This is a genomic window from Streptomyces sp. NPDC104581, assembly GCF_055583685.1.
Genome location: NZ_JBVJNN010000019.1, coordinates 1 through 57671, shown reverse-complemented (window position 1 = coordinate 57671; position 57671 = coordinate 1). Strand labels below are relative to the sequence as shown.

At 71.7% G+C, this 57671-nt stretch carries 53 protein-coding genes (1 of these 53 running past the window's edge); 8 read left to right on the top strand and 45 right to left on the bottom strand.

Features of this window, described 5'->3' with window-relative positions; all coding sequences use genetic code 11:
* The 8 genes from ACZ61E_RS17700 to ACZ61E_RS17665 all read right to left on the bottom strand — a co-directional run.
* Positions 1 to 655, bottom strand: the 5' portion of a protein-coding gene (locus ACZ61E_RS17700; RefSeq protein ID WP_469700532.1) for an amidohydrolase family protein. 2501 nt of this gene lie to the left of the window's left edge; 655 of the gene's 3156 nt are visible here — the first part of the coding sequence; the start codon lies at positions 653 to 655; its stop codon lies beyond the left edge, outside the window.
* Between the two features lie 34 nt (positions 656 to 689).
* Complete coding sequence (locus ACZ61E_RS17695) at positions 690 to 2006, bottom strand: aminotransferase-like domain-containing protein (protein ID WP_469700531.1); 1317 nt, start codon at positions 2004 to 2006, stop codon at positions 690 to 692.
* A complete protein-coding gene (gene dpgC / locus ACZ61E_RS17690) occupies positions 2003 to 3394 on the bottom strand; it encodes a (3,5-dihydroxyphenyl)acetyl-CoA 1,2-dioxygenase DpgC (RefSeq protein ID WP_469700530.1) in 1392 nt (463 codons plus the stop codon). Before dpgC ends, ACZ61E_RS17695 begins: the two co-directional genes overlap by 4 nt.
* 81 nt (positions 3395 to 3475) lie before the next feature.
* Positions 3476 to 4255 carry an enoyl-CoA-hydratase DpgB gene (dpgB, locus tag ACZ61E_RS17685; protein WP_469700529.1) on the bottom strand — a complete coding sequence of 260 codons (780 nt, stop codon included), beginning with the start codon at positions 4253 to 4255 and terminating at the stop codon, positions 3476 to 3478.
* Between the two features lie 109 nt (positions 4256 to 4364).
* Positions 4365 to 5585: a 3,5-dihydroxyphenylacetyl-CoA synthase DpgA gene (gene dpgA, locus ACZ61E_RS17680; protein ID WP_469700528.1), complete on the bottom strand. Its 1221-nt coding sequence runs from the start codon at positions 5583 to 5585 to the stop codon at positions 4365 to 4367.
* Positions 5582 to 6826, bottom strand: coding sequence for an aminotransferase class I/II-fold pyridoxal phosphate-dependent enzyme (locus ACZ61E_RS17675; RefSeq protein ID WP_469700527.1), 1245 nt, complete (start codon positions 6824 to 6826; stop codon positions 5582 to 5584). Before ACZ61E_RS17675 ends, dpgA begins: the two co-directional genes overlap by 4 nt.
* Positions 6827 to 6964: 138 nt before the next feature.
* The gene (locus ACZ61E_RS17670; protein ID WP_469700526.1) at positions 6965 to 8332 is read right to left on the bottom strand and encodes a phenylacetate--CoA ligase family protein; all 1368 of its coding nucleotides are present in this window, start codon (positions 8330 to 8332) and stop codon (positions 6965 to 6967) included.
* Between the two features lie 145 nt (positions 8333 to 8477).
* A complete protein-coding gene (locus tag ACZ61E_RS17665; RefSeq protein WP_469700594.1) occupies positions 8478 to 9329 on the bottom strand; it encodes an enoyl-CoA hydratase/isomerase family protein in 852 nt (283 codons plus the stop codon).
* Between the two features lie 306 nt (positions 9330 to 9635).
* Between ACZ61E_RS17665 and ACZ61E_RS17660 the strand changes: the two genes are divergently transcribed.
* The gene (locus ACZ61E_RS17660) at positions 9636 to 10637 is read left to right on the top strand and encodes a LuxR C-terminal-related transcriptional regulator (RefSeq protein ID WP_469700525.1); all 1002 of its coding nucleotides are present in this window, start codon (positions 9636 to 9638) and stop codon (positions 10635 to 10637) included.
* A 21-nt stretch (positions 10638 to 10658) separates the two neighbouring features.
* On the opposite strand, the gene ACZ61E_RS17655 is transcribed toward ACZ61E_RS17660, so the two are convergent.
* From ACZ61E_RS17655 to fmt, 4 genes are all read right to left on the bottom strand, one after another.
* Positions 10659 to 11996 (bottom strand): MFS transporter, encoded by a 1338-nt coding sequence (locus ACZ61E_RS17655; protein WP_469700524.1) that lies wholly within the window; start codon positions 11994 to 11996, stop codon positions 10659 to 10661.
* Positions 11993 to 12958, bottom strand: coding sequence for an ATP-grasp domain-containing protein (locus ACZ61E_RS17650; RefSeq protein WP_469700523.1), 966 nt, complete (start codon positions 12956 to 12958; stop codon positions 11993 to 11995). The genes ACZ61E_RS17655 and ACZ61E_RS17650 overlap by 4 nt, the downstream gene beginning before the upstream one ends.
* A 180-nt stretch (positions 12959 to 13138) precedes the next feature.
* A complete protein-coding gene (locus ACZ61E_RS17645; protein ID WP_469700522.1) occupies positions 13139 to 14572 on the bottom strand; it encodes an RsmB/NOP family class I SAM-dependent RNA methyltransferase in 1434 nt (477 codons plus the stop codon).
* 83 nt (positions 14573 to 14655) lie between these two features.
* Entirely contained in the window at positions 14656 to 15612 is a 957-nt protein-coding gene (gene fmt / locus ACZ61E_RS17640) for a methionyl-tRNA formyltransferase (RefSeq protein WP_469700521.1), read from the bottom strand.
* 279 nt (positions 15613 to 15891) lie between these two features.
* Here fmt and ACZ61E_RS17635 point away from each other — a divergent pair, with 279 nt between their 5' ends.
* Positions 15892 to 16431, top strand: coding sequence for a hypothetical protein (locus tag ACZ61E_RS17635; protein WP_469700520.1), 540 nt, complete (start codon positions 15892 to 15894; stop codon positions 16429 to 16431).
* A 121-nt stretch (positions 16432 to 16552) separates the two neighbouring features.
* Here the strand turns inward: ACZ61E_RS17635 and ACZ61E_RS17630 are convergent, their stop codons facing one another.
* From ACZ61E_RS17630 to pyrR, 14 genes are all read right to left on the bottom strand, one after another.
* The gene (locus tag ACZ61E_RS17630; protein ID WP_469700519.1) at positions 16553 to 18700 is read right to left on the bottom strand and encodes a primosomal protein N'; all 2148 of its coding nucleotides are present in this window, start codon (positions 18698 to 18700) and stop codon (positions 16553 to 16555) included.
* 149 nt (positions 18701 to 18849) lie between these two features.
* A complete protein-coding gene (gene metK / locus ACZ61E_RS17625; RefSeq protein ID WP_469700518.1) occupies positions 18850 to 20058 on the bottom strand; it encodes a methionine adenosyltransferase in 1209 nt (402 codons plus the stop codon).
* A gap of 259 nt (positions 20059 to 20317) precedes the next feature.
* Positions 20318 to 21589: a bifunctional phosphopantothenoylcysteine decarboxylase/phosphopantothenate--cysteine ligase CoaBC gene (coaBC, locus tag ACZ61E_RS17620; RefSeq protein ID WP_469700517.1), complete on the bottom strand. Its 1272-nt coding sequence runs from the start codon at positions 21587 to 21589 to the stop codon at positions 20318 to 20320.
* Positions 21590 to 21671: 82 nt separating this feature from the next.
* Positions 21672 to 21944: a DNA-directed RNA polymerase subunit omega gene (gene rpoZ, locus ACZ61E_RS17615; protein ID WP_023542989.1), complete on the bottom strand. Its 273-nt coding sequence runs from the start codon at positions 21942 to 21944 to the stop codon at positions 21672 to 21674.
* A gap of 80 nt (positions 21945 to 22024) precedes the next feature.
* Positions 22025 to 22588, bottom strand: coding sequence for a guanylate kinase (gmk, locus tag ACZ61E_RS17610; protein WP_469700516.1), 564 nt, complete (start codon positions 22586 to 22588; stop codon positions 22025 to 22027).
* 38 nt (positions 22589 to 22626) lie between these two features.
* A complete protein-coding gene (locus tag ACZ61E_RS17605; protein WP_469700515.1) occupies positions 22627 to 22950 on the bottom strand; it encodes an integration host factor in 324 nt (107 codons plus the stop codon).
* A 233-nt stretch (positions 22951 to 23183) separates the two neighbouring features.
* Complete coding sequence (gene pyrF / locus ACZ61E_RS17600; protein WP_469700514.1) at positions 23184 to 24077, bottom strand: orotidine-5'-phosphate decarboxylase; 894 nt, start codon at positions 24075 to 24077, stop codon at positions 23184 to 23186.
* A complete protein-coding gene (locus tag ACZ61E_RS17595) occupies positions 24074 to 25183 on the bottom strand; it encodes a quinone-dependent dihydroorotate dehydrogenase (RefSeq protein WP_469700513.1) in 1110 nt (369 codons plus the stop codon). The genes pyrF and ACZ61E_RS17595 overlap by 4 nt, the downstream gene beginning before the upstream one ends.
* A gap of 14 nt (positions 25184 to 25197) precedes the next feature.
* Positions 25198 to 28518: a carbamoyl-phosphate synthase large subunit gene (gene carB, locus ACZ61E_RS17590; RefSeq protein ID WP_469700512.1), complete on the bottom strand. Its 3321-nt coding sequence runs from the start codon at positions 28516 to 28518 to the stop codon at positions 25198 to 25200.
* A complete protein-coding gene (gene carA / locus ACZ61E_RS17585) occupies positions 28511 to 29662 on the bottom strand; it encodes a glutamine-hydrolyzing carbamoyl-phosphate synthase small subunit (protein WP_469700511.1) in 1152 nt (383 codons plus the stop codon). Before carA ends, carB begins: the two co-directional genes overlap by 8 nt.
* The gene (locus tag ACZ61E_RS17580; protein WP_469700593.1) at positions 29659 to 30315 is read right to left on the bottom strand and encodes a PH-like domain-containing protein; all 657 of its coding nucleotides are present in this window, start codon (positions 30313 to 30315) and stop codon (positions 29659 to 29661) included. The genes carA and ACZ61E_RS17580 overlap by 4 nt, the downstream gene beginning before the upstream one ends.
* An 11-nt stretch (positions 30316 to 30326) precedes the next feature.
* On the bottom strand, positions 30327 to 31613 hold the full coding sequence (locus ACZ61E_RS17575) for a dihydroorotase (protein WP_469700510.1): 1287 nt from the start codon (positions 31611 to 31613) through the stop codon (positions 30327 to 30329).
* A 2-nt stretch (positions 31614 to 31615) separates the two neighbouring features.
* Positions 31616 to 32638: an aspartate carbamoyltransferase catalytic subunit gene (locus ACZ61E_RS17570; RefSeq protein WP_469700509.1), complete on the bottom strand. Its 1023-nt coding sequence runs from the start codon at positions 32636 to 32638 to the stop codon at positions 31616 to 31618.
* Positions 32639 to 32758: 120 nt separating this feature from the next.
* Positions 32759 to 33334 (bottom strand): bifunctional pyr operon transcriptional regulator/uracil phosphoribosyltransferase PyrR, encoded by a 576-nt coding sequence (gene pyrR / locus ACZ61E_RS17565; protein WP_469700508.1) that lies wholly within the window; start codon positions 33332 to 33334, stop codon positions 32759 to 32761.
* A gap of 216 nt (positions 33335 to 33550) precedes the next feature.
* Here pyrR and bldD point away from each other — a divergent pair, with 216 nt between their 5' ends.
* Positions 33551 to 34051 (top strand): transcriptional regulator BldD, encoded by a 501-nt coding sequence (bldD, locus tag ACZ61E_RS17560; RefSeq protein ID WP_023542978.1) that lies wholly within the window; start codon positions 33551 to 33553, stop codon positions 34049 to 34051.
* Positions 34052 to 34465: 414 nt separating this feature from the next.
* Here bldD and nusB read toward each other — a convergent pair whose 3' ends face one another.
* The 14 genes from nusB to ACZ61E_RS17490 form a co-directional block, all read right to left on the bottom strand.
* On the bottom strand, positions 34466 to 34903 hold the full coding sequence (gene nusB / locus ACZ61E_RS17555; RefSeq protein WP_469700507.1) for a transcription antitermination factor NusB: 438 nt from the start codon (positions 34901 to 34903) through the stop codon (positions 34466 to 34468).
* Between the two features lie 2 nt (positions 34904 to 34905).
* Positions 34906 to 35472, bottom strand: coding sequence for an elongation factor P (gene efp, locus ACZ61E_RS17550; RefSeq protein ID WP_147877598.1), 567 nt, complete (start codon positions 35470 to 35472; stop codon positions 34906 to 34908).
* Positions 35473 to 35555: 83 nt separating this feature from the next.
* Positions 35556 to 36668, bottom strand: a complete 1113-nt coding sequence (locus ACZ61E_RS17545) for an aminopeptidase P family protein (RefSeq protein ID WP_469700506.1) — start codon at positions 36666 to 36668, stop codon at positions 35556 to 35558.
* A gap of 104 nt (positions 36669 to 36772) precedes the next feature.
* The gene (locus ACZ61E_RS17540; RefSeq protein ID WP_469700505.1) at positions 36773 to 37753 is read right to left on the bottom strand and encodes an AAA family ATPase; all 981 of its coding nucleotides are present in this window, start codon (positions 37751 to 37753) and stop codon (positions 36773 to 36775) included.
* Between the two features lie 152 nt (positions 37754 to 37905).
* Positions 37906 to 38346: a type II 3-dehydroquinate dehydratase gene (gene aroQ / locus ACZ61E_RS17535; protein ID WP_469700504.1), complete on the bottom strand. Its 441-nt coding sequence runs from the start codon at positions 38344 to 38346 to the stop codon at positions 37906 to 37908.
* Positions 38343 to 39446, bottom strand: coding sequence for a 3-dehydroquinate synthase (gene aroB / locus ACZ61E_RS17530; protein WP_469700503.1), 1104 nt, complete (start codon positions 39444 to 39446; stop codon positions 38343 to 38345). Before aroB ends, aroQ begins: the two co-directional genes overlap by 4 nt.
* On the bottom strand, positions 39443 to 40009 hold the full coding sequence (locus ACZ61E_RS17525) for a shikimate kinase (protein ID WP_469700502.1): 567 nt from the start codon (positions 40007 to 40009) through the stop codon (positions 39443 to 39445). The genes aroB and ACZ61E_RS17525 overlap by 4 nt, the downstream gene beginning before the upstream one ends.
* Positions 40006 to 41190, bottom strand: coding sequence for a chorismate synthase (gene aroC / locus ACZ61E_RS17520; RefSeq protein WP_469700501.1), 1185 nt, complete (start codon positions 41188 to 41190; stop codon positions 40006 to 40008). The genes ACZ61E_RS17525 and aroC overlap by 4 nt, the downstream gene beginning before the upstream one ends.
* Before the next feature lie 129 nt (positions 41191 to 41319).
* Positions 41320 to 42165, bottom strand: coding sequence for a shikimate dehydrogenase (locus ACZ61E_RS17515; RefSeq protein ID WP_469700500.1), 846 nt, complete (start codon positions 42163 to 42165; stop codon positions 41320 to 41322).
* Entirely contained in the window at positions 42152 to 44089 is a 1938-nt protein-coding gene (gene mltG, locus ACZ61E_RS17510) for an endolytic transglycosylase MltG (protein WP_469700499.1), read from the bottom strand. The genes ACZ61E_RS17515 and mltG overlap by 14 nt, the downstream gene beginning before the upstream one ends.
* A gap of 191 nt (positions 44090 to 44280) precedes the next feature.
* Positions 44281 to 44757 (bottom strand): Holliday junction resolvase RuvX, encoded by a 477-nt coding sequence (gene ruvX / locus ACZ61E_RS17505; RefSeq protein WP_469700498.1) that lies wholly within the window; start codon positions 44755 to 44757, stop codon positions 44281 to 44283.
* Between the two features lie 27 nt (positions 44758 to 44784).
* Positions 44785 to 47454 carry an alanine--tRNA ligase gene (gene alaS, locus ACZ61E_RS17500; protein ID WP_469700497.1) on the bottom strand — a complete coding sequence of 890 codons (2670 nt, stop codon included), beginning with the start codon at positions 47452 to 47454 and terminating at the stop codon, positions 44785 to 44787.
* The gene (locus ACZ61E_RS17495; RefSeq protein ID WP_469700496.1) at positions 47454 to 47828 is read right to left on the bottom strand and encodes a DUF6167 family protein; all 375 of its coding nucleotides are present in this window, start codon (positions 47826 to 47828) and stop codon (positions 47454 to 47456) included. The genes alaS and ACZ61E_RS17495 overlap by 1 nt, the downstream gene beginning before the upstream one ends.
* Before the next feature lie 5 nt (positions 47829 to 47833).
* Positions 47834 to 48304 (bottom strand): DUF948 domain-containing protein, encoded by a 471-nt coding sequence (locus tag ACZ61E_RS17490; protein ID WP_469700495.1) that lies wholly within the window; start codon positions 48302 to 48304, stop codon positions 47834 to 47836.
* Positions 48305 to 48463: 159 nt separating this feature from the next.
* On the opposite strand from ACZ61E_RS17490, the gene ACZ61E_RS17485 reads away from it, so the two are divergent.
* Entirely contained in the window at positions 48464 to 48952 is a 489-nt protein-coding gene (locus ACZ61E_RS17485; protein ID WP_469700494.1) for a hypothetical protein, read from the top strand.
* Complete coding sequence (locus tag ACZ61E_RS17480) at positions 48934 to 49350, top strand: hypothetical protein (RefSeq protein ID WP_469700493.1); 417 nt, start codon at positions 48934 to 48936, stop codon at positions 49348 to 49350. Before ACZ61E_RS17485 ends, ACZ61E_RS17480 begins: the two co-directional genes overlap by 19 nt.
* Before the next feature lie 48 nt (positions 49351 to 49398).
* Here ACZ61E_RS17480 and rpsD read toward each other — a convergent pair whose 3' ends face one another.
* Positions 49399 to 50013, bottom strand: a complete 615-nt coding sequence (gene rpsD / locus ACZ61E_RS17475; RefSeq protein WP_147877610.1) for a 30S ribosomal protein S4 — start codon at positions 50011 to 50013, stop codon at positions 49399 to 49401.
* A 180-nt stretch (positions 50014 to 50193) separates the two neighbouring features.
* Between rpsD and ACZ61E_RS17470 the strand changes: the two genes are divergently transcribed.
* A complete protein-coding gene (locus ACZ61E_RS17470) occupies positions 50194 to 50871 on the top strand; it encodes a DUF2470 domain-containing protein (protein WP_469700492.1) in 678 nt (225 codons plus the stop codon).
* A 37-nt stretch (positions 50872 to 50908) separates the two neighbouring features.
* Here the strand turns inward: ACZ61E_RS17470 and ACZ61E_RS17465 are convergent, their stop codons facing one another.
* The 4 genes from ACZ61E_RS17465 to ACZ61E_RS17450 form a co-directional block, all read right to left on the bottom strand.
* Positions 50909 to 52276, bottom strand: coding sequence for a replication-associated recombination protein A (locus ACZ61E_RS17465; RefSeq protein WP_469700491.1), 1368 nt, complete (start codon positions 52274 to 52276; stop codon positions 50909 to 50911).
* 45 nt (positions 52277 to 52321) lie between these two features.
* A complete protein-coding gene (locus ACZ61E_RS17460; RefSeq protein WP_469700490.1) occupies positions 52322 to 52957 on the bottom strand; it encodes a vitamin K epoxide reductase family protein in 636 nt (211 codons plus the stop codon).
* Between the two features lie 154 nt (positions 52958 to 53111).
* Positions 53112 to 54374: a histidine--tRNA ligase gene (hisS, locus tag ACZ61E_RS17455; protein WP_469700489.1), complete on the bottom strand. Its 1263-nt coding sequence runs from the start codon at positions 54372 to 54374 to the stop codon at positions 53112 to 53114.
* A gap of 13 nt (positions 54375 to 54387) precedes the next feature.
* Positions 54388 to 55101: an MBL fold metallo-hydrolase gene (locus tag ACZ61E_RS17450; RefSeq protein ID WP_469700488.1), complete on the bottom strand. Its 714-nt coding sequence runs from the start codon at positions 55099 to 55101 to the stop codon at positions 54388 to 54390.
* 192 nt (positions 55102 to 55293) lie between these two features.
* On the opposite strand from ACZ61E_RS17450, the gene ACZ61E_RS17445 reads away from it, so the two are divergent.
* Positions 55294 to 56082, top strand: a complete 789-nt coding sequence (locus ACZ61E_RS17445; RefSeq protein ID WP_469700487.1) for a peptidylprolyl isomerase — start codon at positions 55294 to 55296, stop codon at positions 56080 to 56082.
* Positions 56083 to 56330: 248 nt separating this feature from the next.
* The gene (locus ACZ61E_RS17440; protein WP_469700486.1) at positions 56331 to 57560 is read left to right on the top strand and encodes a DUF349 domain-containing protein; all 1230 of its coding nucleotides are present in this window, start codon (positions 56331 to 56333) and stop codon (positions 57558 to 57560) included.
* Positions 57561 to 57671 lie beyond the last annotated feature (111 nt).

Here is a 57671-nt window from a genome sequence, read left to right as displayed (position 1 = left end):
CCGCGTCGTTCACCGTGCAGAGGATCGCCTTGCCGTCCGCCGACCAGGCGGGGGTGCCGTCCTCGTCGGGGCCGGTGGTGAGCTGGGTGCGGGCGCCGGTGGCCGGGTCGAGCAGCCACAGGTCGTTGCTGCCCGACCGGTCGGAGGTGAAGACGATCCGGCTGCCGTCGGGGGCGTACTGCGGCTCGCGGTTGTCGTAGTCGTCGTCGGTCAGCCGGGTGAGGCCGGTGCCGTCGCGCCTCACCGACCAGAGCTGGTAGGCGCCGTCGCGGAAGGACTGGAACACGACACGGCTGCCGTCGGGCGCCCAGTGCGGCTGGGTCGCGTCCTGGAGTTCGCCGGTGAGCCTGACGGCGGCGCCGCCCGCACCGGGGACCAGCCAGATCGCGCTCAGTGCGTCGAGGGCGAGGTCGGCGCCGTCGGGAGAGAGCGCGGCGGCCATGTTGGTGCCCTCGGAGACGGTGACGGTGACCGTGCGGGGCGTGCCGCCGGGCCGCTCGGCGGGCCGCCCCGGCTCCGGACCGGCCGCGGCGGCCGAGCCCGCGCTCGTGGCCCCGACGGTCAGCGCGCCGGCGGTCACCGCACCGCTCACGGCGAGGACGTGCCGTCTGCTCGGGCCGGGAGCGGGGGGCGGGGCGGGGTTCGTGACGTCCATCGGTTTCTCGTGTTTCTTCAGGAGGGACATACCGTCAGGAGGGACATACCGCGCGCAGGAAGCGGGCCAGTCGGGCGACGCCTTCCTTGATCGCGTCGGGGTCCAAGTAACTACAGGCCAGGCGGAGTTGGTAGTCTCCGCCGTTGCCCAGATAGAAGTGGGACATCGGGGTCCACAACACGCCGAACTCGCGGGCGGACCGTTCGAGCAGCCGCTCGTCCGCGGGGACGGGGAGCCTGACACGTACGAAGAAGCCGCCGCGCGGGCGGTTCCAGGAGACTCCGGCGGGCGCTCCGGTGCCCGGTCCGAGCGCGTGGTCCAGCGCGTCCAGCAGCAGCGCCAGATTGCGCTGGTACAGCTCGGCCTTGGCGCTGACGACCGAGGCCAGCGAGCCCTGGTGCTCCAGCAGGATGCCGCCGACGACCGCCTGGGCGATCGGCGAGGTGTTGACCGTCACCATGCTCTTGAGGGTGGCGAGTTCGTCGGCGAGCAGTCCGGTGCGGCCCGACGCGTCCCGTACCCGCTGGTCGGCGACGACGTAGCCGACGCGCGCTCCCGGCATGCACACCTTGGCGAACGTGCCCAGGTGCACGACCCGTTCACCGCCGGGCAGGGCCTTCAGCGGCGGGAGCGCGCCCGGCTGCCGGGCGGTGAACGCGTAGGCGTTGTCCTCCAGCAGGAGGAAGTCCTCGCGGGCGGCGACGTCGAGCAGCCGGTGGCGGTCGGCCAGGCCGAGGAAGCCGCCGGACGGGTTGGAGAAGTCCGGTGCCACGTACAGGGCCCGGATACGGCGGCCCGCCTCGCGCGCGGCCCGGCACACGTCGTCCAGCTGGGCGAAGTCGATCCCGTCGTCGGTGTCGTCGACCGCGACGAGGTCCACGCCGAGCAGCCCGGCCGCCCCGGACAGACCGACGAAGCACGGGTTGACGACCGCCACGAGGTCACCGGGTCCGGCGGCGAGCGCGCGCAGCGCCAGCAGCATCGCCTCCTGGCAGCCGACCGTGATCACCACGGACTCGGGCGGCACGTCGATGCCCTGGTCGGTGCGGAGCGCGCCGGCCACCAGGTCACCGATGAGACCCCTGCTCGGCCCGTACTGGTAGAGGAGCCGTTCGGCCTGATCGGGTTTGAGCCCCCGGTCCTCGGTGAGATGGCGGAGGTAGCGGCCGATGTGCCGGGAGACGTCGATCTGGTCGAAGAAGCTGATGTGCGGGGCGCCCGGCGCGAAGGAGAGCGCGTCGGGGAAGCGGCCCATCACCTCGTTGAGGAAGTTGATCGACCCCATCGCGGGGGAGCCCAGGGAGCTGTGCAGGTGTTCGCGCCGCAGGACGACGTCCGCCCCGGCGGTCACCGGCCCGGCTCCGCGCCGTTCCGCGTGTCCGAGCGCGCGGAGAAGCGGCCGACCTTGTCCAGCACGTCCTCGCCGTAGAGCCGTTCGGCCTGCGCCAGCGAGAATTCCGCCATGTACGCGCGGAACGCGTCGACCGGCTCCTCCGAGACCCGCAGCATGCGCCGGTTGGCGAGCACCGCGGGCGCCGCCAGCTGGGTCACCGCGTCGTCCACCGCCCGGTCCATCGCCTTCGGGTCGACCACCTCGTCGATCAGCAGCCGGGCGTCCGGCTCGCCCGCCCAGATCCTGCGTCCGCCGAGCACCGCCTGCCGGGCCACCCGGCCGCCGGTCAGCCGCGCCAGCCGGAAGTTCGCCGCGCCGGGCACGATGCCCTCCTGCGCGGCGGGGAGGCTGAGGTAGGAGTCGGCGGCGGCGATCACCTTGTCCATCACCAGCAGCAGCTGGGTGCCGCCGCCGATGGCGAACGTGTCCACCGCGGCCACCCACGGCTTCTCCACGCCGTGCGCCGGGAAGGTGTCCGGGCGGCCTCCCGTGGACAGGCCCCGGTACATCTTGCTGATGTAGCCGAGTTCGCGTTGCAGGAGGAAGCCGGTGAACGAGATCCGGCCGTGGTGCAGATCGGCCAGATTGACACCCGCGCTGAAGACCCGCCGGCCCTGGTAGCGCGGGTGGGTCATGGGCCCGCCGCGCAGTACCCCGACCCTGATGCCGTCGTCCAGCAGCACCAGGTCGACGGCCACTTCGAGCTGGGCGATCAGCTCGTTGTCCTCCGCGTTGAGACAGGAGTCGTTGTGGAAGGTCACATGGCCGCCGTCGCCGTGCCGCTCCACCGTCACCTTGCCCAGCTCGGCCCGTCCGGTGGCCCGGAAGTCCGGCAGCAGCGCCTGCGCCCGGGGCGTCGGGTCCCGCATCACGTCGAGCAGATGCGCGCCGGCGCCGGGCAGCCGCAGGATCTCCCGGAAGAAGATGCCCTGGTCGATCTCCCGGCCTTCCTTGTCCGCCTGCGCGTGGCGCAGTTCCTCGGCCAGCTGGGCGCCGTCCGGGACGAGTCCGGGGAAGCTCTCGGCCGCCGCGCCCGCCAGCTCGGACAGCCCGAGCCGTACGGTGCGTCCTTCGGTCAGCCGGTCGTAGACCGCTTCCGCGTGGGCCCGCAGGAAGGCTGCCCGCAGCTCGCGGCAGGCGCGGTGGATCGCGGCGGCCCGCGACTGCTGCTCCTCGGAGCGTTCGGCGCGCGGCGGCAGCGCGGCCAGCGGTGCCTCGCGGTCGCGGATCGCGGCGGCCAGCGCGAGGGCGGCGGCGGACAGTTCACCGCCGCCCAACGGGACGGGGGCGGGCCCGTGTTGGTGTTCGGGGCTGGGGGCGGATCTGGCGGAGGTCGACGTCGACACGCGGTTCCTTCGGACGAGGATGAGGGACAGGGAGGGACGTGCGGGACCCCGCCCGGGCGGGGAGCCGCTCCGTACCGGAGGTCAGCGCGCGGTGGCCAACGAGCCGTCGGCCGCGCCCTGTTCGGCGCCCGACCGGTCGGCCTCCGCCGGTTCGGCCGTGCCGCGGTGGCGCAGACTGCGGTCGCACGCGGCCAGATGGGCGCCCAGGGCCTCCTCGTAACTGAGGGTCGCGTCGAACAGCAGCCTGCGCCGTATCGACCACTCGCGGCCCGGCACGGCCGACAGCTCGCCCGCCACCAGCACCGCGCGGCGCAGGGCGGCCTCGCCGCCGTCCGCCGTCTCGTCCACCAGGTCGAGACCGGCGGCCTGTTCGGCGTCCAGCCAGGGGCGGCGCAGCAGCAGGCGGCGGGCTCGCGCCGTACCGATCTGCTGCGCCAGCCGGTGCACAGCCGTGCTCGGCCAGGCGCCGTCCTCGGCGCCCGGGAGCCGCAGGCGCGTGTCGCCGGCCGCGATCCGGTAGTCGGCGGTGAGCAGTGTCTCCAGCGCGGGGCCGGTGCAGGTGCCCTCCACGAGCGCCAGGGTGGGGCGCCCCGAGGTCTCCAGGCGGCGCAGTGCCCGCTCCCAGGTGTTGACCAGATGGATGCCCGTACCGGCGGGGGACGCGCCCCCCGTCGAGCCGGCGCCGCCCAGCAGGAGCAGGACGACACCGCGGTCGGCGCCCTCCGCCCGCTCGGCGGCGGCGCGCACCCGGTCGACCAGCGCCGGGGTCAGTTCCTCGTCGCCGACCGTCAGGACGGCGGCCGCCTCGTCGTGGAGACGGACGGTCAGGGCGTTGGGGGTATCGGTATCCGAGCCGGACACGGTCACACTTCCTTCGTCGTCCGCCGGTGAGGGCGGTGAGGGTGGTGGGGGCTGTGGGGTTGGTTCGGTGCGTGCGGTCGGTGCGGTGGTGCGCTCGGTGCGGGTGCCGTCACCACTGGACGAGCGCGGTCTCGATGGTGGAGCCGGGGCCCATGGTCATGAGCACGCCGTAGTCACCGCGCCGCACCCGGCCCTCCTCCATCAGGCGCTCGTAGGAGAACAGGAACGAGCCGCTCGACAGGTTTCCGTAGTCGCGCAGCACTCCGGTGGTGTGGCGCAGTGCGTACGTGCTGAGGCCGAGGTTGACCTTGACCGAGTCGATGACCTTCTTGCCGCCCGAGTGGACCAGCCAGTGGTCGATGTCCGCGCGCCCCAGACCGGTGCCGCGGAGCAGCCGGTCGACGACTTCCTCGGCGTTGGCGCCGACGACATACGGCACGTCACGGTCGAGGAAGAAGCTGAACTTGCCCTGGTCGTCGTCCCAGTCGTAGCGCATCGCGTCCACCGCTTCGGGGATGATGCGGCTGGCGGCCTTCAGTACGGTGCCCACGGGCGCCGCCTCGTCGGCCTCCGGCGTCCGCGTCTCGTGGTCGCCCAGCGCCGCCTGTGCCGTTCCCGCCGGGTCGGTGACCATCACCACGGCCGCCGCGCCGTCGCCGAAGAGGCTGTTCACCACCGAGGTGCGCATGGTGCCGTCGAAGACATAGGCGGCGGAGCAGACCTCCGCGCAGACCATGACGGCCGCCTGCCCGGGGTTGGCCGCCGACCAGGACGCCACGGCGGCCATGGCGTTGAGGCCGGCGTTGCAGCCCATCCCCACGACGTCGAGCCGGCCGGTGGAGACCGGCAGCCCCGCCTCCTTGACGAGATGGGCGGAGAAACCGGGCGTGAGCAGTCCCGTGGTGGTCACGCAGCAGAGGTATCCGACGTCGGAGAGCGCGAGTCCGGCCCGCTTCAGGGCCGTCTCCAGTGACTCCCGGCCCGTCCTGACGCCCTGTTCCCTGTGCTTGGCGAGCAGTTCGCCCTGGGTCTCGGTCCTGCGGGTGCCGTCGGCGAGTTCGGGCGGCAGGGTCAGATAGCGGCGCTCGATGGCGCTGTTGAGGAAGACGGACCTGATCCGGGGGTCCTCGATGCCGAACAGCTCCAGCATCTCGCGCTGGGTGTAGGAGTTGGCGGGGGTGGCCGTACCGAAGCCGACGACCGACGGCCGGGGACCCGCGTTCGCCGTGCTGAGCCGCTGTCCGGACGCCGGGGTCCCGGGTGCGCCGGAAACGGCGGTGTCGGAGGCCGGGGCGGTGGGTGCGGTGGCGGTGGGTGCGGTGGCGGTCATACCGGCACCTCCAGCTCGTTGGTGGCCAGCTCGATCTGCTCGGTCGTGTGCGCGGCCGAGACGGCCATCCGGATCAGCCCGCTGCCCTTGGCGACGGTCGGGAAGAACGCGGGGGTGACGATGACCCCCGCCTTGCGCAGCCGCGCCGCGGCCACGAGCGCGTCCTCCTCGCTCTTGAAGAGCGCCCCGCGGATCGGCGAGCGGGTGCCCGCGTTGAACAGCGCGCCTCCCGTGCGGGAGTCGAAGAGTTCGGTGTTGCGCCACAGGTCCCGCTGGAGCCGGGCCACCGTGCCGTCGAGATGCAGCTCCGCCGACGCCCGGCAGGCGCTGATGACGGGCAGGGCGATGGGGCCGCCGAAGATCAGCGGATTGCCGAAGCGTCTCAGCTCCACCGTGTCCTCCTCGGTGTTGAGCAGGACGAAGCCGCCGTTGCTGCCACCGAACGCCTTGGCGAGCGAGCCGACCAGGATCACCGAGGCGGGCAGCCCGCCGGGCAGGTTGCGGAACTCCTCGTACGCGAAACCGGCCCCCTGCTCCCCCGTGATCGACACCCCGTGCGCGTCGTCCACATACAGATAGCCCTCGGCCGCCGCGCACAGGTCGTACAGCGTGGCCACGTCGATGAGCCCGCCCATGGACCCCACACCGTCCACGAGGACGATCGGGGTGCGGCCGGCGTCGCGTACCGCCGCCAGCCGGACGGTGAGGTCGTCGAGGTCCTCGCAGTCGAACCGGTCCACGTCGCCGATCTGTTCGAGCACGCCGCGCAGCACCTGGATGGAGGCGTGCGCGGTGCGCTCGATCAGGAAGGTGACCCCGCTCGCCGACACCGGGTAGCTGGGCAGCACGCCCGTTCCGAGCAGCGGCAGCACACCCAGGTGGACACTGCCGACGGCCGTGAAGCAGGTGGCGTGCCGGCCGCCGTAGACGGTGCCGAGCATCCGCTCCAGCGTTTCGAGGTCCTCGTACCGCATCCGGGTGCGGGACGAGGAGAACTGCACGCCGACCCGGCGCAGGGTGGTGACGGCCGCCTCCACAACGGCCGGGTGGGTGTCGAGGCCGAGATAGGAGCAGGAGATGAACTCGACGGCTCTGCGGCCGTCCGCGAGCGTCACCTCCTTCTCCTCCCGGCCCGCGAAGACATGGCTGGTCAGGTCGGTGGCGATGGCCCGGGTCAGCGCGTCCGACGTCTTGTCTACGCGCGTGGCTACCCAGTTGTGACGTTCGATCGTACGAGGCATCTGAGTGTCTCCAGGGATGCGTACGGATGCGTGAGGGGGAACGGTCGGAACGGCTATCGGAGCGACGGCCGAGCGGCGCGGGAATCCCGCGGAGCGGCGTGACGGCCGCCGCGTGACGGACCTGCCGCGTAAGGGAGTTCAGCCTGCGGTGCGGTTGACGAAGAAGGGCGTCTTGCCCCGTGCCGTGTGGTGGAACTCGGAGCTGTCGACCCGCTCCAGCGTCAGCCCGCGGTACAGCGGCGCGGTGAAGACCCTCCCCATGTGGTAGGCGCCGTGCAGGGCGGCGACGGCGTCCTCGGTGGTGACCGAGGGCGGTGTGCGTTCCGAGACCAGCAGCCGGATCGAGAAACCCGGATCGTGCTGGGTCACCTGGAACTGGCAGTCGGCCGGGTCGCTGATGCCCAGCGTCGCCAGCTGCTCCATCACCAGATCACGGGAGATGGTGGTGCTGTCGACGTTCATGGACATCCCCACCCGGCCCGTGAGGGTCAGCTGTCGCGCGGCGCTGCCGCACAGACAGGGGCGGGTCTCGATGTATCCCTCGTCGCCGATCCGGTAGCGCAGCAGGGGCATTCCGGAGTCGGTGAGCATCGTCACGACGACCTCACCGATCCGGCCGTCCGGCTGTATCCGCTCGGCGTCCGTGTCGACCACCTCGACCACCAGCACGTCCTCGTGCAGATGGTGGGTCGAACCGCTCTGGTAGGTGCACTGGTAGCCGACGGGCCCGGTCTCGCTGGTGGAGTACGAGAACGACCGCACCCGCAGATCGGGCCGGGCGTCGGCGAGTTGGCGCTCCCTGCTCTCACCGAGGATCTCGCCGATGTAGAGCAGACTGCCCACGCCACGCAGGAGTTCACGTGTCGCGTCGCCGGTCAGCAGCCCCGTCCCCGCCGAGGGTGAGCAGATGACCGCGTCCACCCCGTTCTCGCGCAGCAGCTCCGCCGTCTCCGGGGAGGCGAGGGCGCTGCTGCCCATGGGGAAGGACATGGCCGGCAGCAGCTCCGTGACCTCCTGGGCGAAGGTGAACGCGCCGTTCAGCTCGCCCGGGTAGAGGAAGTTGGCGATACGGCGGGGGTGCGGCCGCAGCGCGCTGCGCACCCCGCGCGCGCCGAGAGCCGAGACCCGGCGGCTGAACTCCCACGAGTGGTGGATCATCTTGCGCCGTCCTGATGTACCGCTGGAGCGCAGGACGAGCCCCGAGCGGCCGTCGCCGAGCACCAGATCCTCCGAGGCGGGCGGACAGGACGCCTGGAGATCGGCCGGTGAGAACAGGGGGAGTTTCAGCAGATCGCGCGGCACCCTGATGTCGAGCGCGCCGGGCCAGGAGGCGGCCACCGCCGGATCCCTCCTCAGGGCGTCCACGGTACGGGCGAGATTGCGCTGCTGGATTTCCTCCAGCTGCGCCCGCGTCAGAATGTCGAGATTCTCTGCCAGTTCAATCTTTGACGACTCACCGGCAGGCGCCCCGCCCTGTGGCGAGGCCGGATACATTTCCCCCAGCACGATTTCCTCACTTGGTCCGCTGTTCAACAGATTCACCTGTCCCCACCGGTTGGCAGAGGCATGTTTTTCGGCCATTGCGTCGCCGCCACCGGGCCGGAAATAGTTGAATCCCGGTTGTTTCCGGTGGATGCCCCGGCACCCTCCGTCACGGCGGTACGTTCGCCGCAGCGGGCTGATTCCCGTTCCGGTCCGCGGTCCGGTATCCGGGCCAGTCCGGTGGGCGGCGGCCGTTGAACGCGGCGACGCCCTCCGCCCAGTCGGCCGAGAAGGCGACCGTGTGCCAGGCGGCGTCCTCGACCTCCAGCCCCGCCGCCAGATCCCGGCCCTGCCCCAGTCGCAGCGCGCGCTTGGCGGCCCGCAGCGCCACCGGCGAGTTGGCCGCGTAGGTCCGGGCGAGGTCGAGAGCCGTGGCGCGGGCGGCGCCCGCGGGCGCGAGGACGTCCACCAGCCCGAGGCCGTGTGCTTCGGTGGCCGGTACTCGCCGCCCGCTGAAGATCAGCTGGGCCGCGACGGCGGCGCCGACCCTGCGGGGCAGCAGCTGCGTACCGCCGCCGCCCGGAATGACCCCGACCGTGGTCTCGGGCAGCCCCACCGTCGCCCCGGGGTCCGCCACGATGACGTCGCAGGACAGCGCGATCTCGTAGCCGCCCCCCAGCGCGTAGCCCTGAACAGCGGCGATGACCGGCATGGGCAGCGCGAGGACCCCCGCGTACGCCGCCCGGCTGCCGGGTCGCGCCGCGGCCCGGTCGGCCTCGGTGTAGCCGGCGCGCTCCTTCAGGTCGGCGCCCACACAGAAGGCACGTTCACAGCGGGAGGTGATGACGGTGACGCCGACGGAGGGATCGTGTCCGAGATCAGCCGTCGCCTCGGCCAGCGCGGCGCCGAACTCGGCGCAAACCGCGTTCATGCGTTCTGGCCGATTCAAGACCAGCTCGGCGATCCGGCCGTTGTGTGTGCGGTGAACGAGAATGTACGCTCCGTAGCGCAGTTCGGACATCACGCCCTGCCCGGTACCGGATCGGGGCAAATGTCTGCCATCGACGGTGAGCACGCCGTCGCGCTGTGGATTCCGGGCACGGCCGAATATGGCACGTACGGACATGTGATTGCGCGCAGCACGACTCGTTTCCCCCCGACGTAATCAGTGCCTGATACGACGTAAATCTGCCACCCGCCGAGAGGGGGCCGCCAGTGCGCATGCACGTCGTAATGCCGCCAGGCGAGAATGCGACGGGCCGAAAACCCGCCAAAATGCCTGAACGGATTAATCTGGATTCTTCGGACATGAGGTAGTGCAGTGAATATGCCAGCTCACCATGTTGATCATTCTCCGCTCCCGATCGACGAGGAGATCACCGCGGCCTACGCATTCCTCTGCGGTTCGGGGAACGCGTCGGTCGAGCAGATCGCCGCGGCGCTGGAAATCGGAATCGACAGGGCACGGCAATTGGTCGGCCGCCTCGCGGAGTTACATCTGATCGATTCGGCCGGGGACGGCACGTACACACCGGGATCGCCCCGGGCACTCGGCGCCGGCGTGATCGCCCCCGCCATCAGACAGCTGGAGAGCGGCCAGCGGCAGATCATCAGGATGATGACGGAGCTGGACGCCCTCACCAAGATCTACGAGCGGAGTCCCGCCGAGCGGCTGCGCCGCCCCCGGATCGAGATCCTGCCCGAGGTCACGGCCGTACGGGCGGTCCTGACCGAACTCTCGGCGGGGGCACGGACCGAGATCCTCACCTCCCAGCCGGGCGGTGCCCGGCCCGCCGACGTACTGCGCGAGTCCCTCGACCGGACGGAGGCGGTGCTGAGCCGGGGCATCACCATGCGCACCATCTACCAGTACACCGCCCAGTTCTCCCAGGTCACGGTGGACTACGTCCGCCATGTGACGGAGCGGGGCGTCGAAGTGCGCATGCTCGGGGACGCGTTGATGCGGATGATCATCTTCGACCGGGAGATCGCGGTGCTGCCGCAGTACGACCGGGACGGTGCCGTGGTCGTCAGCGACCGGAGCATCGTGGACTTCGCGGTGCAGGCGTTCGAACGCGCCTGGCCGGTGGCGAGGCCGTTCCCCGTCTCCTACGACCGGGGCCAGGTCAAGAGCACCTCCGTGGAGATCCAGCTCTCCATCTCGCGGCTGCTGGTGGAAGGGCTGGAGGACAAGGTGATCGCCCGCCGCATGGGTATGTCGCTGCGGACCTGCCAGCGCCATATCTCGGAGATCATGTCGCGGATCGGGGCCCGCAACCGGATGCACGCGGGCTATCTCCTGGGGAAGCTGATCGACAGTCAGAACTGACCAGGCACCGGCGCCCCACGCTCAGGAACGGTCGCCGTCCCGGGCGGACGAGGCGCCGGGCGGAGCGGCCGGCGAGTCGTCGGGTGCACCACCGGGAGTACCAGCGGGCGAGACCTCGGGTGTGGGCTCGGGCGAGTCCTTGCCAGCGCCCGAGGGCATGACGTAGCGCGTGACGGCGAGACCGCCCACGAGCAGCACCAGCCCGGCCAGCACACCCACCCCCATACCGAAGTGGGCCGGTTCCGGCAGCCAGGACGCGGAGGTGCTGACCGCGACTCCCGCCGCCATGTTCCCGCAGATCTCACCGATGGCCGTGACCAGGCTGACGAGCGCGATGACATCCGTCAGCCGTGTCTGCGGCACCGTGTCGGCCGCCTCCACCTGGATCTTCGGGAACGCCAGACACTCCGCGACGGCGAACAGCGTCAGCCCCGCGAGGATGAGCGTCAGGCTGCCGGTGAAGGAGAGCACGAGCCCCGTGCCCCCGCCCACCGCGACGATCAGATACAGCGCGCCGCGCTTCAGCCGGGTGAAGAACGGCAGCAGCGCCAGCTGGATGGCGATGATCGCCAGCGGCTGGAAGCTGAGGAACAGCGTCCGGTGCTCCGCCTGGGCGGGGTTGACCACCTCGTACAGCAGGATCATCGCGTAGAGGAACCCCATCGCGAAGTAGATCGCGAAGGTGTACCCGAGCACCACCGCCACCGCGGGCGTCCTCAGGACGGTGAGCCGGCCGCGGAGCCCGTTGGCGCCCCGGGGCGGCAGCGCGAAGTCGAGCCCCCGGGCGAGGAGCCCGACGGTGATTCCGATCGTCGTCTCGACGGCGGCCAGGGCCAGCAGCGCGGGAACCCCGCCCCGCCCGACCGGCCCGGCCGCGAGCGGCGCCAGCACATAGGCGGTGTTCAGCAGGATGAAGAAGACCTGGAAGACCTGGCTGCGGCGGTCGTCGGTCGCCGCGGCCACCAGCAGGGAACGCACCGCCGGGCGTGAGATGCCCACGCCGAGACCGGCAAGCACCGCGAAGAGATACAGCGCCGGGGCCGAGGTGCTCACGGCGACGGTGACGAATCCGGCGGCCTTCAGCGACGAGGCGATCGTCAGGACCCAGGCCGGATGGACCCGGCTGAACGCGATCGGTGTGACCAGCGCGCCGACCAGGGCCGAGCCGACATGGACGGACAGCGCGAAGGAGAAGACGGACGGCGCGATCCGCCCGCCGTGCAGGACCGCCACCGGAAGCAGCGTGAGCACCATCGCCAGACCGAAGTTGGACAGCAGGGTGAAACCCAGCCCCGCCCCCACGGCCCGGGGATGCCAGCCCGTCTTCGGCGCCGCCGTCTCCGTAACCGTTCCCGTCATGCGCGGTGCGCCGGGGCGGACTCGGACAGCAGCCGGGCGACCCACGGGAAGAACGCGTCGGCGAGCTGCGACCGGGCGGGCTCGGGCATCGAGGAGAACTCCGCCATGGCGGTGCCCCACTCGCCGAGCACCGGCCCGTCGTCGGTCAGCAGCCAGTCGACACAGAGATATCCGGCCTGGAGATCCGCGACGATCCGCTCCACGTCCCCGAGGACGGCCGCCACGTCCGGGTTGGCGCTCGAACTGCCGCCCTGGGTGATGTTGGCGAGATACGCGCCCTCCGCCGGACTGCGCAGCATGCTCGCGGCGAACTTCCCGTCGACCATCGCCACCCGCAGATCACCCTTGTTGGGCAGATACTCCTGCACGATGTAGCTCTGCCCGGTCTGGGACGCGATGTCGACGGCGGCCCGCAACTGCTCGTAGCTGTCCAGCTTCAGCACGCCGAAGCCGATGCCCATCTCGCGCGCCTTGAGGATGTACGGCCCCTCGCCGATCTCCTCGCGGACGACGTCGAGGCCCTTGCGCGCGTACCGCCCGAAGGGCAGCGCCACCGTCTTCGGCACCCGCACGCCGAGCGTCGACGCACGGGCCAGGATCGCCAGCTTGTCGCGCTCCAGGCACTCCGGCCCGACGAGCGAGCGGTTCAGCAGGACGGAGTCACTGGCGTCGATGGCCCGGTAGATGCCCCGCAGGAAGTGCGTGGCCTGCGGGTCACCGCTCACGTCGTCCACGATGTACGCCTGCCGCGTGCCGAGCAGATCCACCCCGTCGTGCCACAGCCGGGGACGCTCGTCGCACGCGGGCACGAGCTCGTTCGCGCTGATGAAACGGAAGGCGAATCCGTGCCGCGAGCAGGGCTCCGCCCAGCGCTCGGTCATCTGCTCGGTGATCTTGTCCACGTACTCCGGCAGAAAATCGTCCGGATGGCAGATCCACGTCACCAGGCGCTCATTCGCCACGATCGCAACTCCTACAAGAGACCTCATCGGCATGTGACGGCACCCCCGCGACCACTCCGACCGCTGCACCGACGACGTCTCACTCTTGCAGGATTCCGGCCGGCCTCTCGCCCATCCGAGGGCTCGGATCTTCGCCTTGCGCCGATGCGACAGGGGTTCGAGAGCGGCCCGCCGGTCAGCTCAGGCGGTGCGGCGCAGCAGCGCCAGATACATCGCGTCCGTGCCGTGGACGTGCGGCCACAGCTGGACGTCGGGACCGTCCCCCAGCGCCGCCACACCGGGCATCAGCGGGCGGGCGTCGACCCACTCCGCCCCGGCGGCCGGGCCGCCCCTGCCCTTGAGCACGTCCTCCACCACGGCGCGCGTCTCGGCCGGGTGCGGGGAGCACGTGGCGTAGCCGACCACCCCGCCCACCCGCACGGCCCTCAGCGCCTCGCGCAGCAGGGAGCGCTGGAGCGGGGCGAAGCCCTCCAGGTCCTCGGGACGGCGGCGCCAGCGGGCCTCCGGGCGGCGGCGCAGGGCGCCGAGTCCGGTGCACGGGACGTCGACCAGCACGCGGTCGAAGACGCCGGGCCGCCACGGCGGGCGGGTGCCGTCGGCGGTGATCACCTGGTACGGGCCCGGGTTGCCCGTCAGCGCGCGCTCGACCAGGCGTGCCCGGTGCGGCTGCTTCTCGGAGGCGAGCAGCCGCGCGCCCCGCTCGGCGGCCAGCGCGGCCAGCAGCGCCGCCTTGCCGCCGGGGCCCGCGCAGCCGTCGAGCCACCGGCTGTCGGTGCCCTCCAGCGGCGCGTTGGCGAGCGCCACGGCGACGAGCTGGCTGCCCTCGTCCTGGACTCCGGCCCGGCCCTCGCGTACGGCGTCGACGGCGCCCGGTTCGCCGCCCTCGGTGAGCCGGACCGCGTACGGGGACCAGCGTCCCGGCAGTGCGGACTCCTCGCCCAGTGTGTCGAGGAGCGCGTCGGCCGAGACGCGTCCGGGGCGCGCGACGAGCGTCACCTCCGGGCGTTCGTTGTCAGCTTCGAGGAGGTCCTCGATACCGCCCCGGCCGCCCCCGAGCGCGTCCCAGAGCGCGGAGACGATCCAGCGGGGGTGCGAGTGGACGACGGCGAGATGGTCCTCGGCGTCCTCGTCGTACGGCGGCGCGACCCGCTCCACCCAGGTGTCGAGGTCGTCCCGGGAGATCTTCCGCAGCACGGCGTTGACGAACTTGGCGCGTCCGTCGCCGAGCACGACGCGGGCCAGCTCGACACTCGCCGACACGGCGGCGTGCGTGGGGATGCGGGTACCGAGCAACTGGTGGGCGCCGAGGGCCAGTACGTCGAGCACCGGCGGGTCGACCTGGCGCAGCGGGCGGTCGATGCAGGCCGAGATGATCGCGTCGTACGTGCCCTGGCGGCGGAGCGTGCCGTAGACCAGTTCGGTCGCGAGCGCCGCGTCGCGGTTGTCGAAGTCGCCCGCCTCCCTGGCCTTCTTCAGGAGGGGCGGGAGGACGAGGTTGGCGTAGGCGGCGCGTTCGTCGACGGCCCGCAGCGCCTCGAAGGCGAGGATCCGCACGGGATCCTTCTTGGGACGGCGGTGGGTCTTGGCGGGACGACGACGTGCCTGCTCGTTCAAAGGTGCTCCGCGGTGAGGAAAGGTGGTCCGGAAAGGTGCCGCGCGGGAGGTGAGGTGGTGCCGCGCGTGGCGGTCGGACCTCCTCAGCGTACGTCCGCGGGCCCCCCGGCCGCGCCGAGCCGCTCGACGGGGGCGATCCGCACACCGCGGGCCCAGTCGGCGGCGCGCATGGGCTTCTTGCCCTGCGGCTGGACCCAGAGCAGTTCGACGGCGTACGAGCCGGTGCCGACGTGCACGGAGTTCTTGCCGACGGTCGGCTCCCCGGGCGCGAGGTCGGTGCGCTCGGGCGTCGGCGCGACCTGGATCAGCTTGAGGCGTTCGCCGCGGAAGACGGTCCAGGCGCCGGGAGCGGGGGTGCAGCCGCGTACGACCCGGTCGACGCGCAGCGCGGGCGCCGCCCAGTCGACCCGCGCGTCCTCGACCGTGAGCTTGGGCGCCAGCGAGACGCCTTCGGCGGGCTGCGGCACGGCCTTGAGCGTGCCGTCCTCGATGCCGTCCATGGTCGCGGCGAGCAGTCCGGCACCGGCGAACGCGAGCCGGGTCAGCAGGTCACCGCTGGTGTCGGTGGGCCGTACGTCCTCCGTGATCACACCGTAGACGGGTCCCGAGTCGAGCCCCTCCTCGATGAGGAAGGTGGCCGCTCCGGTCGTCTGGTCACCGGCGATCACCGCGTGCTGCACGGGCGCGGCGCCGCGCCACGCGGGGAGCAGCGAGAAGTGCAGGTTCACCCAGCCGTTGGCCGGGACGTCGAGGGCGACGCGGGGCAGCAGCGCGCCGTAGGCGACGACGGGGCAGCAGTCGGGGGCGATCTCGCGCAGCCGGGCCAGGAAGTCCTCGTCGCGGGGCCTGGCGGGCCGGAGGATCTCGATGCCCTCCTCCTCGGCGCGCTGCGCGACGGGGCTGGCGACGAGCCGGCGGCCCCGGCCGGCGGGTGCGTCGGGGCGGGTGACGACGGCGGCGACCTCGTGCCGGTCGGAGGCGATCAGTGCGTCCAGGGCTGGTACGGCGACCTCGGGGGTGCCTGCGAAGACGAGCTTCACTGCGGGACTTCCTCGCTCTCTCGTGCGGCTTCCGGTCGGCCGTCGGCGGGCGGGCGGCGGGCACCCGTGCGGCCGGCGGCGGACAGCGCACCAGTCTATGGGCCGTCCGGGAGCCGGGACGGCAGGGGGCGTACGGGAGCCCGCGCGCCCCAGGCATATGCGCTTACGCCCCCGCAGCGTGACCACATCGGCGGGTGGCGCGTTGTCAAGGGAGATTGACCTCAAACGGGCCGCCCGTGCGGCTCGATCCGTTACAACGCCGGTTCGAGAGGCTTGTTCATGGCCGACCACGCAACCCACGACGCACAAGCCCGGGCAAACCTGCACCTGTTGGTGCGGGACATCGAGCGCGTCCGCCGGCAGGTGGACGCACTGCGCACCCTGACAGCCCAGTTGGGCAACGTCTACCGCCCGCGTCGTTCGGGCCCTTCGACGGGCTTCGTCGTCTACGGCCGGGCACCAGCCCCGACCGTCCGTCTCGCTCAGGAGCTGCGGGACAGTGTCGAGAGTCTGGTGACGGCGGCCGTGGACTTCGATCGCTCGCTCGGCTTCTCGTGGGACGCGGTCGGCTCGGCGCTCGGTGTCACCAAGCAGGCGGTGCACCGCCGTTACGGTACGAGACGCGCGGCCCAGCAGGCGGCGCTCGCCGAGGGCGACCGCCCCGCGGACCCCGCGCCGCAGCCCCGGCCTCCGGGCCCCCCGCAGGGCGTCCCGGCGGTACCGGCGGCCCGCTCGATGCCGCCGCAGCCGCCGGTGGCCCCGCAGCCGCACCGCGAGGAGGCGCGCCCCGGGGCGCTCCCGGGCCCGCGCAACGGCTGACCGGGCCGTCGTCCGCTCACACGGAAGGGGCGGCCGCCGAGGCGGCCCGCCCACCGGTGGCGAGCCCCGCCGCAGGGGCCGGCCGACGCCGCGTCGGCCGCTGCCGGGGAGGGATCGTTCGTCAGCCGATGTCGGGGGGATCGATCCGGATGCGCACCGGGTCACCGCCGCCCCGTGCCAGCCGGCCCGCCTGGGCCGACTTCAGGGCCGTCGCCAGCGCCGCTCCGCTGCCCGGCGGCACGCGCAGCAGCGCGCGCTCCCACACCTCGCCCGGCGGCGGATCGCCGGTCCTGCGGGGCCGGGCCGAGTCCGTGACCGGCAGCGGGACGGGACCCAGCACCTCGGCGTCTGGCGGCAGTTCGGCGGCGGCCAGGAACGCGGCCACCGCGTCGGGCCGGCCGGTCACCGCCGCCATCCGCGACACCGGCGGAAAGCCCAGCTCCGCCCGCTCCGCCAGCTCGCGCTGTGCGTGGCCGACGGGGTCCCAGCGCACGAGCGCCTGGACGGGCCGCAGCGTCGGCTCGGCCACGATCACGACCGCGCCGCCGTCGGCCTGCCCCCGGACCAGCGAAGCGGCGTGCAGCCAGCGCCGCAGCGCCTCCTCCCCCGCTCTCAGATCGGGCCGGCCGAGCATCGCCCAGCCGTCGAGGAGCAGCGCCGCCGCGTAGCCGCCCTCGGCGACGGGCTCGGCGCCGGGCGTGCTCACCACCAGCGCGGGCCGGCCGGTCACCGAGTCGAGGACGTGGTCACGGCCCGACGTCCGCACGGGGACGGCCGGGAACGCCCTGCCGAGCTCCTCGGCCGTACGCCGCGCGCCCACGACGCTGGCGCGCAGCCGCGTGCCGCCGCACTCGGCGCAACGCCAGGCGGGCTCGCCGCGTCCGCACCACCCGCAGTGCAACTCCCGCTGTTCGGGCGCCTCCAGGGGCCCGGCGCAGTGCCGGCAGCGGGCGGGCGCACGGCAGCGCTCGCAGCCGAGCCGGGGAACATAGCCGCGCCGGGGCACCTGCACCAGGACCGGGCCGGTCCTGAGCCCTTCCCGGACGGTCTGCCAGGCGAGGCTGGGCAGCCGGGCCGCGCGGGCGGCCTCGTCACGCGCCAGCTCCCCGTCCCCCACGGTCCGGATCAGCGGCGCGGCCGTACGGAAGCGTTCCCGGTCCGCCGTCATCGGCAACGCCCAGCCGGTCTCGACCAGTTGGGCCGCCTCGACGGTGCAGCCCGTACCGCCCAGCAGGAAGGCGCACCTGTCGTGCGCGGCGCGCAGCAGCAGCACCTCGCGGGCGTGCGGCAGCGGTGCGTGGGGTTCGCTGTGGCTGGAGTCGCCGTCGTCCCAGATGGCGACGAGTCCGAGAGCCCGCACGGGAGCGAACATGGCCGCGCGGGTCCCCACGACGGCGCGCACCGAGCCTCGCCGGACGGCGAGCCACTGGCCGTACCGCTTCTGCGGGCCCGCCTCGGCGGTGAGCAGCGCGTGGTGGCCCTCGCCGAGCAGGGCCGTGAGCGCGGTGTCGACGCGCGCCGCGGCCCGACCGTCCGGGACGACGACGAGCGCCCCGCGATCCGAGGCGAGCGTCGCCGCGACGGCCCGCGCCAGCTCCTGCGCCCAGTGGGGTCCGGGCAGCGCGGTCCACACGGCTCGCGGGGAGCCGCCGTCGGCGAGCGCGTCCAGGAACGCCGCGCCCTTGGCGTACCGCTCCCAGGTGCCCGTCCCGGGTCGGCCGGGCGCGGGCAGCGGGTCGGGGGAGGCTCTCGCCTCCGCGCGCGCGTTCCTCGGTGGCACCGCCAGTTGCAGGACGTCGGCGAGGCTGCCCGCGTACCGGTCGGCGACGGCCCGCGCCAGCCCCAGCAGCTCGGGGCCGAGCACCGGCTCGGGCGACACCACACCGGCGAGCGCGGCGAGCGGTCCGTTGTAGTCCGACTCGGCACGGCGCTCCACGACGAAGCCGTCGATCAGCCGCCCGCCCTCCCGGCGCCCGCCCCGGACCTGGTGGGCCCCGGCCCCGAAGCGCACCCGCACCCGGACGCCCGGCTGCGCCGCCTCGTCGAGCTCCTCGGGCACGGCGTAGTCGAAGAACTGGTCGAGGTGGAGCACCCCCTTGTTCACCACGACGCGCGCCACCGGCAGCTCCGCGGCCAGCGGCGCCCCCCGCCAGGTCCGGGGCTTGGCCCGGGGCACCTTGGCGGCCCGCACGGTCTCCCGGATGAACGCGAGCTGCTCCGGCCCACCGCCCCCGGCGGACTCCTCCGGCTCCTCGTCGTCGCTGCTCACAGCCAAATTCTTACCAGACGGCACCGACACCCGCGGACCGCCCGCGGACGGGCCGGAGCCGACCGCTCCCGGCCCCCGCGGTGATACGCCGACGGGCCCCGACACCATCGGTGTCCGGGGCCCGTCGCCGCTGTCGTACGCGGAAGTCCTTACAGACCCGCCGCCTCGCGCAGCGCGTCCACGCGGTCGGTGCGCTCCCAGGTGAAGTCCGGCTCGTCGCGGCCGAAGTGCCCGTAGGCCGCCGTCTGGGCGTAGATCGGGCGGAGCAGGTCCAGGTCGCGGATGATCGCGGCCGGGCGGAGGTCGAAGACCGTGGCGATGGCCTGTTCGATCTTCTCGATGTCGACGGAGGCCGTGCCGAAGGTCTCGACGAACAGGCCCACCGGCTCGGCCTTGCCGATCGCGTACGCGACCTGGACCTCGCAGCGCGAGGCGAGGCCCGCGGCGACGACGTTCTTGGCGACCCAGCGCATGGCGTACGCCGCCGAGCGGTCGACCTTGGACGGGTCCTTGCCGGAGAAGGCGCCGCCGCCGTGGCGGGCCATGCCGCCGTAGGTGTCGATGATGATCTTGCGGCCGGTGAGGCCGGCGTCGCCCATGGGCCCGCCGATCTCGAAGCGTCCGGTCGGGTTGACCAGCAGACGGTAGCCCTCGGTGTCCAGCTTGATGCCGTCCTCGAGGAGCTGCTTGATCACGTGCTCGACGACGAACTCGCGGATGTCGGGTGCCAGGAGCGAGTCCAGGTCGATGTCCGAGGCGTGCTGCGAGGAGACGACGACCGTGTCGAGGCGGACGGCCTTGTCGCCGTCGTACTCGATGGTGACCTGCGTCTTGCCGTCGGGGCGCAGGTAGGGGATGGTGCCGTTCTTCCGGACCTCGGAGAGCCGGCGCGAGAGCCGGTGGGCGAGGTGGATCGGGAGCGGCATCAGCTCGGGCGTCTCGTCGCAGGCGTAGCCGAACATCAGACCCTGGTCGCCGGCGCCCTGCTTGTCCAGCTCGTCGCCCTCTCCCTCGACCCGCTTCTCGTAGGCGGTGTCGACACCCTGGGCGATGTCGGGCGACTGGGCGCCGATGGAGACCGAGACGCCGCAGGAGGCGCCGTCGAAGCCCTTCTTCGACGAGTCGTAGCCGATCTCCAGGATCTTGTCCCGGACCAGCTTCGCGATGGGCGCGTAGGCCTTGGTGGTGACCTCACCGGCCACATGGACCAGACCGGTCGTGATCAGGGTCTCGACGGCCACCCGCGAGGTGGGGTCCTCCCTCAGGAGCGCGTCGAGAATGGTGTCGCTGATCTGGTCAGCGATCTTGTCAGGGTGACCTTCGGTCACAGACTCCGAAGTGAACAGACGGCGCGACACATCGCTCCCTGGGGTTGCAGCGGCTGCTGGCTAGATCCTTGGCGGAACGGACGGGGAGCTGCGCCCCGCGACGTTCCGGGGCCAGTTTATCCGGCAGACGCCACGAAAGGTCCAGGTGTCTCGGCCAGTGGGAGGCGAGTTAGGGGTCGTCGCTCCGTCCTGCGATACGACGATCACCCCCTATCCCCACCCCAAACATTGGGTTTGGGCCGTTTTCACACACCTGGACGGGCGAACGAAGAATTAACGTCCCGTTCGTCTACACGGCCCCGAGCGCCGGTACGACGAGGTCCCAGACGGTGTCGGCGAGCGCCTCCTTGGGACCGTACGGAACGGGTGTCTCACCGCCGTCCGCCGCGAGGATCACCGCTTCGTTCTCCTCGGCGCCGAAGGTCTTGCGCTCCCCCACCTCGTTGACGACCAGCAGGTCGCAGCCCTTGCGGCGCAGCTTCGCCCGGCCGTTGGCGAGGACGTCGTCCGTCTCGGCGGCGAAGCCGACGATCACCTGTCCGGGCCTGGCGCGCTCGGCGCCGATCTCCGCGAGGATGTCGGGGTTGCGGACGAGCACGATCGGCGCGGGCTCCTCGCCGTCCTTCTTCTTGATCTTGCCGTCGGCGTAGGAGGCCGGGCGGAAATCGGCCACGGCGGCCGCCATGACCACGGCGTCGGCGTCCGCGGCTGATTTCAGTACCGCCTCACGCAGTTGTACGGCGGTTCCGACGCGTACGACGTCGACGCCCGCCGGGTCCGGCAGCCCGGTGTTCGCCTCGATGAGGGTGACGCGGGCGCCGCGGGCCGCCGCCGTTCGGGCCAGGGCGTACCCCTGCTTCCCCGAGGAGCGGTTGCCGAGGAAACGCACGGGGTCGAGCGGCTCGCGCGTCCCGCCGGCGGAGACGACGACATGGCGTCCCGCCAGGTCGGGCGCCCTCACGCCGCGGGCCAGCAGGCGGCGGCAGACCTCGAAGATCGCGTCGGGGTCGGGCAGCCGCCCCTTGCCGGTGTCGACGCCGGTGAGGCGGCCGACGGCGGGCCCGACGACGACCGCTCCGCGCTCGCGCAGGGTCGCGACGTTCGCCCGGGTCGCGGGGTGCTCCCACATCTCGGTGTGCATGGCCGGCGCGAAGACCACCGGGCAGCGCGCGGTGAGGAGCGTGTTGGTCAGCAGGTCGTCGGCCAGGCCCTGCGCGGCCTTGGCCAGCAGGTCGGCGGTGGCGGGGGCGACGACGACGAGGTCGGCGGACTGCCCGATGCGTACGTGGGGCACCTCGTGGACGTCCGACCAGACCTCCGTGGAGACGGGGTGGCCGGAGAGCGCGGACCAGGTCGCGGCTCCGACGAAGTGCAGGGCGGACGCGGTCGGCACGACCCGTACGTCATGGCCCGACTCGGTCAGGCGGCGCAGCAGCTCGCACGCCTTGTACGCGGCGATCCCGCCGCTCACCCCGAGGACGACCCGGGGCCCGCCGCCCGTCCGCCCCGGCTGTTCCGTCCGCTCCGTCAGGCCCGCCTGGTCCACCGTGTCTCCCCGCATTCGGACGGATTCGTCTCCCCCATGACACACCACGGGCCCGGCAGTCGCGCCGCCGGGCCCGTGGTGAGAGGAATGGTCGCCGCTACTGCGCCGGGCCGTCGATGGCCTCGGACGTCAGCAGACCCGCGTTGATCTCACGCAGGGCGATCGAGAGCGGCTTCTCGTGGACGTGCGTGTCCACCAGCGGACCGACGTACTCGAGCAGGCCCTCGCCGAGCTGCGAGTAGTACGCGTTGATCTGGCGCGCCCGCTTGGCCGCGTAGATCACGAGGCTGTACTTCGAGTCGGTGGCCTCGAGCAGCTCGTCGATCGGCGGGTTGATGATGCCCTCGGGCGTGGAAATGGAAGAGGACACTCTCTTGCCTTCCGAAGAAAAAACAGGGAAATACAGGGAAAACCAGGTGCTGCCGACGGCTGCGCGAAAGCAGACAGGGGTCAGACAACTGCCATCAAGGCTAGCAGCTCGCGCGCCACGTCCTCGACGGAGGTGTTCACCAGGCTGATGTCGAACTCCGACTCGGCGGCCAGCTCCACCCTCGCGGCCACCAGCCGTCGCTCGATCACCTCGGGCGACTCGGTGCCCCGGCCGGTCAGCCGGCGGACCAGCTCGTCCCAGCTCGGCGGCGCCAGGAAGACCAGCTGCGAGTCCGGCATGGAGTCCTTGACCTGCCGCGCGCCCTGGAGGTCGATCTCCAGGAGTACGGGCTCGCCCGCCTCCAGGCGCGTCTGCACCGCGTGGCGCGGTGTGCCGTAGCGGTTGCCGGCGAACTCGGCCCACTCCAGCAGCTCGCCGTTGGCGACCAGTTTGTCGAACTCCTCGTCGGTGACGAAGAAGTACTGGACGCCGTGGCGCTCGCCGGGGCGCGGCTTTCTGGTGGTGGCCGACACCGAGAGCCATACCTCGGGGTGAACCTTGCGCATATGCGCGACGACCGTGCTCTTGCCGACGCCCGAAGGGCCGGAGAGCACGGTCAGCCGCGGATGAACCTCTGGTGCCATGCAGCGATTATCCAGGTTCCCGGGGGTGCCCGGGAACGTCAGGCGGGACTGCCGCCGAACTCGCGTTCAAGCGACGCGATCTGGTTGGAGCCGAGACCCCGGACACGGCGGCTTTCGGAGATGCCGAGTCGCTCCATGATCTGCTTGGCGCGCACCTTGCCCACGCCGGGCAGGGATTCGAGGAGGGCGGAGACCTTCATCTTGCCGATGACGTCGTTCTCCTGACCCTGCTTGATGACCTCGTGGAGGGAGGCGCCGGAGTGCTTGAGTCGATTCTTGACCTCGGCCCGCTCCCGGCGAGCCGCGGCGGCCTTTGCGAGCGCGGCTGTGCGCTGTTCAGGGGTAAGGGGCGGAAGAGCCACGCCTACGTCACCTCGGATGTCGAACTGTCGGATACGGACCGGTGCGGAACGGGTTCGTCCCACACCAGGCGAGCAACGAGCGAAGCTTCCGCGCGTTGACTCTCGACGGAGACTAGCGGTGCAGACCGCTCTCGTCAGCGAGAACAGCCGAAAAGTCCTGGTCAGCATCGCTCGACCAGGACATTTCCGGCAAAACAACCCGCTTTTCTGTCAGGATCCGCGTTCGAACCGCGTCAGTGCGCTCCCCGAGCACCCTCGACGGCCGCCCGGACGTCGTCGTTGAACCGCTCCGCCGCCGCACGCAGGGCGTAAACATCCGGACCGTGCCGGAGTACCCCCCGGCTCACACTCGGCACCACGTCGCGGACCGCCGCGCCGAACACCCCGGGGAGGTCCGCGGGTGTGGCGCCCTGCGCCCCGATGCCGGGGGCGAGCAGCGGCCCGTTGATCGCGAGATCGACCCCGGCCTCACCGATGGTCGCCCCGACGACCGCGCCGACCGAACCGAGCGGTGTCACACCGGCGTTCTCGGCGGCGGCGTGGTCGAGCACCGTCTGCGCCACCGAGGCACCGCCCCCGGTGGTGGCCCGCTGGACCTCGGCGCCCTCCGGGTTGGAGGTGAGCGCCAGCACGAAGAGGCCGGAGCCGCTGACGCGCGCGGCGTCCAGCGCGGGGCGCAGCGAGCCGAAGCCGAGGTAGGGCGAGACCGTGAGGGCGTCGGAGAAGAGCGGGCTGTCCTTGTCGAGGTACGTGGCGGCGTACGCGCCCATGGTGGAGCCGATGTCGCCGCGCTTGGCGTCCATCAGGACGAGCGCGCCGGCGGCCCGCGCCCCGGCGACCGCCTCCTCCAGGACGGCGACACCGCGGGAGCCGAACCGCTCGAAGAACGCCGACTGCGGCTTCAGTACGGCGACGCGGTCGGCCAGTGCCTCGACGACGGTGCGGGTGAAGGCCGTCAGGCCCGCGACGTCGTCGCTCAGGCCCCAGTCGTGCAGCAGCGAGGCGTGCGGGTCGATGCCCACGCAGAGCGGGCCCCTGGTGTCCATGGCGCGCCGCAGGCGGGCCCCGAAGGGCTCGCGCTCCGGGCCGGCGTCCACGGACGCGGCGGTGTCGGTGGCGTCGTTCACGCGTGCACCTTCCTGGTGTCGGCGCCGACGGCCTCGGCGAGGGTGGCGTACGGGCTGGTGGCCAGCCGGGCGGCGAGCCCCTTGTGGATGCCCCGGCTCCAGAGCGGGCCCTGGTAGATGAAGGCGCTGTAGCCCTGGACGAGCGTCGCGCCCGCCAGGATGCGCTGCCAGGCGTCCTCGGCGTTCTCGACGCCGCCCACGCCGACCAGGGTGATCCGGTCGCCCACGCGCGCGTAGAGCCGCCTCAGGACCTCCAGCGAGCGCGCCTTCAGGGGCGCCCCGGACAGTCCGCCGGTCTCGGCGAGCAGGGACGGGGCGGTCTTCAGGCCGAGGCCGTGCCGCCCGACCGTGGTGTTGGTGGCGATGATGCCGTCCAGACCCAGCTCCACGGCCAGGTCGGCGACGGCGTCGATGTCGTCGTCGGCGAGGTCGGGGGCGATCTTGACCAGGAGCGGGACGCGCCGCTCCGGTACGACCCGGTCGGCGGCCTCGCGCACGGCCGTCAGGAGCGGGCGCAGCTGGTCGACGGCCTGGAGGTTCCGCAGGCCGGGGGTGTTCGGGGACGAGACGTTGACGACGAGGTAGTCGGCGTGGGCGGCCAGGCGCTCGGTCGACGTCACGTAGTCGGCGATCGCCGCGTCGTCCGGTACGGCCTTGGTCTTGCCGATGTTGACGCCGACCGTCGTACGGAAGATCTCGCGGCGGGTGGCCAGACGCAGGGCGACGGTGGCCGATCCGTCATTGTTGAAGCCCATGCGGTTGATCAGCGCCCGGTCGGCGGGCAGCCGGAACAGCCGCCGCGGGGGGTTGCCCGGCTGCGGCTGCCCGGTGACCGTGCCGATCTCGACATGGTCGAAGCCGAGCATCGACATGCCGTCGACGGCGACGGCGTTCTTGTCGAAGCCGGCGGCGAGACCGAAGGGGCCGTGCATCCGCAGCCCGAACGCCTCGGTGCGCAGCGCCTCGTAACGAGGGGCGAGCGCGGCGGCGACGAAGGTGCGCAGCACCGGGACGCGGACGACGAGCCGGATCCAGCGGAAGGCCAGCAGGTGGGCCTGCTCGGGGTCCATGCGGCGGAAGAGGAGCCGGAAGAGGAGTCGGTACATGGCAGCAGGCTCTCCTACTCTTCGCGCGCGGCGACGAGGTGCTCGGCGTGTTCCTGGAGCGAACGCACGCCGGCTCCGCCGTGGTTGAGGGCGTCGATGCCCTGGACGGCGGCCGCGAGGGCCTGCACCGTCGTCAGGCACGGGACGCCGCGCGCCACGGCCGCGGTGCGGATCTCGTAGCCGTCGAGCCGGCCGCCGGTGCCGTACGGCGTGTTGACGATGAGATCCACCTCGCCGTCGTGGATGAGCTGGACGATGGTCCGCTCGCCGTTCGGGCCGGTGCCCTCGAACTGCTTGCGCACGACCGTGGCGTTGATGCCGTTGCGGCGCAGGACCTCGGCGGTGCCGGAGGTGGCGAGCAGTTCGAAGCCGTGTGCGACCAGTTCGCGCGCCGGGAAGATCATGGAGCGCTTGTCGCGGTTGGCGACGGAGATGAAGGCGCGGCCCTTGGTGGGAAGCGGGCCGTACGCCCCCGCCTGCGACTTGGCGTACGCCGTGCCGAAGACGGAGTCGATGCCCATGACCTCGCCGGTGGAGCGCATCTCCGGGCCGAGGACGGTGTCGACGCCGCGTCCGTGGATGTCGCGGAAGCGCGACCACGGCATGACGGCCTCCTTGACGGAGATCGGCGCGTCCATGGGCAGGGTGCCGCCGTCGCCGCGGGCGGGCAGCAGACCCTCCGTACGGAGGCCGGCGATCGTCGCGCCCAGGGAGATCCGGGCGGCGGCCTTGGCCAGGGGCACGGCGGTGGCCTTGGAGGTGAAGGGCACCGTGCGCGAGGCGCGCGGGTTGGCCTCCAGGACGTAGAGGATGTCCCCGGCCAGCGCGAACTGGATGTTGATCAGACCGCGGACACCGACGCCGCGCGCGATGGCCTCGGTGGAGGCGCGCAGCCGCTTGATGTCGAAGCCGCCGAGAGTGATCGGCGGCAGGGCGCACGCCGAGTCGCCGGAGTGGATGCCGGCCTCCTCGATGTGCTCCATGACACCGCCGAGGTACAGCTCCGTGCCGTCGTAGAGCGCGTCCACGTCGATCTCGATGGCGTCGTCGAGGAAGCGGTCCACCAGGACGGGCCGGGTGGGGCTGATCTCGGTGGACTCGGCGATGTACGCGGAGAGCCGGGCCTCGTCGTACACGATCTCCATGCCGCGGCCGCCCAGGACGTACGAGGGCCGGACCAGCACGGGGTAGCCGATCTCGTCGGCGATGGCCTTGGCCTCGCCGAAGGTGGTGGCCGTGCCGTGCTTGGGCGCGGGCAGGCCGGCCTCGGCGAGGACGCGGCCGAAGGCGCCGCGGTCCTCGGCGGCGTGGATCGCCTCCGGGGAGGTGCCGACGACGGGTACGCCGTTGTCCTTGAGGGCCTGCGCGAGCCCGAGGGGGGTCTGGCCGCCGAGCTGGACGACGACGCCCGCGACGGGCCCGGCCAGGGTCTCCGCGTGGACGATCTCCAGGACGTCCTCCAGGGTGAGCGGCTCGAAGTAGAGCCGGTCGGAGGTGTCGTAGTCGGTGGAGACGGTCTCCGGGTTGCAGTTGACCATCACGGTCTCGTACCCGGCGTCGCTCAGCGCGAAGGAAGCGTGCACACAGGAGTAGTCGAACTCGATGCCCTGTCCGATGCGGTTGGGGCCGGAGCCGAGGATGATCACGGCGGGCTTCTCGCGCGGCGCGACCTCGCTCTCCTCGTCGTAGGAGGAGTAGAAGTACGGGGTCCTGGCGGCGAATTCGGCGGCGCAGGTGTCGACCGTCTTGTAGACGGGGCGGACGCCGAGCGCGTGCCGTACCTCGCGTACGACGTCCTCGCGCAGCCCGCGGATGCCGGCGATCTGCGCGTCGGAGAAGCCGTGCCTCTTGGCCGCGGCGAGGAGTTCGGGGTCGAGGCGGTCGGCGGCGGCCAGCTCGTCCGCGTACTCCTTGATCAGGAAGAGCTGGTCGACGAACCACGGGTCGATCCTCGTCGCGTCGAAGACCTCCTCCTGGGTGGCCCCGGCGCGGATCGCCCGCATGACGGTGTTGATCCGGCCGTCGGTGGGGACCTTCGCCAGCTCCAGCAGCTCGGCCTTGGTACCGAGGTCTCCGGGGTCGCCGGTGAAGTCGAACTGGCTGCCCTTCTTCTCCAGCGAGCGCAGCGCCTTCTGGAGCGACTCGGTGAAGTTGCGGCCGATGGCCATCGCCTCGCCCACCGACTTCATGGTGGTGGTGAGGGTGGCGTCGGCGGCGGGGAACTTCTCGAAGGCGAAGCGCGGGACCTTCACCACGACGTAGTCGAGGGTCGGTTCGAACGACGCCGGGGTCTTCTCGGTGATGTCGTTGGGGATCTCGTCCAGCGTGTATCCGACGGCGAGGCGCGCGGCGATCTTGGCGATGGGGAAGCCGGTGGCCTTGGATGCGAGCGCGGAGGAGCGCGAGACCCGGGGGTTCATCTCGATGACGATGATCCGGCCGTCGACGGGGTCGACGGCGAACTGGATGTTGCAGCCGCCGGTGTCGACGCCGACCTCGCGGATGATCGCGATGCCGATGTCACGCAGCCGCTGGTACTCGCGGTCGGTGAGGGTCATCGCGGGCGCGACGGTGATGGAGTCGCCGGTGTGGACGCCCATCGGGTCGAAGTTCTCGATGGAGCAGACGACCACGACGTTGTCGTTCCTGTCGCGCATCAGCTCCAGTTCGTACTCCTTCCAGCCGAGGATGGACTCCTCCAGGAGCACCTCGGTGGTCGGCGAGAGCATCAGGCCCTGTCCGGCGATGCGGCGCAGCTCGTCCTCGTCGTGGGCGAAGCCGGAGCCGGCGCCGCCCATGGTGAAGGAGGGGCGTACGACGACGGGGTAGCCGCCCAGTTGCCCGACGCCGGCCAGGACGTCGTCCATCGAGTGGCAGATGACGGAGCGGGCGGACTCGCCGTGGCCGATCTTGGCGTTGACGGCTTCGACGACGCCCTTGAAGAGGTCGCGGTCCTCGCCCTTGTTGATGGCCTCGACGTTGGCGCCGATCAGCTCGACGCCGTACTTCTCCAGGACGCCGCCCGCGTGCATGGAGATCGCGGTGTTCAGCGCGGTCTGGCCGCCGAGGGTGGGCAGCAGCGCGTCGGGGCGCTCCTTGGCGATGATCTTCTCGACGAACTCGGGGGTGATCGGCTCGACGTACGTGGCGTCGGCGATCTCCGGGTCGGTCATGATCGTCGCGGGGTTGGAGTTGACGAGGATGACGCGCAGGCCCTCGGCCTTGAGTACGCGGCAGGCCTGGGTTCCGGAGTAGTCGAACTCGGCGGCCTGACCGATGACGATCGGGCCCGAGCCGATGACCAGGACGGACCGGATATCGGAGCGCTTAGGCACGCTGGCCCTCCATCAGGGATGTGAAGCGGTCGAAGAGGTACGCGGCGTCGTGCGGGCCGGCGGCCGCCTCGGGGTGGTACTGGACGCTGAAGACCGGCCGGTCGAGGAGCCTGAGCCCCTCGACGACGTCGTCGTTGAGACAGACGTGGGAGACCTCGGCGCGTCCGTAGGGGGTGTCGGAGATCCGGTCGAGCGGGGCGTCGACGGCGAACCCGTGGTTGTGCGCGGTGACTTCGACCTTGCCCGTCGAACGGTCCTGCACGGGCTGGTTGATGCCGCGGTGGCCGTACTTGAGCTTGTAGGTGCCGAAGCCCAGGGCGCGGCCGAGGAGTTGGTTGCCGAAGCAGATGCCGAAGAGCGGTGTGCCGCGCTCCAGCACGCACTTGACGACGGTGAGGTCGGCGGTGGCGGGGTCGCCGGGGCCGTTGGAGAGGAACACGCCGTCCGGTCCGACCGCGTACACGTCCTCGACGGTGGCGGTGGCGGGCAGGACGTGCACCTCGATGCCGCGCTCGGCCATCCGCCGCGGGGTCATGCCCTTGATGCCGAGGTCGATGGCGGCGACGGTGAACCGCTTGGTGCCGACGGCCGGGACGACATAGGTCTCGGTGGTGGCGACCTCCGCGGAGAGGTTCGCGCCCTTCATCGGGGGCGCCTCCCGCACGCGTGCGGTCAGCGCCGCGTCGTCGTCCAGGACGCCCCCGGCGAGCGCGTCGCCGGAGAAGATGCCGACGCGCATCGCGCCGCGCTCGCGCAGATGGCGGGTGAGGGCGCGGGTGTCGACGCCGCTGATGCCGACGACGCCCTGGCGCAGCAGTTCCTCGTCGAGGGAGCGCCGGGAGCGCCAGTTGGAGGGGACGCGGGCGGGGTCGCGTACGACATAGCCCGCGACCCAGATCCGGCCGGACTCGTCGTCCTCGTCGTTGACGCCGGTGTTGCCGATGTGCGGGGCCGTCATGACGACGACCTGGCGGTGGTAGGAGGGGTCGGTGAGGGTTTCCTGGTAGCCGGTCATGCCGGTGGAGAACACCGCCTCGCCGAAGGTCTCCCCCACGGCCCCGTAGGCACGGCCGCGGAAGCTGCGGCCGTCCTCCAGGACGAGTACGGCGGGAGCCTTGCCGGCTCCCCGGGTGGAGAGGGTCATCGTGCGGTGCCTTCCGTCGTGACTGGTGCGTCCGTGACTGGTGCGTCGTCGCCCGCGGTGGCCGGCGCGTCCGTGGCCGGCGCCTCGGGGGCCGGCGCGCCGGGCGTGGTGGGCGACTGGTTCATGAGGTTGACCGCGTCGACCCAGGCGGCGTGCTCCGCCGCCCGGTCGGAGCGGAAGCCGGAGTCGAGCAGCCGGTCGCCGTGCTGCCAGGTGAGGACCAGCAGTCCGCCCTCGGCGAGGACCTTCCCGGCGATGCCCTTGTCGAGCCGCGCTGCGCGCAGCCGGCCCGCCGGCACGAAGAAGTCGGTGGCCCCGGGCCGTACGACCGCCACGCCCGCGTCGGTGAGCGTGAGTTCGGCCCGGCTGCGGACCCCGAGGCCGTGGGCGACGATCCGGTCCAGCCACTGGCCCGCGCTCGTGGAGCCGTGGTACCTGCCGCTGAGCCGCAGTCTCACGTCCCCGTCGGCGACGGGCGCCTCCGGGACCGCCGGCAGTTCCGGCAGGTCGGACTGGAGGCTTCCGCGCCACTTCCAGCCCTGCCGCATCAGCCAGTAGACGAACGCGATGAACACGAGCAGGCCCACCACCCAGCCGATGCGGGCGGCCCAGTCGGTCACCTCCGCCGATTTCTGTTCGGCGGCCAGATTGATCAGTGCAGCGCTCACGCCAGATTCCCGTCGACGACCGTGGCACGGCCCCGCAGGAAGGTGTGGGTGACGCGTCCCGGCAGCTCACGGCCCTGGTAGGGGGTGTTACGGCTGCGGGAGGCGAAGCCCGCGGGGTCCACCTCTCCACGGTAAGCGGGATCGACGAGCGTGAGGTTGGCGGGCTCACCTGCCGAGACGGGACGGCCGTGACCGGCGAGGCGGCCGATCTGCGCGGGCCGCACCGACATCCGGTCGGCGACGCCCGCCCAGTCGATCAGACCGGTGTCGACCATCGTCTGCTGGACGACGGACAGCGCGGTCTCCAGGCCGACCATGCCCATGGCCGCCGCCGCCCATTCGCAGTCCTTGTCCTCGTGCGGGTGCGGGGCGTGGTCGGTGGCGACGCAGTCGATCGTGCCGTCCGCGAGGGCCTCGCGCAGCGCCAGGACGTCGGCCTCGGTGCGCAGCGGCGGGTTCACCTTGTAGACGGGGTTGTAGGTGCGTACCAGCTCGTCCGTCAGCAGCAGATGGTGCGGTGTGACCTCGGCGGTGACGTTCCAGCCCTTCGACTTGGCCCAGCGGACGATCTCGACCGAACCGGCGGTGGAGAGGTGGCAGATGTGCACGCGGGAGCCGACGTGGGCGGCCAGCAGCACGTCGCGGGCGATGATCGACTCCTCGGCGACGGCGGGCCAGCCGCCGAGACCGAGTTCGGCGGAGACGATGCCCTCGTTCATCTGGGCGCCCTCGGTGAGCCGGGGCTCCTGGGCGTGCTGGGCGACGACGCCGTCGAACGCCTTCACGTACTCCAGCGCCCGGCGCATGATCACCGCGTCGTCCACGCACTTGCCGTCGTCGGAGAAGACCCGCACCCCGGCGGCCGAGTCGTGCATGGCGCCCAGCTCGGCGAGCTGCTTGCCCTCCAGGCCGACGGTGACGGCGCCGACGGGCTGTACGTCGCAGTAGCCGGACTCCCGGCCGAGCCGCCAGACCTGCTCGACCACACCGGCGGTGTCGGCGACGGGGAAGGTGTTGGCCATGGCGTGGACGGCGGTGAAGCCGCCGACCGCCGCCGCCCTGGTGCCGGTGAGGACGGTCTCTGAGTCCTCGCGGCCGGGCTCGCGCAGATGTGTGTGCAGGTCGACGAGGCCGGGCAGCAGGATCTGGCCCTCGGCCGCCACGACGGTGGCGTCGCCGGCCTCGATGCCGGTGTCCACACGTTCGATCACCGTGCCGTCGACGAGGACGTCGCGGGCCTCGCCGCCGAGGATCCTGGCGCCACGGATAAGGGTCTTGCTCATGGTTACTTGTTCTCCTCGGTGGCGGACGCGGGGCGGGAATGGGTGACGGCGGGTTCGTTGCCGCCAAGAAGCAGATACAGGACGGCCATCCGGGTCGAGACGCCGTTGGCGACCTGCTCGACGGCCGTGCAGCGGTCGGAGTCGGCGACCTCGGCGGTGATCTCCATGCCCCGGTTCATCGGGCCGGGGTGCATGACGATCGAGTTGTCGGGCATCCGTCCCATCCGCTCGCCGTCGAGTCCGTAGCGCCGTGAGTACTCGCGCTCGGTCGGGAAGAACGCGGCGTTCATCCGCTCGCGCTGGACCCGCAGCATCATCACGGCGTCGGACTTGGGCAGCACCCGGTCCAGGTCGTACGAGACCTCGCAGGGCCACTTCTCGACGCCGATCGGCAGCAGGGTCGGCGGGGCGACGAGGGTGACCTCGGCGCCGAGGGTGTGCAGCAGCAGGACGTTCGAGCGGGCGACCCGGCTGTGCAGGATGTCGCCGACGATCGTGATGCGGCGGCCTTCGAGGTCCCGTCCGATGCCCGCGTCGGCGCCGACCAGCCTGCGGCGCATCGTGAAGGCGTCAAGGAGGGCCTGGGTGGGATGTTCGTGCGTGCCGTCGCCCGCGTTGATGACGGCGCCGTCGATCCAGCCGGAGTTGGCGAGCCGGTAAGGGGCGCCGGAGGAGCCGTGCCGGATGACGACGGCGTCGGCGCCCATCGCCTCCAGCGTGAGCGCGGTGTCCTTCAGCGACTCTCCTTTGGAGACCGACGAGCCCTTGGCCGAGAAGTTGATGACGTCGGCGGAGAGCCGCTTGGCGGCGGCCTCGAAGGAGATCCGCGTGCGGGTCGAGTCCTCGAAGAAGAGGTTGACGACGGTACGGCCGCGCAGCGTCGGCAGCTTCTTGATGGGCCGGTCGGCGACCCTCGCCATCTCCTCGGCGGTGTCGAGGATCAGTACGGCGTCGTCGCGGGTGAGGTCGGCGGCGGAGACGAGATGGCCGGGGGTTCGGGGGCTTGCCCCTGGGAGGCGCAGCATCGGGTGTGCTCCGTTGTGTGGAGGTGGTTCCGGGTTCCGGGTCTCCCCGGCGGGCACGGCGGCGTCAGGGCGCGCCGGGGCGCGGGCCGTTGTGCGGGTCCGCGGTGGACGGGCGGGCCGCTACCGCTCGTCGGCCGGGTCGGGGCGGCGCAGGCCCAGCAGTACGGTGTCGCGGCCGTCCTCCTCGGCGAGCTGGACCTTGACCGTCTCGCGCAGCGAGGTGGGGAGGTTCTTGCCCACGTAGTCGGCGCGGATGGGCAGTTCGCGGTGGCCGCGGTCGACGAGGACGGCGAGCTGCACCGCGCGGGGCCGGCCGATGTCGCCCAGCGCGTCGAGGGCGGCGCGGATCGTGCGGCCGGAGAAGAGCACGTCGTCCACGAGGACGACGAGTCGTCCGTCGACGCCGTCGGCCGGGATGTCGGTGCGGGCCAGCGCGCGGGCGGGCCGCATGCGCAGGTCGTCGCGGTACATCGTGATGTCGAGGGAGCCGACCGGGATCTTGCCGCCGGTGATCTCTTCGAGCTTGTCGGCAAGCCGCCGGGCCAGGAAGACGCCACGGGTGGGGATGCCGAGCAGGACCACGTCGTCGGCGCCCTTGGCGCGTTCGACGATCTCGTGGGCGATACGGGTCAGGGCCCGTGCGATGTCGGGTGCCTCCAGCACGGGGCGGGCGGCATCGGAGCTGTGCGTGTCCATGGGAAACGGACCTCCTTCTCCGCCTCACGGGACGGACGTTAAAGGACGTCGGATTTGCGCCGTCGACATTACCAGGTCCGGCGCGCTTTTCCGGACGTGTGGAGGGGCGGGTACGGACCATTCGGCTTGACGCATCCAAGTCACGCTGCGTAACCTCACAGTGAGTTACCAGCCACGCGGCGGAGCCGCAGATTGTCCCAGCGTCCGGGGAGCCTTATGTCCAGCGAATACGCAAAGCAGCTCGGGGCCAAGCTCCGCGCCATCCGCACCCAGCAGGGCCTTTCCCTCCACGGCGTGGAGGAGAAGTCACAGGGCCGCTGGAAGGCAGTGGTGGTGGGGTCGTACGAGCGCGGCGACCGCGCGGTGACCGTGCAGCGCCTCGCCGAGCTGGCCGATTTCTACGGTGTCCCGGTGCAGGAGCTGCTGCCGGGGACGACGCCCGGCGGAGCGGCCGAGCCGCCGCCGAAGCTCGTCCTGGACCTGGAGCGTCTCGCCCATGTCCCGCAGGAGAAGGCGGGCCCGCTCCAGCGTTACGCGGCGACCATCCAGAGCCAGCGCGGTGACTACAACGGCAAGGTGCTGTCGATCCGCCAGGACGACCTGCGCACGCTGGCGGTCATCTACGACCAGTCGCCGTCGGTCCTCACCGAGCAGCTGATCAGCTGGGGTGTGCTGGACGCCGACGCGCGGCGCGCGGTGGCCCACGACGAGGGCTGACACCGCGGCACAGATCAGCAGAAACGTCACATCCGAGAGGGGCGGACCGCGAGCGGCGGGCCGCCCCTCCGGCGTGTCGCCCTCGGCAGGAGGTGTGGCCGCCCGGTGCGCGCCCGGCGGGCACCGGGCGGCCTTGTCGGGCACGGGCCCGTCTCCGGGAGCACCCAGACGGCGTCGGCGGCCCCGCGGACCGGCCACGGACGGGAAACGCGCCCACCGGGAGGAAGGTCACCGGGCGCACCGCTCGGGTCGCACACGCGTGAAGGCACCGGGACGGACGTACGGATCGCGCGTCACACGAATGGCCCAGCGGCCGACAGCCGGTTTCGCTCGCCGGTTCGGACCGCGGGTGCGGTCCGAACCGGCGAGCGGCGTTCCCGGCCACGAGAGCGCCCGGGACAGGAGCCGCGGGAGCTACTCGGCGTCGGCGCGGAGCAGGCTCGGCTTGAGATCCTTGAACCGGCCGAGGAGGCCGTTCACGAAGGACGGCGAGTCGTCGGTGGAGAACTCCTTGGCGAGCTGGACCGCCTCGTCGATCACCACGGCGTCGGGCGTGCCGTCCACCCACACCAGTTCGTACGTGCCGAGCCGCACGATGTTCCTGTCGACGACCGGCATGCGGTCGAGCGTCCAGCCCACCGAGTAGGTGGTGATGAGTTCGTCGATCCGGTCCGCGTACCGCGCGTACCCCTCGACCAGCTCCATCGTGTATTCGCTGACCGGCGGCTGGCGGTCGTCGGTCCGGGCGTGCCGCAGCCAGTCCGCGAGGACCGTCTGCACGGGCGCCCCGCGCTGGTCCGCCTCGAAGAGGATCTGGAAGGCGCGCTTACGGGCCTTGTTGCGGGCAGCCACGGTTAGCTGTTCACCCGGCCGAGGTACTCACCGGAGCGGGTGTCGACCTTGATCTTCTCGCCGGTCGTGATGAAGAGCGGGACGCCGATCTCGTAACCGGTCTCCAGCTTCGCGGGCTTGGAACCGCCGGTGGAGCGGTCGCCCTGCACGCCGGGGTCGGTGTGCTCGATGACGAGTTCGACGGCGGCGGGCAGCTCGACGTAGAGCGCGTTGCCCTCGTACATCGCGACCGTGGCCTCGAAGCCCTCCAGCAGGAAGTTCGCGGCGTCGCCGACGATCTCCCGGCTGATGTGGATCTGGTCGTAGGTGCCCATGTCCATGAAGACGAAGTACTCGCCGTCCATGTACGAGAACTGCATGTCGCGGCGGTCGACGTTGGCCGTCTCGACCTTCACGCCGGCGTTGAAGGTCTTGTCGACGACCTTGCCGGAGAGCACGTTCTTCAGCTTGGTGCGCACGAAGGCGGGGCCCTTGCCGGGCTTGACATGCTGGAACTCGACGACGGACCAGAGCTGGCCGGAGTCGAGCTTGAGAACCATGCCGTTCTTGAGGTCGTTCGTGGAAGCCACGGTTGCGGAATCTCCTGGACTGAAGCGGGGTGGGACCACGGGTGCGCGCCACCACCGCGACCGGCGCAAAGCTTGCCGGAGCACTACAGCGCGAGCAGTTCCTTGGTCGTAATGGTGAGTAGCTCGGGTCCGCCGTCCGCCACGGGGCGGACGACGAGCGTGTCATCGATCCGGACGCCGCCCCGGCCCGGGAGGTGGACCCCCGGTTCGACGGTGACCGGCACACAAGCGTCCAGTTTACCCATGGCGGTGGGTGCCAACTGCGGGTCCTCGTCGATTTCGAGCCCGACACCGTGCCCGGTACGGGACGCGAGCCCCTCGCCGTACCCCGCCGACTCCAGCGGCCGGCGGGCCACGCGGTCCACGTCGCGGTAGGCGGTGCCGGGCGTCAGGGCCTCCCGACCTGCCCGTTGTGCCGCGAACACCAGGTCGTACAGATCGATCTGCCAGTCGGCGGGCGACGATCCGATGACGAAGGTGCGGCCGATCTCGCAGCGGTACCCGTGGTAGTTGGCACCGAGGCGTACGGAGAGGAAATCGCCCTCCTCGACCCTGCGGTCCGACGGCCGGTGGCCGGCGCGGCCCGAGTTCGGCCCGGTGGCCACCGAGGTACGGAACGCCGGTCCGTCCGCCCCGTGGTCGACCAGGCGCCGCTCCAGTTCCAGCGCGAGATGCCGTTCGGTGCGGCCGACGAGGATCGATTCGAGCAGTTCACCCAGCGCCTGGTCGGAGATCTCGGCGGCGATCCGGAGCTGGGAGATCTCCTCCTCGTCCTTGACCGTCCGCTGCTGTTCCACGGTGCGGCCGAGATCGGCGAGGCGCAGCCGGGGCGCCACGGAGCGCACGGCCCGGTGGCGGGCGACGGTCAGATGGTGCTCCTCGACGGCGAGGGTGCGGGCGGTGGCCGGGTCGAGGAGGTCCGCGGCGGCGACGGCCGGATCGCCCGTCGTGGTGGGCAGCACGCTCAGCCGCAGCTGCTCGTCGGGGCGGCCGTCGGCGGGGTCGCCGGTGGAGGTACGGGGGCAGAGCAGTACGTCGCGCTGGTCGGCGACCCCGAGCAGCAGGACGGCGCCCGGTGGAGCGCCGCCGGCGAGATAGCGGACGTTGGCGGGCAGGGACACCAGGGCGGCATCGGTGCCGGCCGCGGAGCACCGGTCGCGCAGCAGCCCGCGACGGACCGCGAACACCTCTGACATGTACCGAGCCTATGAGCGCGGGCCCGGCTCGGCGCGCCGGAGCGTCCGACCGGGGTGGCCGGGGCACCGGGCGGCCCCGGCCCGCCGCCGGTCTCCGGCGCCCGCTACCAGGCCGGCGGGCTCGCGATCGAGCGGGCGAGTACGTCGTCGAGGACGCGGGCCGTCGTCTCGACGTCGTACTTGGAGTTGTCGATGATCGGCAGTCCCGAGCCGTACCAGCCGGCCATCCGGCCGTGGATGCCCGCCACCTCCTCGTCCGAGAGCCTGCGGTTGCCGCTGCGCTCCGCGTTGCGCTCCAGGACGATCTCCAGGCCGGGCAGCAGGACGACGGGCAGCAGGCCGGGGCCCACGTGGCGCTTCCAGCCGCCGAGGCCGACGACGGGGCGGTCGGGGAAGACCGCGTCGTCGAGGATGCAGGAGATCCCGTTGGCGAGGAAGTTACGGGCAGCGAAGCCGCAGGTGCGCCGGGCCAGCCGGTACTGCGCCTCGGAGTGCTCGTTCCACCCCGTCTGCGGGTCCGCGAAGCCGGAGCAGACCCATTCGCGTACGTCGTCGAGGCTGATGTGCGCGGTGGGGACCTGCCGGCGGGCCGCCCAGTGCCGGGCGACGGTCGTCTTGCCCGCGCCGGCGGGGCCGATCAGCAGGACGGCCAGCGTGGCGGCGCCGGTACCGCTGTCGGCGGGATGCGGTACGGGGAGCGGGACCGGCCCGCCCGGCGGCAGCTGCACGTGCCCGGTCGAGTCCGGCGGCGGGGCCGGGGGCCCCTGCTGCGGCACGGGCGTGCCGGGCGGTCCCGGCGGGATCCGCTGCGGTCCGCCGGTCCGGCCGGCCGGTGGCGGACCCGGCTGCGGGGCGCCGTGCGCGTGCGGGCCCGCCGGGGCGCCGGGGTCCGGCTGCCCGCCGTACGGCGCCGCGGCCGGGGCGGTCGGGTGCCCGTGGGGCGCGGGAGGGCCGGCCTGCGGTGCGCCGTGCGGTGGCGGACCGTGGGGCGGCGAGCCGTGCGCCCAACCGCCCGGTCCCTGACCGCCCGTGCCGTGCGCCGAGCCATGGGGAGGCGGCAGCGGAGCCCCCACTGCGTGCTGCATCCGGTGCCACTCCGTCTCGTACGTCTGACGCTGATCGCTCGGCCACCGGGCCGACTTGCTTGGAACGGTACCGTCACCGGCCGTCCCCGGTAGAACGCCGGAAGCGGGCTCCGAGTGCCCGGCCGCCCGTCCGGGCTTCCCGACTGCCGCCGTCAGCCGTCGAGTTCCCCGGCGACGGCACGCAGCGCCAGCCGGTACGAGCCGATGCCGAACCCCGCGATCGTGCCACTGGCGACGGCCGCGACGACCGAGGTGTGGCGGAATTCCTCGCGTGTGTACGGGTTCGAGATGTGCACCTCGACCAGCGGCGCGGTGCGCTGCGCTGCGGCGTCCCGCATTCCGTACGAATAGTGCGTGAACGCGCCGGGGTTGAGTACGACGGGGATCGATCCGTCGGCCGCCTCGTGCAGCCAGCGGATCAGTTCACCCTCGTCGTTCGTCTCGCGCACATCGACGTCCAGGCCCAGTTCCTTGCCGGTGGACTGGCAGGTCTCCACAAGTCCGGCGTACGAGACGGAGCCGTAGACGTCCGGCTCGCGCGAGCCGAGGCGGCCCAGGTTGGGGCCGTTGAGCACCAGGACCCGACGGGTCACTCGGACACCTCCCCGTACGCGGCGAGCAGCACCGCCGGGTCCGGTCCCTCCAGCACGGTCGGCTTTGCCAGCCCGTCGAGGACGATGAAACGCAGCAGGTCACCGCGGGACTTCTTGTCGACCTTCATGGTTTCGAGCAGCTTGGGCCACTGGTCGCCGCGGTAGGTCAGCGGCAGTCCGACGGACTTGAGGACCGCGCTGTGCCGGTCGGCGGTGGCGTCGTCGAGCCGGCCCGCGAGCCGGCCCAGTTCGGCGGCGAAGACCATGCCGATGGAGACGGCCGCGCCGTGCCGCCATTTGTAGCGTTCGTTCTTCTCGATGGCGTGGGCGAGGGTGTGGCCGTAGTTGAGGATCTCGCGTACGCCGGACTCCTTGAGGTCGTTGGACACGACCTCGGCCTTGACCCGGATGGAGCGTTCGATCAGCTCGGCGGTGTGCGGTCCGGCGGGCGAGCGAGCGCCTTCGGGGTCGGCCTCCACCAGATCGAGAATGGCCGGATCGGCGATGAATCCGGCCTTGATGATCTCGGCCATCCCGCTCACGTAGTCGTGGACGGGCAGCGAGTCCAGCGCCGCGAGGTCGCAGAGGACTCCGGCGGGCGGGTGGAAGGCGCCGACGAGGTTCTTGCCCTCGGCCGTGTTGATGCCGGTCTTGCCGCCGATCGCCGCGTCGACCATGCCGAGGACGGTCGTCGGTACGGCGATCCACCGCACCCCGCGCAGCCAGCTCGCGGCGACGAAGCCCGCGACATCGGTCGTGGCGCCGCCGCCGACGCCGACGATGACGTCGCTGCGGGTGAAACCGGTCTGGCCGAGCGCCTTCCAGCAGTAGGCGGCGACCTCGACGGTCTTGGCCTCCTCCGCGTTGGGGAGCTGGATGGCGATCGCCTCGTACCCCTGGTCCGCCAGGTCCTGGCGCAGGGTCTCCCCGGTCTCGGCGAGCGCCTCCGGGTGCAGCACGGCGACGCGCTTGGCCCGGGGGCCGACGAGTACGGGCAGTTCGCCCAGCAGCCGCCGGCCGATCAGCACCTCGTACGGGTCGTGCCCGGCGGTGCCGCCGACCTGGATCCGGGTGACCTGCTGGTCCTGGTCGGTCGTCATGCCTGGTTCTCCTTGCCGGGGGTGGCGGACGGATCCGCGCCGGGGACGGCCGCCGGGCCCAGATCCAGCGCCTCGATGACGGCTTCGGCGACTTCTTCGGGCGCCCGTTCGTCGGTCGGGACGACCGCGCGCGCCACCTCCGTGTAGAGGGCGCGGCGCTCCTCCATCAACTGCTTCCACTGCTGGCGGGGGTTGATGGCGAGCAGCGGGCGGGCGAGCCCGAGCCCGGTGCGGCGGACCGCCTCGTTCGCCTCCATGGAGAGATAGACGACGGGGAGTCCGGCGAGCAGTCCGCGGGTGTCCTTGTCGAGGATGGCGCCGCCGCCGAGCGCGAGGACGCCGGGGTGTTCGGCGAGCGCGCTCCGTACGGCGGCCCGTTCCAGCTCGCGGAAGTGCTCCTCGCCGTCCTCGAAGAAGATGTCGGAGATCTCCCGGCCCTCGGCGGCGACGATGTCCGCGTCGGTGTCCCGGTAGCCGGTGTCGAGGCGTTCGGCGAGCAGCGCGCCGACGGTGGTCTTGCCGACCCCCATGGGGCCGACCAGGACGATCAGCGGGCGGTTCATCGGACCACCAGGTTCTGGAGGTAGGACTCGACGTTGCGCCGGGTCTCGGGCACGCTGTCGCCGCCGAACTTCTCGGCCACGGCGTCGGCGAGGGTGAGCGCGACCATGGCCTCCGCGACGATGCCCGCGGCGGGTACCGCGCAGACGTCGGAGCGCTGGTGGTGCGCCTTGGCGGGCTCGCCGGTGGCGACGTCGACGGTGGCGAGCGCGCGGGGCACGGTCGCGATGGGCTTCATCGCGGCCCGTACGCGCAGCAGTTCACCGGTCGTCAGACCGCCTTCGGTGCCGCCGGAGCGGCCCGAGGCACGCCGGATGCCCTCGTCGGTGACCATGATCTCGTCGTGCGCCCGGGAGCCGGGCACCCTGGCGAGGTCGAAGCCGTCGCCGACCTCCACGCCCTTGATGGCCTGGATGCCCATGAGGGCGGCGGCGAGCCGGGCGTCGAGCCTGCGGTCCCAGTGGACGTGCGAGCCGAGGCCGACGGGCACGCCGTAGGCCAGCACCTCGACCACACCGCCGAGGGTGTCGCCGTCCTTGTGTGCCTGGTCGATCTCGGCGACCATCGCGTCGCTCGCCTCGGGGTCGAGGCAGCGCACGGGGTCGGCGTCGAGCCGCTCGACGTCACCGGGGGTCGGGTAGACGCCGTAGGGGGCCTTGGCAGAGGCGAGTTCGACGACGTGGGACACGATCTCGATCCCGGCGGTCTCCTTCAGGTACGACCGCGCGACGGCGCCGAGCGCGACCCTGGCCGCGGTCTCGCGGGCGCTGGCGCGCTCCAGGATGGGGCGGGCCTCGGACGCGCCGTACTTCTGCATGCCGGCCAGATCGGCGTGGCCGGGGCGGGGGCGGGTCAGGGGCTCGTTACGGGCGAGCCCGGCGAGCACCTCGGGGTCGACCGGGTCGGCCGCCATGACCTGTTCCCATTTGGGCCACTCGGTGTTGCCGACCATGATCGCGACCGGCGATCCCATGGTCAGGCCGTGCCGTACGCCGCCGAGGAAGGTGACCTCGTCGCGCTCGAACTTCATGCGCGCGCCGCGTCCGTAGCCCAGGCGCCGGCGCGCGAGATGGTCGCCGACGATCTCCGTGGTGATGGGCACGCCCGCGGGAAGGCCCTCCAGAGTCGCGACGAGTGCGGGGCCGTGCGACTCCCCCGCGGTCAGCCAGCGCAACCTGCTCAACGGTGCTCCTCGGTAACTCTCGACAGCTTCGACGGTACGGATCGGGTACGCATCCTCAGGTTCTCGATCCTGCCATGACCGGCGGCCCGTTCCGTGACTCGTCCAGCCAGCGGATAGGTGGGCGAGCCGTCAGCTCCGGTGAACCTCAAGTGCCTGTTCACCGGCCTCGCGCATCACGGCGAGCGGCGCGGGTGCCCGGCCGGTCATCAGCTCGACCTGGATGACGGCCTGGTGCACGAGGAGGTCGAGTCCGCCGACCACGGGGCCGCCCCGCGCGGACCACGCCGCGGCGAGCGCGGTGGGCCAGGGGTCGTACAGCACGTCGAAGAGGGTTCCGGGGCGTTCGGGGACCCGTGGCGCCAGCGCGTCGGTCGCTCCGGCGGGAGTCGTCGCGATCACCAGCGGCGAGGTGAGCGCGTGGGCCGCCTGCGACCAGTCGGCGGTGCGGACGTCGACACCGAGCCGTTCCCCCCAGCCGCGCATCTCGGCGGCGCGGGCCGCACCGCGCACATAGGCGGTGACCGGTCCCGTACAGAGCTGGGAGAGCGCGGCGAGCGCGGACGACGCGGTCGCTCCGGCGCCGAGGACGGCCGCCGACTCCACCGCGGTGACGCCGCGTTCGCGCAGGGCGGCGAGCATGCCGGGGATGTCGGTGTTCTCGCCCGTGCGGCGGCCGTCGCCGTCGATGACGACGGTGTTGACGGCCTCCACCGACGCGGCCGTCCCGCTGACGGCGTCGAGCAGCGGGATGACGGCGCGCTTGAGCGGCATGGTCAGGGAGAGACCGGCCCAGGCCGGGTCGAGGCCCGCGAGGAACTCCGGGAGCCCCGCCTCGGTCACCTCGAAGCGGTCGTAGGACCAGTCGGTGAGCCCCAGTTCCGCGTACGCCGCCCGGTGGAGCACCGGGGAGAGCGAGTGCGCGATGGGCGAGCCGAGGACGGCCGCCCTGCGTCCGGTGGTGCTAGTCGTTCGCATTCTTCCGTCGCTCGTTGAATTCCTTGACGAGCTTCTCGTGCTCGGCCAGGGTCTCGGTGAATTCGGTGGTCTTGCCGTCGATCGAGATGAAGAACATCCAGCCGCCCGGGTCCGGCGCCTTGGTGGCGTTCAGCGCGTCGGCACCGGGGTTTCCGATCGGACCTGGCGGCAGACCCTTGTGGAAGTACGTGTTGTACGGGTCGGGGTTGTTCCTGATCTCCGAGGTGGAGATATCGATCTCGGACTCGTTCTTCAGATAATTGAACGCCGAGTCGAATTCGAGCTTCTGATTGGTCTCGGTGTTCGTCGGCTTGAGCCGGTTGAAGACGACGGACGCCATCTTCTTGAAGTCGTCGTGTGTGATTCCCTCGGCCTGCACCAGGCTGGCCACGGTGACGACGTCGAGCGGCGAGTCGAGACCCAGCTTCTCGGCCGATTCCTCCAGGTCGTACTTCTCGTACTCCTGGTTGGAGCGCGCGACCATCTGCTTGAGGACGTCCTCCGGCTTGGTCTTCTCGCCGATCTCGTAGCGCGCCGGATAGAGGAATCCTTCGAGCGGGTCTTTTATGTTCTTGTCGTCGTCGGCCCAGTCCGGCAGCCCGAGGTTGTCCGCTTCGGCCTTGGCCACGTCCGCGGTGGTACCGGGGTCGAGCTTGAGCTTCGTGTCGATGAACTCGTAGACCTGGACGGCACGGATTCCCTCGGCGATGGTCAGCGAGTTCAGATTGGCCGGGTTGGTCATCAGCTCGACCGCCGCCTTCGCCGACATCTCCTTCTTCATGGGATAGAGACCGGGCTGGATGGCTTTGCCCTTGGGGTGCGCGCCCGCCGCGTCGATGAACGCCTGCGCGCTCTTGACCACGCCGCTCTTCTTGAGCAGACCGCCCATCTCGGCGAGGCCCGCGCCCTGCGGGATCTCGACCTGGACCGTGCCCGTACCAGCACCGGAGAAGTCGGCGGGCGGGCCGAAGCGGTCCTGCCAGAACTGGTAGGCGTAGTACCCGCCGCCCGCGACACCGGCGACCAGGACGAGGGAGGCCACGAGGCAGGCACCGCCGCCGCGACGCTTCTTCTTCGCCTTGCCCCGGCGGTCCCGGCCGCCGCCTCCGCCGCGCCTGCCGCCGTCCTCGTCGTCGTACCCGGGGTCGTCGTCGCGGTCGTCCCGGTCGTCGAGAAGGCGGGGCCGGTCGTCGTCGCGCCCGCCGTCGTGGTCGGCGCCGGTGAAGAAGGGGTGCGTCTCCTCGGGCTGCGGGCCGTCCCAGTCGTTCTCCGGCCCCTGCGGGGGCGGCTCCTGTCGGCCGCGGTCCGGGGGGCGCTGCCCCTGGTACGCCTCGGAGGCGCCGTACGGGTCGGGGCTCGCGCCGCCGTAGCCGGGGCCCTGCCCGCCTGCGTAGGGGTCGCCCGGGTTCCCGCCGTACGGCGTGGCCCCCTGCTGACCGGTGTCCCAGCCTCCCCCGTCGTACCGGGGGTTGTCGGGCTGCTGCCCGGCGGAGTACTGGGGCCGGCTGCCGTACTGCGGGTCGCCGTATTGCTGTTGGGGGTACTGGGGCTGCTGCTGGGAGTCGTACTGCCCTTGAGGGTGCTGCTGGTGCTGCTGCGCGTACTGCTGCTGACCGGTGTCCCAGCCTCCCCCGTCGTACTGGGGGTCGTACTGCCCTTGAGGATGCTGCTGGGGGTGCTGCTGATGCTGCTCGTGTTGCTGGGCGTACTGCTGCTGACCGGTGTCCCAGCCGCCGTCGTACTGGTACTGGGGGTCGTACTGCGCTTGCGGGTGTTGTTGCTGCTGCTGGTGGGGATGCTGAGGCTGGTCGTCGTACGCGGCCCTGCCGTCGGCGGCCTGTTGCGCACGCCATCCCTGGTCCCCGTAAAGGGGATCCTCGGGGTGCCACGGTTCAGGGCCTCGACCCCGGCCATAGTCAGTCATCGATCCCCTAGAGCCGCGAGGCGGCCGGTGCCGGGCGCGGATGGCCCGGTGTCCGTGACGCCTCTCTCTGTGCGGCAGTTGTTCGAATCCCCGCCGCATCGCGCGGAACGTTACCGTATCGCGATCAGACGACCTTCATCCGCGCAGACCGATAACCGTAAGTATGTTCCGGTTTCGCCTGATCAGGCGCCTCAGGTCTGAACCCGCACACCCTCACCGGGCGGTGCGCCCGAGGCCCGCTCCGACTCCAGCGCGTTCTGAAGGATGATGACGGCCGCCACCTGGTCGATGACGGATCTGCCCTTCTTGGCCTTCACACCCGAGGCGCGCAGCCCCTGGCCGGCGGTGACCGTGGTCATTCTCTCATCCACGAGACGTACCGGAACGGGCGCGATACGGCGGGCCACCTCCTCCGCGAAGGCCCGGACCTTGACCGCCGCCGGTCCCTCGCCGCCGCTGAGCGAACGCGGCAGACCGATCACGACCTCGATCGGCTCGTACTCCTCGACCAGTCGCACGAGCCGTCGGTGGGCGGCCGGGACATCCCGTCCGGGCACGGTCTCCACCGGAGTCGCGAGGACCCCGTCGGGGTCGCACGAGGCGACCCCGATCCGGGCGTCCCCGACGTCGACGGCCAGTCTGCGGCCGCGCCGCACGAGCTGGGTCATGTCCTCACGTCCACAGGCCGCGCGTCCTCAGGCCGTCTCGCCGACGAGGCGCTCGACAGTGGCCACGGCGTCCCCGACGGCCGCCGGGTTCTGACCGCCGCCCTGGGCGACGTCCGGCTTGCCACCGCCTCCGCCACCGAGGGTCTTGGCGGCGGCGCGCACCAGGTCGCCGGCCTTGAGCCCGCGCCCACGGGCGGCCTCGTTGGTCGCGATCACCGTCAGCGGGCGACCGCCCACCGTGGTGAACAGCGCGACGACGGCCGGCCGGTCCCCGGGGATCCGCCCGCGCACGTCGAGCACCAGCCTGCGCAGGTCGTCGGCGGACGTGCCGTCCGGCACCTGGCCGGTGACCAGGGCGGTGCCCCGTACGTCCTTGGCGCCCTCGACCAGTCCGGCGGCGGCGGACAGCACCTTCTCCGCGCGGAACTTCTCGATCTCCTTCTCGGCGTCCTTCAGCTTGGCGAGCATCCCGGCGATCTTCTCCGGCAGCTCCTCGGAGCGGCCCTTCACCAGCTCCTGGAGCTGGGCGACGACCGTGTGCTCCCTGGCCAGGAAGTTGTAGGCGTCCACGCCGACGAGCGCCTCGATACGGCGCACGCCGGAGCCGATGGAGGACTCGCCGAGCAGCTTCACCAGACCGAGCTGGGCGGTGTTGTGCACATGCGTGCCGCCGCACAGCTCCTTGGAGAAGTCACCGATGGTGACGACCCGGACCCGCTCGCCGTACTTCTCGCCGAACTCGGCGATGGCGCCCTGCTTCTTGGCCTCGTCGATCGACATGACCTCGGCCTGGACGTCGAGTTCACGGGCGAGGACTTCGTTGATCTTCTGCTCGACGTCGGTGAGGACCGTGCCGGGTACGGCGGCGGGCGAGCCGAAGTCGAAGCGGAAGCGGCCGGGCGAGTTCTCGGAACCGGCCTGGGCGGCCGTCGGGCCCAGCGCGTCGCGCAGCGCCTGGTGCGTGAGATGCGTGGCGCTGTGGGCGCGGGCGATGGCCCGCCGGCGGTGGGTGTCGATGGCGGCGAACGCGGCGGAGCCCACGGTGACCTCGCCGACCTGCACGGACCCCTTGTGCACGGAGACGCCGGGGACCGGCTGCTGGACGTCGCGCACCTGGATGACGGCGCCGGTGTCGAGCTTGATCCGGCCCTGGTCGGCGAGCTGGCCGCCGCCCTCGGCGTAGAACGGGGTGCGGTCGAGTACGACCTCGACCTCGTCGCCCTCGGTGGCGGCGGGCGACGGCACGCCGTCGACGAGCAGACCGACGATGCGCGACTCGCTCTCGGTGCCGGTGTAACCGGTGAACTCGGTGGAGCCGGAGGTGTCGGCGACCTCGCGGTAGGCGGAGAGGTCGGCGTGCCCGGTCTTCTTGGCCTTGGCGTCGGCCTTGGCCCGGTCCCGCTGCTCCTTCATGAGCCGGCGGAAGCCGTCCTCGTCCACGGACAGGCCCTGTTCGGCGGCCATTTCGAGGGTGAGGTCGATCGGGAAGCCCCAAGTGTCGTGGAGCAGGAACGCCTTCTCGCCGGCCAGGACCGACCCGCCGGCCGCCTTGGTCTCGGTGACGGCCGTGTCGAGGATGTTGGTGCCGCCCCTGATGGCCTTGAGGAAGGCGGCCTCCTCGGCGAGGGCGACGGTCTCGATGCGCTTGCGGTCGGTGATCAGCTCGGGGTACTGCTCGCCCATGGCCCCGATGACGACGTCGAGCAGGTCGGCGACGACGGGTCCGGTGGCGCCGAGGAGCCGCATGTTGCGCACGGCGCGGCGCAGGATGCGGCGCAGGACGTAACCGCGGCCCTCGTTGCCGGGGGTGACCCCGTCGCCGATGAGCATCACGGAGGTGCGCATGTGGTCGGTGACGATGCGCAGATAGACGTCCGAGGCGGGGTCGGCGCCGTAGCGGACACCGGTCAGTTCGGTGGCCTTGTCGATGACGGCCATCGAGGTGTCGATCTCGAACATGTTGGGGACGCCCTGGAGAACCATGGCGAGCCGTTCGAGGCCGAGGCCGGTGTCGATGTTCTTGGAGGGGAGGTCGCCCAGGATCTCGAAGTCCTCCTTGCCCTCCCCCTCGCCGCGCTCGTACTGCATGAAGACCAGGTTCCAGATCTCCACGTAGCGCTCGCCGTTGACGGCGGGGCCGCCCTCCTCGCCGAACTCGGGGCCGCGGTCGTAGAAGATCTCCGAACAGGGTCCGCAGGGGCCGGGTACGCCCATGGACCAGTAGTTCTCCTTCATACCCAGCCGCTGGATGCGCTCGGCGGGGAAACCGACCTTCTCGGTCCAGATGTCGGAGGCCTCGTCGTCGTCGAGGTAGACGGTGACCCAGAGCCGCTCCGGGTCCAGGCCGTAGCCGCCGTCCGCCACGGAGGTGGTCAGCAGCTCCCACGCGAGCGGGATGACGCCTTCCTTGAAGTAGTCCCCGAAGGAGAAGTTGCCGCACATCTGGAAGAACGTGCCGTGCCGGGTGGTCTTGCCGACCTCCTCGATGTCCGGCGTGCGCACGCACTTCTGCACGCTGGTCAGGCGCGGGGCCGGCGGCTTGGCCTCACCGAGGAAGTACGGCTTGAAGGGGACCATGCCCGCGGGGATCAGCAGCAGAGTCGGGTCGTCCGCGATGAGCGACGCCGAAGGGACGACGGTGTGCCCGCGCTCCTCGAAGAAGCGCAGCCAGCGGCGGCGGATTTCGGCCGACTCCATCAGTGGTCCTCATTCCGGTTGTGCGGTGTACGCGAGTTGAGTCTGTCGCTGTGGTCGTGTTCTCGGTCGTACCGGCGCCCGTCGGACCGGTCCTGTGCGCGGGCCTCGACTGCGAGACGGCGGCTCGCGGGGAGTTGGGGGTCGGCGGGTGCGTCGAGCCCCAGCACCTCGCCGAGTTCGGACTCGCGCTGGACCATGCCCGCCCGGACGTCGAGTGCGAAGTCCTTGAGGCGGTGGCCCGCGTCGACCGCCTTGTTGGCGGCCTGCGCGGCGAGGCTCTCGGGCGTCAACTGCCGGATTTTCGTGTGGACCTTGGTGGTGGCCCACACGCCGGCCGCCGCGCCCGCGGTGAACCAGAACGTACGGCGGAACATCGGCCTCAGCCCTTCTGCTTCCTGCTGCGGCGGGCGGCCGGAACGGTCCTGCCCACGATGACGGTGCGGCGTTCGCGCGCGGGCGGTGCCGGCGCCGGTGCCTCACGGTCGGCGCGTGCCGACTCGGCCGGGGCCCTGCGGCTCATCGCGCGCCGTACGCCGTAGCCGAAGGCCGCGACCTTGACCAGGGGGCCGCCGAAGGTCGACGCCACGGTGGTGGAGAGCGCCGACGCGTTGGAGGTGACCTCCTGGACGTCGGTCGCGATGGCGTCGACCCGGTCGAGCTGGTTCTGCGCGGCGCGTACCGTCTCCGACGCGTCGGCCAGCAGCGGTACGGCCTGATCGGTCACGTCCGCCACGAGTTTGGTGGTCGCCTTGAGCGTCTGGGCCAGCCTCACGAGCACCACGGCGAGGAGGGTGACCAGCACCGCCCAGAAGACGGCCACCAGGATCCCGGCAACCTCTCCACCGGTCACGCTGCACCGCTCTCTGCGTCGGGTCCGTCCCCCGCGGCGCGGGGGACGAGTCGTAGTCGGCCGGCCCAGAACCGGGCGTCCTGGTCGGTCGTTGAAAGTCCTCCCTCGACCTTATCGCGCCCGGAGTGGCTCCCCGTACCGGTTTGACGCGGCCGCGGAGTGCTGGGCTATGTGGCGGTCCTCCAGGGCGACAACGCGGCCGCGGTGCGCGCGCTGTACGCGTGCCGGGAAGAGGCCGCCCGGACGAGAGACGCGCGGGCGCACGCCTACGCGGTGCACCGGCTGGGCTGTCTCGCGCTCCTCACCGGCGACCTGCCGCGCGTCGAGCGGCTGCTGCGCGCCGCGCTCGGCTCGTACGACGAACTGGGCGAGATCAACAGCAATGTACTGATGGGCCGGGTGGAACTCGCCCTGTCCCTCGTCTTCCTGGGCGACCTGGACGCGGCCGTGGCGCTGTGCGCCGATGTGCGGGAGGTCCGCGAGGAGAGCGGCGAGCGCTGGGCCCGCTCCTACGCGCTCTACGTGCACGCCTGTGCGGCCCGGACGCGCGGCCGGCTGACCGAGGCGCGCGCGCCCTGCTCGCCGAGGCGATCACCATCCACCACACCTTCAACGACCTGGTCGGTCTGGTGCTGGCGATGGAGCTGATGGCGCTGGTGACGGCGGACGAGGGGGACCCGGCGGAGGCGTCGGTGCTCCAGGGCGCGGCGGGCGGGCTCTGGCCGTCGGTCGGTGTCCCGCTGTTCGGCTCCGCCGCCTTCGGGGCACCGCACGAGCGGTGCGAGCGGCGGGCGCTGGGGGCGCGGGCGTACGGCGCCGGGGTGGCGGAGGGACGCGCCCTGCCGCGGGCGGAGGCCGTCGAACGGGCGCTGGCCGGGCCGCGCGGGGCGTCCGTCTCCGTGCCGCCGGGCCGGTCGCCGGACGGCCCCGGTCCGGCGCGGGACCGGGAGCCGGGTCGCGAGCCGGGGCGGGACCGGGAGACGGGGCGGGAAACGCGAGAGCCCGCCGGCTCCCCCAATCGGATCGGCGGGGCAGCGGCGGGCTGAAGCGCGGTCGTTCGCGGTGAGGCGAACCACGCCCGGATCAGCGGGTGATCAGCGGGCGTAGTACTCGACGACGAGCTGCTCGTCGCAGATGACCGGGATTTCCTTGCGCAGCGGGTCGCGGTCCAGACGGAACGCCAGCGCCTTCAGGTTGACCTGGAGGTAGCGCGGGGTCTCGCCGTCCGTGTCGTAGCCACCCTCGCGGGCGACCTGGAAGGGAACCTTCTCGCGGCTGCGCTCGCGGACCATCACGACGTCGTCGGGACGGACGCGGAACGACGGCTTGTCGACCTTGCCGCCGTTGACCTCGATGTGGCCGTGGACGACCATCTGACGGGCCTGGTAGATGGTGCGGGCGATGCCCGAACGCAGGACCAGGGCGTCGAGACGACGCTCCAGCTCGACGACCAGGGCCTCGCCGGTCTTGCCGCCGGCCTTGCGGGCGCGGTCGTAGGCGCGGGCCATCTGGCGCTCGCTGATGTCGTACTGGGCACGCAGACGCTGCTTCTCCAGCAGACGGACCTTGTAGTCACTGTTCTGCTTGCGGCCGCGGCCGTGCTCACCCGGCGGGTAGGGACGGGCCTCGAAGTACTTCACGGCCTTCGGCGTCAGCGCGATACCGAGCGCGCGTGACTTCTTGACCTTGGGACGCGACTGGTTAGGCACGTTCTCCAGACCTCCGTTGTAGGTTAGGTTAGGCTCACCTTACTCAAAGGAGATCGCATGTCTCGTCGCCCTGGGAACACCACGCGCATCACAGACAGCCTCGACGCGCAGGGCATCGATACGACGGAGGTCCGATCAGCTCATGGTCAGCCGCGTCCCAGCGGGCTTGAAATCGCCCGGATGCCGTCAGCAGCCGAGCGCACACGAACTCTCGTACAGAGTACATGCTCAGCGGTGCTGCTCGTCCCGGGCCTGGACGCGCTGCGGGCCGACCAGTTGATGCCGGACGCGCGGACCGTCGACACCGACGGTGACGTGCTGCTGGCCTTCGCGGCCGACTCCCCCGTCGTGCGGGCGGCGACACACGCGCAGGCGGACGAGCTGGCCGCCGTGCTGGAGGTCACCGATGTCGCACCGGTCTCCGTACCCCACCGTATCCGGGGCCGCGCCTGGGTCTCCGGCTGGTTGACACGCCTCGGGCACGGGTCCGAGCCCGGCCGGACGACGCTGCGGCTGGAGGTCGGCGAGGCTTTCGTGGACGACCTGTGGGGCGCGGAGCCGGTGGAGGCGGACGCGTTCGCCGCGGCCGTACCGGACCCGCTGTCGGAGCACGAGGCCGAGCTGCTCCAGCATCTGCACGCGGCGCACAGCGCCGAGGTCCGGACGCTGCGCTCGCTGCTCGGCGAGCGGTCCGGCGGGACGGCGGCCGTACCGGTCGGTGTGGACCGCTTCGGACTGCGGGTGCGCTTCACGGGCGTCAACTGCTTCGACGCCCGCTTCGACTTCCCCGAGCCGGTGCGTGACGTGGGCGAACTGCGCCGTGCCATGCACGCGCTCTTCGACGCGGCGAGCCGCTGAGCGCGGCGGGAACGACCGGGGGCACCCGCCACCCGGGTCAGTTGGCGGGGGCGTCGCCGCGCAGCCGTTCGCGGACCTTCTCGACCACGTCCGCGTACCGCGCCTCGGCGCCGTACCGCGTCGGTTCGTAGTACCGCCTGCCCCGCACCTCCTCCGGGGCGTAGTGCTGCGCGGCGATACCGCCCGGCACATCGTGCGGATAGACATACCCCTGCGCGTGGCCGAGCTTGGCCGCGCCCTTGTAGTGGCCGTCGCGCAGATGCGTCGGTACGGGTCCGGCCAGCCCCTTCTTCACGTCCTCCAGCGCGGCGGAGATCGCGTTCATCGCCGCGTTCGACTTGGGGGCCAGCGCCAGCGCGATGGTCGCGTGGCTCAGGGTGAGCGCGGCCTCCGGGAAGCCGATCATCGCCACGGCCTGGGCCGCCGCGACGGCGGTGGGCAGGGCCGTCGGGTCGGCCAGGCCGATGTCCTCGCTGGCCGAGATCATCAGCCGGCGGGCGATGAACCGGGGGTCCTCGCCCGCCTCGATCATGCGGGCCAGATAGTGCAGCGCCGCGTCCACGTCCGAGCCGCGGATCGACTTGATGAGCGCGCTCGCCACGTCGTAGTGCTGGTCGCCCTCGCGGTCGTACTTCACGGCCGCGCGGTCGACCGTCTCCTCGACCGTGCCGAGGCTGATCTCCTTCTCGCCCTTGGAGATGGCGGCGCCGGCCGCGGCCTCCAGGGCGGTCAGGGCGCGCCGGGCGTCTCCCCCGGCGATCCGCAGCAGATGCGCCTCGGAGTCCTCCGGGAGGGAGACCGCGCCGCCGAGCCCGCGCTCCTCGGTGAGCGCGCGCCGCAGCAGGGCGCGCAGGTCGTCGTCGGTGAGCGGCTCCAGTGTCAGCAGCAGGGAGCGCGAGAGCAGCGGGGAGATCACCGAGAAGTAGGGGTTCTCGGTGGTGGCCGCGATGAGCGTGATCCAGCGGTTCTCCACGGCGGGCAGCAGGGAGTCCTGCTGGGCCTTGCTGAATCGGTGGATCTCGTCCAGGAAGAGGACGGTCTCCTTGCCGAAGCCGCCGGACGCGCGGCGGGCACCGTCGATGACCGCGCGGACCTCCTTGACGCCCGCGGTGATCGCGGAGAGCTCCACGAAGCGCGCGTCGGTCGCCTTGGAGACCACATAGGCGAGGGTCGTCTTACCCGTGCCGGGCGGGCCCCAGAGCAGGACCGACGAGGGACCCGCGGGTCCCCTGCCCTGCGCGGCCCGCTCGACCAGCCGCCGCATCGGGGAGCCGGGCTTCAGCAGATGGCCCTGGCCGACGACCTCGTCCAGGACCCGCGGACGCATCCGTACGGCGAGCGGGCTGCTGGACGGGTCGTTCTCCTGGCGGTCTTCCGCTGCTGCGGTAAAGAGGTCGGGCTCCACGTTCCGAAGCCTATGCCAGCCCACCGACAGTGCGGACCGGTACGGTCAGCCGGTCCAGAAGTCCCACCAGCGGGTCAGGACGAGCATGCCGATGATCCCGATCCACAGCACGGGCAGCACCCAGTGGAACTCCCCCATCGCCCCGCGCAGCCACCGCGGCGCCGGGATGATCCCGCGTGTGACGTTGTGGGTGGTGACGTAGGAGAACATCACGATCGTCGCCACCCAGGCGAGGCAGCACCACAGGCACAGAGAGCTGATGTTGTAGAGCGACTGGTACTGGAGCCAGGTGCAGAAGCCGACGCCGAACAGCATCCCGGCGTTGAGCCCGAGCCAGAACCACCGCCGGTACCGCGCCCCGGCGAGGAGCCCCAGCCCCACACAGACCACGACGGCGTAGGTGACGAGCCCCAGCATCGGGTTGGGGAAGCCGAAGGCCGACGCCTGCTCGCTCGTCATGATGTTCCCGCACGAGACCACCGGGTTCAGACTGCACCCCGGCGTGAAGCCCGGGTCCTCCAGCAGCTTGAACTTGTCGATCGTGATCACCCACGACGCCAGCACACCCGCCGCACCCGTCACCACCAGCAGCCACGCCAGCACCCGCCCCGCCCCGATCGGACCGGTCGCGTCGCGCTCCGCCCGGTCGGCGGCCACGTCGTCAAGCGCTGCACTCGTCATATCGCCGTTCCATCACTCGTGGCTGCACCGGAAGCAGAGGGCCCGGCCATTCTGCCGCACCCGTGCCCGTATCCGCCGTTCGATGGACATAAGGAGGCACGCGGAAGGCCCCGGACAGCCGGTGGCGTCCGGGGCCCGTGCGTCGGACCGGCCGTCAGACGAGTCTGGCCGTGAGATCGGCCACCAGCGCGTCGAGCGGTACGGGCTTCTGCTCGCCGCTCTCCATGTCCTTGACCTGGGCCACGCCCTCGGCGAGATCGCGCTCACCGGCGACGATCGTGAAGCGCGCGCCCGAGCGGTTGGCGTTCTTCATGGCGCCCTTGAGCCCCTTGCCGCCGTAGCTGAAGTCGGCGGCCACCCCGGCCCGGCGCAGCTCGGTGACCACGCCGAACAGCCGCCGGCGCGCCTCCTCGCCGAGCGGCACCGCGAACACGCTGGTGGCGGCCGGCAGTTGGAGGGTGATGCCCTCGGCCTCCAGTGCCAGCACCGTACGGTCCACGCCGAGCGCCCAGCCGACTGACGGCAGCGCGGGGCCGCCGATCATCTCCGAGAGCCCGTCGTAGCGCCCGCCGCCGCCGACGGCGGACTGGGCGCCGAGGCCGTCGTGGACGAACTCGAAGGTGGTGCGGGTGTAGTAGTCCAGGCCCCGTACGAGCCGTTCGTCGTCCTCGTACGCGACACCCGCCGCCGTCAGCAGCTCGCGCACCTCGGCGTGGTAGACCCGGCACGCCTCGCAGAGGTGGTCGCGCAGCTTCGGGGCGCCGGTGAGCTGCCGCCGTACCTCGGGGCGCTTGTCGTCGAGGACCCGCAGGGGGTTGATCTCGACGCGCCGGCGGGTCTCCTCGTCCAGGTCGAGGTCGCGCAGGAAGTCCTGGAGGGCCTCCCGGTAGACGGGGCGGCACTCCTTGTCGCCCAGGGAGTTCAGCAGGATACGGAAGCCGCTCAGGCCGAGCGACCGGTACGCCTGGTCGGCGAGGATGATCAGTTCGGCGTCGAGCGCCGGGTCCTCGGCGCCGATCGCTTCCGCGCCGACCTGGGAGAAGTGGCGGTAGCGGCCCTTCTGCGGGCGCTCGTAGCGGTAGTAGGAGCCCGAGTACCAGAGCTTGACGGGGAGGTTGCCGGCCTTGTGCAGATTCGCTTCGAGCGCCGCGCGCAGTACGGAGGCGGTGCCTTCGGGGCGCAGCGCCAGCTCGGAGCCGCCCTTGGTGGTGAGGGTGTACATCTCCTTGGTGACGATGTCGGTGGACTCACCGACGCCGCGGGCGAAGAGTTCGACGTCCTCGAAGCCGGGGGTCTCGATGTAGCCGTATCCGGAGTTCTTCAGCGGTGCGGAGATCGCCTCGCGGACCGCGAGGTACACGGCGGAGTCCGGCGGAAGCAGGTCGTAGGTGCCCTTGGGGGCCTGAAAGGTGCTCATGGGATTCGCTGCGTCACATTCCTCGTCGCGGAGCGGCGCTCTCGCCGCTTCCGTAGCCTGCGGCCACCTCGCGCAGATACGGGTTGGTGGCTCGCTCCCGGCCGATGGTCGTCTGGGGGCCGTGGCCGGACAGCACCACGGTCGAGTCGTCGAGCGGCAGGCAGACACGGCCCAGCGAGTCGAGCATCTCGGCCGGATCGCCGCCGGGCAGGTCCGTGCGTCCGACGGAGCCGGCGAACAGCAGGTCGCCCGAGAAGAGGACGGAGGGAATGTCCGCGGCCTCGGGCACCCTGAAGGTCACCGACCCCTTCGTATGGCCGGGCGCGTGCGCGACGCCGAAGGTCAGGCCCGCCAGTGCCAGCTCCGTGCCGTCGCCCAGTTCCCTGACGTCGTCGGGCTCCCCCACGGTCAGCTCACCCATGAGCGGCATCCCGATGGAGCGGCCGAGGGCCTTCTCGGGGTCGCTCATCATGTACCGGTCCGACGGGTGGATCCACGCGGGCACGTCGTGCGCGCCGCAGACGGGGACCACCGACGCGACATGGTCGATGTGGCCGTGGGTCAGGATGACGGCGACGGGCTTGAGGCGGTGCTTGGCGATCGTCTCCGCGACGCCTTCGGTGGCCTGGTGGCCGGGGTCGATGATCACGCACTCCTCGCCCGCGGCGGGGGCGACCAGATAGCAGTTGGTCCCCCAGGCCCCGGCCGGGAACCCGGCAATAAGCACGATCGTCCTCAAATGTCGTCCGTCGGGAGATTGCAGCAGATCAGAGCCTACCGGCGCTCCTCATTACACAGGTAACCCATATACCGTACGGGGCTAGTCAGGCGTTCACAGGACTTGGTGGTGAGGACCGCCTGAGCACCGCCTCAGCACAGCTTCACGACAGGGCCCACGAAGACACGAGGAGACGACCCGGTGGTCAACAGCGAGCAGCGCCGGCGCCAGCTTGCCAGGGAGAAGTTCGAGCGGCAGCAGCAGCGCCGGGCGGAGAGTCGCAACAAGGCCCGGCGCCGTAACGCGGTCATCGCAGCGTCGCTGGCCGTGGTGGTGGCGGCGGGCGGCGGCGCGTACGCCATCGCGGGTCTGACGGACGACGGCGGCAAGAAGGACAGCGCCGCGGACAACCCGTCGGCGCCGCCGTCGCCGAGCGAGAGCAAGCCCGCCGGGCCGAAGATGACGATCGACGCCAAGGCCAAGTACACGATGTCGCTCAAGACCAGCCAGGGCGACATCGGTATCGCGATGGACGCGGCGAAGACGCCCGAAACGGTGAACTCCTTCAAGTCGCTCGCCGACAAGAAGTTCTTCGACGGCACCAAGTGCCACCGCCTGACCACAGAGAACATCTTCGTGCTCCAGTGCGGCGACCCCAAGGGCGACGGCACCGGCGGTCCGGGCTACACCATCGCGGACGAGAACCTGGACGCGCTCGGCAAGCCCGCGGCGGACGGCGCCGTGACGTACCCCGCGGGATCGGTGGCGATGGCGAATACCGGCCAGCCGAACAGCGGCGGCAGCCAGTTCTTCCTCGTCTGGAAGGACACCAAGCTGCCGCCCTCGTACACCCCGTTCGGGACGATGGACGCCGAGGGCCTGAAGACCGTGAAGGGCGTCGCCGCGGGGGGCGTCACCGGTGACAACAAGGGGGACGGTGCGCCGAAGAAGACCGTGACCATCGAGAAGGGCACCGTCGACGAGACGTGAGGGCGGGTGACCGGCGGCTCGGCCCCCGGCACGACCGCTGGGAGCGCCCCGCTGCCGGACCCCGCGAATTTCGGCCGTGCGGAGTGCGGACAGCCGGGCTGCCGGTCACCTAGATTGGCGTTGTGCGGCGCGCGGATCGGCTTCGGCGGATCGGCTTCCGCGTCGCGGAAGACGGGCGAGGCCCGTCCAGGAAACTGTGGACGATGCCCGGGGGGCACCCCTCGCAGGCATCAGGTGGAGGAGGCGCTGTGAGCAGCGACCCGTGGGGCCGAGTCGACGAGACAGGCACCGTGTACGTGCGCACGGCCGAGGGCGAGCAGGTCGTCGGATCGTGGCAGGCAGGCTCTCCCGAGGAGGCTCTGGCCTACTTCGAGCGCAAGTACGAGGGCCTGGTGGTCGAGATCGGCCTTCTCGAACGGCGGGTGAAGACCACCGATCTCTCGGCCAAGGACGCGCAGTCCGCCATCGATCATCTGCGGGCGCAGGTCGACGAGCATCACGCGGTCGGTGATCTCGCCGCGCTGCGTACCCGGCTCGACGGGCTTGTCGCCACGGTCGAGGCGCGCCGTGAGGAGCGCAGGGTCCAGAAGGCGAAGCAGGCGGACGCCGCGCGTGAGTCGAAGCAGGCGCTGGTCGCGGAGGCCGAGGAACTGGCGGCGAGCGACCAGTGGCGGTCCGCGGGTGAGCGGCTGCGCGCGCTGGTGGACACCTGGAAGAGCCTGCCGCGGCTGGACCGGAAGTCCGACGACGAGCTGTGGCACCGCTTCTCGCACGCGCGCTCGGCGTTCTCCAAGCGCCGCAAGGCGCACTTCGCCTCGCTGGACGCGCAGCGCGAGGAGGCCCGCAAGGCCAAGGAGAAGCTGGTCACCGAGGCCGAGTCGCTGTCGGGCTCCACGGACTGGGGCGGGACGGCGGCCAGGTACCGCGAGCTGATGACGGAGTGGAAGGCCGCGGGCCGTGCGCAGCGCGAGGCCGAGGACGATCTGTGGAACCGCTTCCGCGGCGCCCAGGACGTCTTCTTCGCCGCCCGCGGTGAGGTCTTCGCCGAGCGGGACGCGGAGCAGACCGAGAATCTGAAGCTCAAGGAGGAGCTGGCGACCGAGGCGGAGCGGCTGCTCCCGGTGACGGACCTGAAGGCGGCCCGTGCCGCGTTCCGGGCCATCAACGAGCGCTGGGAGGCCATCGGGCATGTGCCCCGTGACGCCAGGCCCCGTGTCGAGGGCCGGATGCAGACGGTGGAGCGGGCGCTTCAGGAGTCCGAGGAGAACGAGTGGCGCCGGACGAACCCGGAGGCGCGTGCGCGTGCCGCGGGTCTGACGGGCCAGCTCCAGGCCGCCGTCGACACGCTGCGTACGCAGATCGACACGGCGCGCGCCTCGGGCAACAACGCCAGGGCCGACAAGCTGGCGAAGGAGCTGGAGGGCCGGCAGGCGCTGCTGGACCAGGCGCTGAAGGGTCTTCAGGAGTTCGGGGGCTGACGCACCCGCACGACGTGGAGGGGGGGGGGGGGGGGGGGGGGGGGGGGGGGGGGGGGGGGGGGGGGGGGGGGGGGGGGGGGGGGGGGGGGGGGGGGGGGGGGGGGGGGGGGG

Bases quoted from the DNA above. Each gene is read 5' to 3' on its own strand.
- dpgA (WP_469700528.1), bottom strand. From the start codon at position 5,585: ATGACCGCCACCGCACCCACCGCCACCGCACCCACCGCCCCGGCCTCC.
- ACZ61E_RS17675 (WP_469700527.1), bottom strand. From the start codon at position 6,826: ATGCCTCGTACGATCGAACGTCACAACTGGGTAGCCACGCGCGTAGAC.
- ACZ61E_RS17665 (WP_469700594.1), bottom strand. From the start codon at position 9,329: ATGTCCGAACTGCGCTACGGAGCGTACATTCTCGTTCACCGCACACAC.
- ACZ61E_RS17660 (WP_469700525.1), top strand. From the start codon at position 9,636: ATGCCAGCTCACCATGTTGATCATTCTCCGCTCCCGATCGACGAGGAG.
- ACZ61E_RS17655 (WP_469700524.1), bottom strand. From the start codon at position 11,996: ATGACGGGAACGGTTACGGAGACGGCGGCGCCGAAGACGGGCTGGCAT.
- ACZ61E_RS17635 (WP_469700520.1), top strand. From the start codon at position 15,892: ATGGCCGACCACGCAACCCACGACGCACAAGCCCGGGCAAACCTGCAC.
- coaBC (WP_469700517.1), bottom strand. From the start codon at position 21,589: ATGCGGGGAGACACGGTGGACCAGGCGGGCCTGACGGAGCGGACGGAA.
- gmk (WP_469700516.1), bottom strand. From the start codon at position 22,588: ATGGCACCAGAGGTTCATCCGCGGCTGACCGTGCTCTCCGGCCCTTCG.
- ACZ61E_RS17595 (WP_469700513.1), bottom strand. From the start codon at position 25,183: ATGTACCGACTCCTCTTCCGGCTCCTCTTCCGCCGCATGGACCCCGAG.
- carA (WP_469700511.1), bottom strand. From the start codon at position 29,662: ATGACCCTCTCCACCCGGGGAGCCGGCAAGGCTCCCGCCGTACTCGTC.
- ACZ61E_RS17575 (WP_469700510.1), bottom strand. From the start codon at position 31,613: ATGAGCAAGACCCTTATCCGTGGCGCCAGGATCCTCGGCGGCGAGGCC.
- ACZ61E_RS17570 (WP_469700509.1), bottom strand. From the start codon at position 32,638: ATGCTGCGCCTCCCAGGGGCAAGCCCCCGAACCCCCGGCCATCTCGTC.
- pyrR (WP_469700508.1), bottom strand. From the start codon at position 33,334: ATGGACACGCACAGCTCCGATGCCGCCCGCCCCGTGCTGGAGGCACCC.
- bldD (WP_023542978.1), top strand. From the start codon at position 33,551: ATGTCCAGCGAATACGCAAAGCAGCTCGGGGCCAAGCTCCGCGCCATC.
- ACZ61E_RS17545 (WP_469700506.1), bottom strand. From the start codon at position 36,668: ATGTCAGAGGTGTTCGCGGTCCGTCGCGGGCTGCTGCGCGACCGGTGC.
- ACZ61E_RS17540 (WP_469700505.1), bottom strand. From the start codon at position 37,753: ATGCAGCACGCAGTGGGGGCTCCGCTGCCGCCTCCCCATGGCTCGGCG.
- aroB (WP_469700503.1), bottom strand. From the start codon at position 39,446: ATGACGACCGACCAGGACCAGCAGGTCACCCGGATCCAGGTCGGCGGC.
- ACZ61E_RS17525 (WP_469700502.1), bottom strand. From the start codon at position 40,009: ATGAACCGCCCGCTGATCGTCCTGGTCGGCCCCATGGGGGTCGGCAAG.
- ACZ61E_RS17515 (WP_469700500.1), bottom strand. From the start codon at position 42,165: ATGCGAACGACTAGCACCACCGGACGCAGGGCGGCCGTCCTCGGCTCG.
- mltG (WP_469700499.1), bottom strand. From the start codon at position 44,089: ATGACTGACTATGGCCGGGGTCGAGGCCCTGAACCGTGGCACCCCGAG.
- ruvX (WP_469700498.1), bottom strand. From the start codon at position 44,757: ATGACCCAGCTCGTGCGGCGCGGCCGCAGACTGGCCGTCGACGTCGGG.
- alaS (WP_469700497.1), bottom strand. From the start codon at position 47,454: ATGGAGTCGGCCGAAATCCGCCGCCGCTGGCTGCGCTTCTTCGAGGAG.
- ACZ61E_RS17495 (WP_469700496.1), bottom strand. From the start codon at position 47,828: ATGTTCCGCCGTACGTTCTGGTTCACCGCGGGCGCGGCGGCCGGCGTG.
- ACZ61E_RS17470 (WP_469700492.1), top strand. From the start codon at position 50,194: ATGCCGTCAGCAGCCGAGCGCACACGAACTCTCGTACAGAGTACATGC.
- ACZ61E_RS17460 (WP_469700490.1), bottom strand. From the start codon at position 52,957: ATGACGAGTGCAGCGCTTGACGACGTGGCCGCCGACCGGGCGGAGCGC.
- hisS (WP_469700489.1), bottom strand. From the start codon at position 54,374: ATGAGCACCTTTCAGGCCCCCAAGGGCACCTACGACCTGCTTCCGCCG.